54 protein-coding genes (1 of these 54 running past the window's edge) are annotated in these 56,722 nt (G+C 58.6%); 23 read left to right on the top strand and 31 right to left on the bottom strand.

Features of this window, described 5'->3' with window-relative positions; all coding sequences use genetic code 11:
- The 5 genes from AC5S3R_RS03830 to AC5S3R_RS03810 all read right to left on the bottom strand — a co-directional run.
- Window positions 1–28 carry the beginning of a UBP-type zinc finger domain-containing protein gene (locus tag AC5S3R_RS03830; protein WP_494265380.1) on the bottom strand. 233 nt of this gene lie to the left of the window's left edge, so the window shows 28 of its 261 coding nt (coding positions 1–28); the start codon lies at window positions 26–28; its stop codon lies beyond the left edge, outside the window.
- A 12-nt stretch (window positions 29–40) separates the two neighbouring features.
- Window positions 41–1,600, bottom strand: a complete 1,560-nt coding sequence (locus AC5S3R_RS03825; protein WP_494265378.1) for a glycerol-3-phosphate dehydrogenase/oxidase — start codon at window positions 1,598–1,600, stop codon at window positions 41–43.
- A gap of 3 nt (window positions 1,601–1,603) precedes the next feature.
- A complete protein-coding gene (gene glpK / locus AC5S3R_RS03820; protein ID WP_494265377.1) occupies window positions 1,604–3,091 on the bottom strand; it encodes a glycerol kinase GlpK in 1,488 nt (495 codons plus the stop codon).
- Window positions 3,092–3,300: 209 nt separating this feature from the next.
- Window positions 3,301–5,082 carry a glycoside hydrolase family 13 protein gene (locus AC5S3R_RS03815; protein ID WP_494265376.1) on the bottom strand — a complete coding sequence of 594 codons (1,782 nt, stop codon included), beginning with the start codon at window positions 5,080–5,082 and terminating at the stop codon, window positions 3,301–3,303.
- A gap of 105 nt (window positions 5,083–5,187) precedes the next feature.
- Complete coding sequence (locus tag AC5S3R_RS03810) at window positions 5,188–6,975, bottom strand: hypothetical protein (protein ID WP_494265374.1); 1,788 nt, start codon at window positions 6,973–6,975, stop codon at window positions 5,188–5,190.
- A 191-nt stretch (window positions 6,976–7,166) separates the two neighbouring features.
- On the opposite strand from AC5S3R_RS03810, the gene AC5S3R_RS03805 reads away from it, so the two are divergent.
- Both AC5S3R_RS03805 and AC5S3R_RS03800 read left to right on the top strand, forming a co-directional pair.
- On the top strand, window positions 7,167–7,703 hold the full coding sequence (locus AC5S3R_RS03805; protein WP_494265372.1) for a 5' nucleotidase, NT5C type: 537 nt from the start codon (window positions 7,167–7,169) through the stop codon (window positions 7,701–7,703).
- 103 nt (window positions 7,704–7,806) lie between these two features.
- Window positions 7,807–8,451, top strand: coding sequence for a phosphatase PAP2 family protein (locus tag AC5S3R_RS03800; RefSeq protein WP_494265370.1), 645 nt, complete (start codon window positions 7,807–7,809; stop codon window positions 8,449–8,451).
- Between the two features lie 9 nt (window positions 8,452–8,460).
- On the opposite strand, the gene AC5S3R_RS03795 is transcribed toward AC5S3R_RS03800, so the two are convergent.
- On the bottom strand, window positions 8,461–9,198 hold the full coding sequence (locus AC5S3R_RS03795; protein WP_494265368.1) for a helix-turn-helix domain-containing protein: 738 nt from the start codon (window positions 9,196–9,198) through the stop codon (window positions 8,461–8,463).
- Between the two features lie 141 nt (window positions 9,199–9,339).
- On the opposite strand from AC5S3R_RS03795, the gene AC5S3R_RS03790 reads away from it, so the two are divergent.
- Entirely contained in the window at window positions 9,340–10,251 is a 912-nt protein-coding gene (locus AC5S3R_RS03790; protein WP_494265367.1) for a TIGR01777 family oxidoreductase, read from the top strand.
- 72 nt (window positions 10,252–10,323) lie between these two features.
- On the opposite strand, the gene yidC is transcribed toward AC5S3R_RS03790, so the two are convergent.
- From yidC to rpmH, 4 genes are all read right to left on the bottom strand, one after another.
- Window positions 10,324–12,144, bottom strand: a complete 1,821-nt coding sequence (yidC, locus tag AC5S3R_RS03785) for a membrane protein insertase YidC (RefSeq protein WP_494265364.1) — start codon at window positions 12,142–12,144, stop codon at window positions 10,324–10,326.
- Window positions 12,145–12,202: 58 nt separating this feature from the next.
- Entirely contained in the window at window positions 12,203–12,475 is a 273-nt protein-coding gene (gene yidD / locus AC5S3R_RS03780) for a membrane protein insertion efficiency factor YidD (protein WP_494265362.1), read from the bottom strand.
- A 3-nt stretch (window positions 12,476–12,478) separates the two neighbouring features.
- The gene (rnpA, locus tag AC5S3R_RS03775) at window positions 12,479–12,997 is read right to left on the bottom strand and encodes a ribonuclease P protein component (protein WP_494265360.1); all 519 of its coding nucleotides are present in this window, start codon (window positions 12,995–12,997) and stop codon (window positions 12,479–12,481) included.
- Between the two features lie 81 nt (window positions 12,998–13,078).
- Complete coding sequence (gene rpmH, locus AC5S3R_RS03770; RefSeq protein WP_494265358.1) at window positions 13,079–13,234, bottom strand: 50S ribosomal protein L34; 156 nt, start codon at window positions 13,232–13,234, stop codon at window positions 13,079–13,081.
- 556 nt (window positions 13,235–13,790) lie between these two features.
- Here rpmH and dnaA point away from each other — a divergent pair.
- The 3 genes from dnaA to AC5S3R_RS03755 all read left to right on the top strand — a co-directional run bounded on the left by dnaA (window position 13,791) and on the right by AC5S3R_RS03755 (window position 16,008).
- A complete protein-coding gene (gene dnaA / locus AC5S3R_RS03765; protein ID WP_494265357.1) occupies window positions 13,791–15,221 on the top strand; it encodes a chromosomal replication initiator protein DnaA in 1,431 nt (476 codons plus the stop codon).
- 143 nt (window positions 15,222–15,364) lie between these two features.
- Window positions 15,365–15,610 carry a type II toxin-antitoxin system Phd/YefM family antitoxin gene (locus tag AC5S3R_RS03760; RefSeq protein WP_494265356.1) on the top strand — a complete coding sequence of 82 codons (246 nt, stop codon included), beginning with the start codon at window positions 15,365–15,367 and terminating at the stop codon, window positions 15,608–15,610.
- On the top strand, window positions 15,607–16,008 hold the full coding sequence (locus AC5S3R_RS03755; RefSeq protein WP_494265354.1) for a type II toxin-antitoxin system VapC family toxin: 402 nt from the start codon (window positions 15,607–15,609) through the stop codon (window positions 16,006–16,008). The genes AC5S3R_RS03760 and AC5S3R_RS03755 overlap by 4 nt, the downstream gene beginning before the upstream one ends.
- A 35-nt stretch (window positions 16,009–16,043) precedes the next feature.
- Here the strand turns inward: AC5S3R_RS03755 and AC5S3R_RS03750 are convergent, their stop codons facing one another.
- From AC5S3R_RS03750 to ndk, 5 genes are all read right to left on the bottom strand, one after another.
- The gene (locus AC5S3R_RS03750) at window positions 16,044–16,454 is read right to left on the bottom strand and encodes a VOC family protein (protein ID WP_494265353.1); all 411 of its coding nucleotides are present in this window, start codon (window positions 16,452–16,454) and stop codon (window positions 16,044–16,046) included.
- Between the two features lie 128 nt (window positions 16,455–16,582).
- A complete protein-coding gene (locus AC5S3R_RS03745; RefSeq protein ID WP_494265351.1) occupies window positions 16,583–17,554 on the bottom strand; it encodes a hypothetical protein in 972 nt (323 codons plus the stop codon).
- Window positions 17,555–17,695: 141 nt separating this feature from the next.
- On the bottom strand, window positions 17,696–18,796 hold the full coding sequence (locus AC5S3R_RS03740) for a nucleoside hydrolase (protein WP_494265350.1): 1,101 nt from the start codon (window positions 18,794–18,796) through the stop codon (window positions 17,696–17,698).
- 39 nt (window positions 18,797–18,835) lie between these two features.
- Complete coding sequence (locus AC5S3R_RS03735; RefSeq protein ID WP_494265348.1) at window positions 18,836–19,390, bottom strand: Jag family protein; 555 nt, start codon at window positions 19,388–19,390, stop codon at window positions 18,836–18,838.
- A gap of 67 nt (window positions 19,391–19,457) precedes the next feature.
- Window positions 19,458–19,874: a nucleoside-diphosphate kinase gene (gene ndk, locus AC5S3R_RS03730; RefSeq protein WP_494265347.1), complete on the bottom strand. Its 417-nt coding sequence runs from the start codon at window positions 19,872–19,874 to the stop codon at window positions 19,458–19,460.
- A 173-nt stretch (window positions 19,875–20,047) separates the two neighbouring features.
- On the opposite strand from ndk, the gene AC5S3R_RS03725 reads away from it, so the two are divergent.
- The 4 genes from AC5S3R_RS03725 (at window position 20,048) to AC5S3R_RS03710 (ending at window position 24,993) form a co-directional block, all read left to right on the top strand.
- Window positions 20,048–20,488 carry a GntR family transcriptional regulator gene (locus tag AC5S3R_RS03725; RefSeq protein WP_494265346.1) on the top strand — a complete coding sequence of 147 codons (441 nt, stop codon included), beginning with the start codon at window positions 20,048–20,050 and terminating at the stop codon, window positions 20,486–20,488.
- A 10-nt stretch (window positions 20,489–20,498) separates the two neighbouring features.
- Window positions 20,499–21,380 carry a slipin family protein gene (locus AC5S3R_RS03720; protein ID WP_494265344.1) on the top strand — a complete coding sequence of 294 codons (882 nt, stop codon included), beginning with the start codon at window positions 20,499–20,501 and terminating at the stop codon, window positions 21,378–21,380.
- Window positions 21,381–21,552: 172 nt separating this feature from the next.
- Window positions 21,553–22,785 (top strand): alpha/beta hydrolase family protein, encoded by a 1,233-nt coding sequence (locus AC5S3R_RS03715; protein ID WP_494265343.1) that lies wholly within the window; start codon window positions 21,553–21,555, stop codon window positions 22,783–22,785.
- Window positions 22,786–22,941: 156 nt separating this feature from the next.
- A complete protein-coding gene (locus AC5S3R_RS03710) occupies window positions 22,942–24,993 on the top strand; it encodes a M13 family metallopeptidase (protein ID WP_494265342.1) in 2,052 nt (683 codons plus the stop codon).
- Between the two features lie 121 nt (window positions 24,994–25,114).
- Here AC5S3R_RS03710 and sucD read toward each other — a convergent pair whose 3' ends face one another.
- The 4 genes from sucD to sucC all read right to left on the bottom strand — a co-directional run bounded on the left by sucD (window position 25,115) and on the right by sucC (window position 27,630).
- Complete coding sequence (gene sucD, locus AC5S3R_RS03705; protein WP_494265340.1) at window positions 25,115–25,987, bottom strand: succinate--CoA ligase subunit alpha; 873 nt, start codon at window positions 25,985–25,987, stop codon at window positions 25,115–25,117.
- 33 nt (window positions 25,988–26,020) lie between these two features.
- Window positions 26,021–26,179, bottom strand: coding sequence for a four helix bundle protein (locus tag AC5S3R_RS03700; RefSeq protein ID WP_494265339.1), 159 nt, complete (start codon window positions 26,177–26,179; stop codon window positions 26,021–26,023).
- Window positions 26,151–26,330, bottom strand: coding sequence for a four helix bundle protein (locus tag AC5S3R_RS03695; RefSeq protein ID WP_494265406.1), 180 nt, complete (start codon window positions 26,328–26,330; stop codon window positions 26,151–26,153). The genes AC5S3R_RS03700 and AC5S3R_RS03695 overlap by 29 nt, the downstream gene beginning before the upstream one ends.
- 118 nt (window positions 26,331–26,448) lie before the next feature.
- Complete coding sequence (gene sucC / locus AC5S3R_RS03690; protein ID WP_494265337.1) at window positions 26,449–27,630, bottom strand: ADP-forming succinate--CoA ligase subunit beta; 1,182 nt, start codon at window positions 27,628–27,630, stop codon at window positions 26,449–26,451.
- Window positions 27,631–27,825: 195 nt separating this feature from the next.
- Between sucC and trpD the strand changes: the two genes are divergently transcribed.
- The 4 genes from trpD (at window position 27,826) to AC5S3R_RS03670 (ending at window position 31,297) form a co-directional block, all read left to right on the top strand.
- Window positions 27,826–28,887, top strand: a complete 1,062-nt coding sequence (gene trpD / locus AC5S3R_RS03685; protein ID WP_494265335.1) for an anthranilate phosphoribosyltransferase — start codon at window positions 27,826–27,828, stop codon at window positions 28,885–28,887.
- Window positions 28,888–28,926: 39 nt separating this feature from the next.
- Window positions 28,927–29,655, top strand: a complete 729-nt coding sequence (locus AC5S3R_RS03680) for an SIMPL domain-containing protein (RefSeq protein ID WP_494265334.1) — start codon at window positions 28,927–28,929, stop codon at window positions 29,653–29,655.
- A gap of 65 nt (window positions 29,656–29,720) precedes the next feature.
- On the top strand, window positions 29,721–30,479 hold the full coding sequence (locus AC5S3R_RS03675) for an SIMPL domain-containing protein (RefSeq protein WP_494265332.1): 759 nt from the start codon (window positions 29,721–29,723) through the stop codon (window positions 30,477–30,479).
- A gap of 2 nt (window positions 30,480–30,481) precedes the next feature.
- Complete coding sequence (locus AC5S3R_RS03670; protein WP_494265331.1) at window positions 30,482–31,297, top strand: DODA-type extradiol aromatic ring-opening family dioxygenase; 816 nt, start codon at window positions 30,482–30,484, stop codon at window positions 31,295–31,297.
- Here the strand turns inward: AC5S3R_RS03670 and AC5S3R_RS03665 are convergent, their stop codons facing one another.
- Entirely contained in the window at window positions 31,298–31,795 is a 498-nt protein-coding gene (locus tag AC5S3R_RS03665) for a glutathione peroxidase (RefSeq protein WP_494265329.1), read from the bottom strand.
- Window positions 31,796–32,309: 514 nt separating this feature from the next.
- On the opposite strand from AC5S3R_RS03665, the gene bamA reads away from it, so the two are divergent.
- The gene (gene bamA / locus AC5S3R_RS03660; RefSeq protein ID WP_494265327.1) at window positions 32,310–35,309 is read left to right on the top strand and encodes an outer membrane protein assembly factor BamA; all 3,000 of its coding nucleotides are present in this window, start codon (window positions 32,310–32,312) and stop codon (window positions 35,307–35,309) included.
- A gap of 157 nt (window positions 35,310–35,466) precedes the next feature.
- On the opposite strand, the gene AC5S3R_RS03655 is transcribed toward bamA, so the two are convergent.
- Together AC5S3R_RS03655 and AC5S3R_RS03650 are read right to left on the bottom strand one after the other, a co-directional pair.
- On the bottom strand, window positions 35,467–36,447 hold the full coding sequence (locus AC5S3R_RS03655) for a HEAT repeat domain-containing protein (RefSeq protein WP_494265326.1): 981 nt from the start codon (window positions 36,445–36,447) through the stop codon (window positions 35,467–35,469).
- Between the two features lie 127 nt (window positions 36,448–36,574).
- Window positions 36,575–37,609, bottom strand: coding sequence for a TolB-like translocation protein (locus AC5S3R_RS03650; protein ID WP_494265324.1), 1,035 nt, complete (start codon window positions 37,607–37,609; stop codon window positions 36,575–36,577).
- Window positions 37,610–37,937: 328 nt separating this feature from the next.
- On the opposite strand from AC5S3R_RS03650, the gene AC5S3R_RS03645 reads away from it, so the two are divergent.
- From AC5S3R_RS03645 to AC5S3R_RS03630, 4 genes are all read left to right on the top strand, one after another.
- Entirely contained in the window at window positions 37,938–38,573 is a 636-nt protein-coding gene (locus AC5S3R_RS03645) for an OmpH/Skp family outer membrane protein (RefSeq protein WP_494265322.1), read from the top strand.
- A gap of 123 nt (window positions 38,574–38,696) precedes the next feature.
- Entirely contained in the window at window positions 38,697–39,566 is an 870-nt protein-coding gene (locus AC5S3R_RS03640) for a helix-turn-helix domain-containing protein (RefSeq protein WP_494265321.1), read from the top strand.
- 144 nt (window positions 39,567–39,710) lie between these two features.
- The gene (locus AC5S3R_RS03635; RefSeq protein WP_494265320.1) at window positions 39,711–40,637 is read left to right on the top strand and encodes an alpha/beta fold hydrolase; all 927 of its coding nucleotides are present in this window, start codon (window positions 39,711–39,713) and stop codon (window positions 40,635–40,637) included.
- 260 nt (window positions 40,638–40,897) lie between these two features.
- Entirely contained in the window at window positions 40,898–41,554 is a 657-nt protein-coding gene (locus AC5S3R_RS03630; RefSeq protein ID WP_494265318.1) for an OmpH/Skp family outer membrane protein, read from the top strand.
- A 346-nt stretch (window positions 41,555–41,900) separates the two neighbouring features.
- On the opposite strand, the gene lepA is transcribed toward AC5S3R_RS03630, so the two are convergent.
- On the bottom strand, window positions 41,901–43,712 hold the full coding sequence (lepA, locus tag AC5S3R_RS03625; RefSeq protein ID WP_494265316.1) for a translation elongation factor 4: 1,812 nt from the start codon (window positions 43,710–43,712) through the stop codon (window positions 41,901–41,903).
- A 314-nt stretch (window positions 43,713–44,026) separates the two neighbouring features.
- Here lepA and AC5S3R_RS03620 point away from each other — a divergent pair, with 314 nt between their 5' ends.
- Window positions 44,027–45,799 (top strand): lytic transglycosylase domain-containing protein, encoded by a 1,773-nt coding sequence (locus AC5S3R_RS03620; protein ID WP_494265312.1) that lies wholly within the window; start codon window positions 44,027–44,029, stop codon window positions 45,797–45,799.
- A gap of 126 nt (window positions 45,800–45,925) precedes the next feature.
- On the top strand, window positions 45,926–46,615 hold the full coding sequence (locus AC5S3R_RS03615; RefSeq protein ID WP_494265311.1) for a hypothetical protein: 690 nt from the start codon (window positions 45,926–45,928) through the stop codon (window positions 46,613–46,615).
- 268 nt (window positions 46,616–46,883) lie between these two features.
- Here AC5S3R_RS03615 and AC5S3R_RS03610 read toward each other — a convergent pair whose 3' ends face one another.
- From AC5S3R_RS03610 to AC5S3R_RS03585, 6 genes are all read right to left on the bottom strand, one after another.
- A complete protein-coding gene (locus AC5S3R_RS03610; RefSeq protein ID WP_494265309.1) occupies window positions 46,884–47,417 on the bottom strand; it encodes a peroxiredoxin in 534 nt (177 codons plus the stop codon).
- A 66-nt stretch (window positions 47,418–47,483) separates the two neighbouring features.
- Window positions 47,484–48,350, bottom strand: coding sequence for an LpxI family protein (locus tag AC5S3R_RS03605; RefSeq protein WP_494265306.1), 867 nt, complete (start codon window positions 48,348–48,350; stop codon window positions 47,484–47,486).
- Window positions 48,351–48,353: 3 nt separating this feature from the next.
- Entirely contained in the window at window positions 48,354–49,127 is a 774-nt protein-coding gene (lpxA, locus tag AC5S3R_RS03600) for an acyl-ACP--UDP-N-acetylglucosamine O-acyltransferase (RefSeq protein ID WP_494265304.1), read from the bottom strand.
- Entirely contained in the window at window positions 49,124–49,591 is a 468-nt protein-coding gene (gene fabZ, locus AC5S3R_RS03595) for a 3-hydroxyacyl-ACP dehydratase FabZ (protein ID WP_494265303.1), read from the bottom strand. Before fabZ ends, lpxA begins: the two co-directional genes overlap by 4 nt.
- A 282-nt stretch (window positions 49,592–49,873) precedes the next feature.
- Window positions 49,874–50,659, bottom strand: coding sequence for a hypothetical protein (locus tag AC5S3R_RS03590; RefSeq protein WP_494265302.1), 786 nt, complete (start codon window positions 50,657–50,659; stop codon window positions 49,874–49,876).
- A gap of 22 nt (window positions 50,660–50,681) precedes the next feature.
- The gene (locus AC5S3R_RS03585) at window positions 50,682–51,467 is read right to left on the bottom strand and encodes an SDR family NAD(P)-dependent oxidoreductase (protein WP_494265301.1); all 786 of its coding nucleotides are present in this window, start codon (window positions 51,465–51,467) and stop codon (window positions 50,682–50,684) included.
- Window positions 51,468–51,714: 247 nt separating this feature from the next.
- On the opposite strand from AC5S3R_RS03585, the gene AC5S3R_RS03580 reads away from it, so the two are divergent.
- Window positions 51,715–53,013: a GNAT family N-acetyltransferase gene (locus AC5S3R_RS03580; RefSeq protein ID WP_494265300.1), complete on the top strand. Its 1,299-nt coding sequence runs from the start codon at window positions 51,715–51,717 to the stop codon at window positions 53,011–53,013.
- A gap of 156 nt (window positions 53,014–53,169) precedes the next feature.
- On the opposite strand, the gene AC5S3R_RS03575 is transcribed toward AC5S3R_RS03580, so the two are convergent.
- Entirely contained in the window at window positions 53,170–53,388 is a 219-nt protein-coding gene (locus AC5S3R_RS03575; RefSeq protein ID WP_494265299.1) for a hypothetical protein, read from the bottom strand.
- A 194-nt stretch (window positions 53,389–53,582) separates the two neighbouring features.
- Between AC5S3R_RS03575 and AC5S3R_RS03570 the strand changes: the two genes are divergently transcribed.
- A complete protein-coding gene (locus AC5S3R_RS03570) occupies window positions 53,583–54,188 on the top strand; it encodes a hypothetical protein (RefSeq protein ID WP_494265298.1) in 606 nt (201 codons plus the stop codon).
- A gap of 746 nt (window positions 54,189–54,934) precedes the next feature.
- Here the strand turns inward: AC5S3R_RS03570 and AC5S3R_RS03565 are convergent.
- On the bottom strand, window positions 54,935–56,518 hold the full coding sequence (locus AC5S3R_RS03565) for an adenosine deaminase family protein (protein ID WP_494265297.1): 1,584 nt from the start codon (window positions 56,516–56,518) through the stop codon (window positions 54,935–54,937).
- Between the last annotated feature and the right edge of the window lie 204 nt (window positions 56,519–56,722).

Raw genomic sequence — 56,722 nt, 5'->3', positions numbered from 1 at the left:
CGGCAATGTGCTTGCACATGGGCGCCATAGGCAGGTCTCCTTATTGCACTTGATACTGCGCTGCAAGCTGAGAAAATGCAAGGACCTGTGCGGCAATCCATGCGTCATCTTTGCCTAGCTCTTTCGCTAGCAACTGTGCGGCGGGCTGTGCCATTTCCGTTGCAGCCTTGGCGTTGAGAAAGAGCGCGCGTGTGCGCCGAGCGAGTGCATCTTCCACAGTGCGCGTCATCTCTTCGCGGGCAGACCATACGATTTCCGCGGCGATGATGGGCAGGTCTGGATGCAATTGCTTTGCGAGCGCTGGGTCGGATGCTGCCAGTGCGCGGATTTTTTCCGCGTCGGTGCCGTAGACAGCGAGGCTGTCATTGTCATCGACATTTTCCTGGTAGCCGTGAATGTGCAGCGACTTGGTGGGGCAGGCGGCTTCTTCCAGACGTGCAAGCGTGATGGCGTGATCGACGCAGTCCTCGGCCATGTGTCGGTACGTTGTCCACTTGCCTCCGGTGATAGTGAGCAGGCCGCTGGGGTCTACGTGAATGAGGTGGTCGCGGGAGAGCGCGGAGGTTTTGCCTTCTCCACCTTTGACGAGCGGGCGCAGGCCTACGTAAACGGCGAGCACGTCGGCGCGTGTGGGTTGGTGGCTGAGATAGCGGCCAGCAGTTTCGAGAATAAATTCGATTTCTTCTTCCAGAGGGCGCGGTTCAAGCTGCGGGGCATCGACGGGCGTGTCGGTGGTGCCTGCAACAGCGTGACCGTGCCACGGAATGATGAAGAGCACGCGGCCATCGCTGGTGCGCGGAACCATCAGCGCAGTCTCGGCTTTAAGAAAGCTCTTGTCGAAAACCAGATGAATGCCTTGCGAGGTGACAACAAGTTCTTCGGCCTTCGGGTCGGCCATGTGGCGAATGCTGTCGGTAAAGACGCCGGTTGCGTTGACGACAATGCGCGCAGGGATGGTGAAGGTCTCTTCAGTTTCCGCATCCTGCGCTGTGAGGCCGTTCACGTAGCCGTCGGCGTCGCGGAGCAGGCCTGTGCAGGGGCAGTAGTTGACGAGCGTTGCGCCGTGTTCGGCGGCGGTCATGGCGAGATGAATAAGCAAACGCGCATCGTCGAACTGGCCGTCATAGTAGATGACGCCGCCTCGCAACTCTTCCGGTTCCAGTGCGGGCAGGCGTTCGAGTGTTTCTTCACGCGAGAGCAGCTTGGATGCGCCGAAGCCGTATTTGCCTGCGAGCAGGTCATAGAGCTTGAGGCCGATGCCGTAGAAGGGTGCTTCCCACCAGGAGTAGTTGGGCACAACGAACGCTAAATCATGCACGAGATGCGGCGCGTTCTGGCGAAGCAGGCCGCGCTCTTTCAGCGCAGACATAACGAGCGGTACGTTGCCTTGTTCGAGATAACGCACGCCGCCATGAACGAGCTTGGTGGAACGTGAACTGGTGCCTTTGCCGAAGTCGTATGCTTCCACGAGCGCGACCTTGAAGCCGCGCGCGGCGGCATCAACGGCTACGCCCATTCCGGTGGCTCCGCCGCCGATGATGGCGATGTCGAAGGGCTCTTTTTGTTCCCGCAGATTGCGGAGCATTTCGTTGCGGTTCATTCGTTACTCCGTCCAGTTTCTGGAGCGCTCCACTGCGCGCAGCCATTGTGCCCTGCGGGCGGCAGCGTCTTCTGCAGCCATACCGGGGGTGAAGCGCGCATCAATTTGATGCTGCGCGCGGAGTGCTTCCGGGCTTTCCCAGAAGCCTGTTGCTAATCCTGCAAGATATGCCGCGCCGAGCGCAGTGGTCTCGGTCACGCGCGGACGAACAACGGGGACGTGAAGCAGGTCGGCCTGAAACTGCATGAGGAGATTGTTGACGGCGGCGCCTCCGTCTACGCGTAACTCGCTGAGCGGCGTGGGTGTTTCGCTCTTCACTGCTTGAAGCACGTCTGCAACTTGGAAGGCGATGCTTTCGAGAGCCGCGCGGGCAATGTGTCCGTGACGCGTATCGCGGCGCAGGCCAATGAGCAGGCCGCCCGCATGCGGGTCCCACCACGGCGCGCCAAGGCCAACAAAGGCAGGCACAAAGACGAGGCCCCCAGCGTCGGGTACTTCATTGGCGAGCGCTTCCACGTCAGCCGAGGAGCCAATGAGGCGCAGGTTGTCGCGGAGCCACTGCACCACAGCGCCGCCGATGAAGACGGAGCCTTCCAATGCGTATTCGAGGCGTTTATGCGCGCTTGCGGCAACGGTTGTTACCAGTTTGTTCTTGGAGCGAGCAAACTTTGTGCCGATGTTTTGCAGCAGGAAACAGCCGGTGCCGTAGGTGTTTTTCGCTTCGCCGGGAGACCAGCACATCTGGCCGAAGAGCGCGGCTTGCTGGTCGCCTGCAATGCCGGCGATGGGAATGCCTGCGAGGCCGAGCGAGGTGGTGACTTCGGCGACGCGCTCGCTCGACCAGACGACTTCCGGCAGAAGGCTTGCGGGGATTTCAAAGAGCTTGAGCAGGTCATCGTCCCACTTGCCTTCCACGATGTTAAAGAGCATGGTGCGCGAAGCGTTGGTGATGTCGGTAATGTGGCGCGTGCCGCTGGTGAGATGCCAGATGAGCCACGAGTCCACGGTGCCGAAAGCAAGTTCGCCTTTTTCCGCGCGTGCCCGCGCTCCTTCCACATTGTCGAGAATCCATTTGATTTTTGTTGCAGAGAAATAGGGGTCGATGACGAGGCCGGTACGGCTGCTGACGGTCTCTGACGCTCCGGTTGCGCTGAGCTGGTTGCAGTAGGCAGCAGTGCGGCGGTCCTGCCAGACGATGGCGGGATGAATGGCCTTGCCGGTGGCGCGGTCCCATACGATGACGGTTTCGCGCTGGTTGGTGATGCCAATGGCGGCAATGTCACGAGGACGCACATTGGCGCGGCTCAGCGCTTCCACCGCGCAGGAGAACTGCGTGCTGAGAATCTGCATGGGGTCATGCTCGACCCATCCCTGGTTGGGGTAGAACTGCTGGAACTCCTGCTGCGCGACAGAGACGATCGCACCACTGTGGTCGAAGAGGATTGCGCGCGAACTTGTAGTGCCTTGATCGAGGGCAAGAATGTAACTCATTTTTGTTTATCCGCCTACGGGCAACAGTGAAGCATGTGAGATGGTGGACGGGCAAGAAGGCAGGGAGCAGGGAGTAGAAAGCAAATGCAAAAGCGTTGGGTCGGCTTTTGTGGTGTCCACCCTTGCGGCAGAAAAAGCCGCAAGGATGGGGCACGGAGATTCGTAGGAAGGGAGCAGGATGCAGAGGGGGCTACTCCCTGTTCCCTGCTTTACTCCACCTGCCCGATGTAGACGCCGAAGGGGGCTAGCGCTACAGCGTCGAGTGATGTGGGGTCTGTACCGTTGGGCGACTTCAGCAGTGTTTTCGCGTGATGCGACTTCAACTCCGAGCTGCTAAGGTTAACGGTTTGCGGCTCAGCGGTGAAGTTTACGCTCACGACAATCTGTTTGCCGTTCGCGCCTTGCCGCAGCCAGCTCAGCACCTTGTTGTTTTCGGTGTCGAGCATGATGTTCTTTCCGGTTTCGAGTGTCGGGTTGGTCTTCTTAAGCGTGATGAGCGCCTTGTACCAGTTCAGCAGAGAAGACGCATCTTTCTCCTGCGCTTCTACGTTGACTTGTGTGTATGTAGGCGGAACAGGCAGCCATGGATGGCCAGTGGTGAAACCGGCGTTGGTGGATGCGTCCCACTGCATAGGCGTGCGCTCGCCGTCGCGGCCTTTTTCCTTGGGCCAGCCGGTCACGCCGATGGGGTCTTTCACATCTTCTTTGCGCGTGGGCAGCGTAGTCTTCATGCCGATTTCGTCGCCGTAGTAGAAGAGCGAGGTGCCGCGTGTGGCGAAGAGAATAGTCGAGAGCACACGCGTGATGTCGGTGTCATGCACGCCGTCGCCGTAGCGCAGGTCGAGGCGGTGGTTGTCGTGATTGGTAAAGACAAGCAGCGGCGTGTTGCCGTTGACGTGCGTTTCCACGTCTTCAATCTTGGCGCGAAAGGCTGCCACGTCCAGCTTGTTGATGAAGCCAATCTGCGTGTCCATCGGCAAATGGAACTCCGGCGCAGAGGGCGTGCCGTACATCTTCGCCAGCTCGGCAATGTTTGGCAGATAGGTTTCACCAATCATGACGCGGGTTCCAGGAAACTTCTCGGAGTTGTATGCGTCGGTGGTCTTGCGGATTTCCGAGACGACGGTGTGCAGCTTGGGCAGGTTGTCGGTCTTGGAGTTGTCGAGTTGCGGGTCGCCGTAGGCATTAATGATGATGTTGCCGTGCTCATCGCGCAGCGTGCCTTCGTTGGTTAGCTGCGGGTCTTCATAGAGCGTGGTGATGGCGTCAAAGCGGAAGCCGCCAACACCCTTCTTGAGCCAGAAGCTCACGATATCCTTGAAGGCTGCGTGGACCTTGGGGTTGTCCCAGTTGAGGTCGGGCTGCTGGATGTAGAACTTGTGGTAGTAGTACTGCTTGACGGTGTCGTTCCACTCCCAGGCGGAGTGGCCAAAGAGCGACTGCCAGTTGTTCGGCGGCTCAGGCTTGCCGTCCGCGCCGGTTTTGCCGTCGTTCCACACATACCAGTCGTGATAAGGGTTGGTGCGCGACGAGGCCGACTCGATGAACCACTTGTGCTTGTCCGAGGTGTGGTTCATCACCATGTCCATAAGGATGCGGATGTGGCGCTTCTTCGCTTCGGCAACAAGGCGGTCGAAGTCCTCCATAGTGCCGTACTGCGGGTCGATGGCTTTGTAGTCGGAGATGTCGTAGCCAAAGTCCACGAGCGGCGAAGGGTAGATGGGCGTAAGCCAGATGGCGTCAATGCCAAGGCCCTTTAAGTAGTCGAGGCGCTGTGTAATTCCGTTCAGGTCGCCGATGCCGTCACCGTTCGAGTCCTGAAAGCTGCGCGGGTAAATCTCGTATATAACTGCGTCTTTCCACCAATTTTCCACGGTTATCTCATTGGCCTGTGTTGCAGGCGAGGTTTGCCCGTGCAGCATTCCCACCGAGAGACAGAGCATTAGCAGAGGAGGAAGTGCGAGGGCTGTTATGCGTTTTGTCCAATGCATTGTGGTCTCCTTTTTGTACGCGCGGGCCGGTGGGCGGGCGCGAACGGAAAACCTATCCTAGCGCATCTATCTATCCACTATCAGCGTTTTTTATTCCCTCCTGGGTTATTGTGGCTGTTTGTCGGCGGGGGATTCGGCGCGAGTTCCCTTGAATCCCATGCGGCTGAAGTCCACGTTGAACTTGGGCGCTTCGCGTGTGCCTTCCACCTTGATGGGCACCAGCGTTCCCGCGCCGTCTTTCTGGAAGAACTTATCGACGGGCTTGAGCAGCATGGACTTCCACCCGGTAACCATCTGCGAAACGGTGGCCTGCAGGCGCGCGGTTCCGAGGAAGTTGAGCGCACCGTCAAAGGCGTAGCTGCCCTTCATCTGGATATCCGCGCCGGGCACGTTGTAGTCGAGATCTGGCAGGCCAATGACGGCGTTGGCAAGGTGGAAGCTGCCGTGCATCTCCGAGCGAACGAGCGTAGGGTCTTCAGTCTTGAGGTCTTCGGGGCGGCCCTGTCCGCGCAGGCTGAGTTGCTGGATGCGGCCTTGAATTTTGTCGCTGGTGAAGCGCACGCCGGTGAGCTGGAAGTTGCCGTCGAGCTTCATGCGCTGGTCTACCGGGATGGGCGCGGGCGGAATGAGCAGATGCGCCTTGACGGTGACGGCTCCGGTAAGCAGCGGCGTCTGGCTGCGGCTGGCAAGTTTGAGGAAGTCGTCAATCTGGCCGCGAGGAATGTTGACGTTGAGGTCAATGATGTGTCCGCCACCGCTGAGTGGTGCTGGCCGCACGGGCAACTGCGCCTGCGGCGCAGATACAGGCTTTGCAGAAAGCGGTGTCGTGGATGCGGCTTCGCCGGTCTTGTTATTAAGCTTCACACGCACAATCTGGCCTGACGTGGTGAACTGCGAGCGGCCAAGAATGGCGTTGACCTGATCGAGAATCGTGTCGCCTGTAGTGCCGTCCACGCGAGCGCTGAAGCCGGTGGTCAGCGGCACGGGGTTGTTGAATTTGGTCAGGCGGAAGTCCGGCACGCTGGCCGTACCGACAACAGACATGTAGCGCAGCGTGCCTTTATAGGTGCCGTCAGAACTGATGATGCCGGCAATGCCGCGGAAGACGCTCATGTCGTTCTTGTCCATGTGGTACTTGCCGCTGATGGGGCTCATGCCGGGGTCGATGGTGAGCCACGGGCCAAAGCTGCCTTCGGCGTGAATCATGCCTTTGGGCTTGGGGTTCACCACGTCGGCAATGTAGTTCATCGCGCCGCCGGGCGTTACATTCTCCAGCGTGAGATGCGGCAGCACAAACTGCATGGGCAGCTTCCCGGGCTTGTCGGTTTCCAGAACGATCTCCGCATTGGCGCAGAGGATTTTTTTGATGAGTACTGTGGGACCGCTGCTTTCAGACTCCGGCAAGCTGAATGTGGCTTGCGTCGTGGGCAGCTTAGGCCGCTGCGAGCGCGGAGGAACGCGAACATGCAGCCCGTCGAGATCGACTTCGCCAATGGTGATTTCTTTTACCTTTTCCAGCCGCAGGGGGACGTGGAAGTTGAACGAGCCAAGCGAGAGCAGCGGCGCGCTGGAGGTGTTTTCGAGGTCCTGCTGGCCGTTAACAGGCGTGGGCGGCCAGATGCGCAGGCCCTTGCCCGTGGCCCATATGCCCCATTCGCCGGTGCGCAGTCCCTGCACAAGGTTCTTAACCTGGACGTGGAACTCGTCAAGCTCGACGTGCGCGTGAAAGCGCTCTTCCATGCCCTGCACAATGCGCGCACGTAGCCACGGCTCAAAGCGGCGGGCCGCCATGCTGAGCAGCACACCTGTAGCGGCGATGACAAGGACCACGATGCCTGCGAGCCAAAGCAACCAGCGATGACGGCGGAAGAAGGATTTTTTTTCCTGCTCCAATATGTCTGCTCCGCGTGTCTTAATCTCTATGCAGCACTCTCTATATAAGATGCAAAGTTGAGGGCATGGGTGTTTGGAGCATCCCTGCCATGTCTATGGGGCGCACTCCCGCCCGCATCGGCTAATCTTTTGATTAGAAGCACGAACAAGCGGATTTGTTTCATTTATTCCTTTTGTGGGGAAGTCTTTCTATGCGTCGGATTTGCGTTGATATGGACGAGGTGATGGCCGATACGCTCGCTGAGCATCTGCGGCTATATAACGAGAAGTATGACGAGGCCGTAACGCCCGAGGACTTGGTGGGCAAGAACCTCTGGGAGGTTGCGCCGGTGGATCGGCAGGAGCAGTTGCGGGCCTTTCTGGATGCGGAGGACTTTTTTGCCGACCTGCCGCTGATGCCGGATTCGCAGAAGGTGATGAAGGATCTGACGCAGCGGTTTGATGTGTACATCGCCACGGCTGCCATGTCCGTGCCGAACTCGTTCGCGGCAAAGTACCACTGGCTGCAGCGGCACTTTCCGTTTATTCCGCCCACGCATTATGTCTTCTGCGGGAATAAGAACATTCTGCGCGCCGATTACCTGATTGATGACCTGCCGCGCAACCTGATGCGTTTTGAAGGGCAGGGCCTGCTCTATACCGCGCCGCATAACCAGACCGTGACGGGATTTACTCGCGTGAATAGCTGGGCAGAAGTAGCGGAGTATTTTGAGAAGGTCCGGGAATAGGGATTAGAAAGAAAAAGAGCTATAAAAGGCCCCTCGATATCCCACCCGTTCATAAAAACACGGACAAGTGGGACACCGGCCGTCGGCAAGTATCATAAAACCTGTGCAGAGTCGTAAGCAGGACATTGAAAGAAAAACTCTAAACTTTCCTGACCGGAGATGGCTTCTGTCGCTGCTGGTTTGTGTGCTTGCGGTGGCAGTGGCGTTTTCATACTTCGATGTGCCGATAGCCCACCGTCTCTACGGAGCTTTTGGGCTGGTTAAAAAAGACGTCGCGGCGGGATTTGCAAGCGGCGTTCTTCTCAGCATCGAAGCCGTGGTTGCGCTGACGCTGGTTATTATCCGAATCACCCAGGGGCATCTGTCGCCGTTTCGGGAGGCGACCGCGCTTGCGTGCCTGGCCTCGATCTGTGCTTATGCCATCAACGACGGTCTGCTGAAGCCTCTTTTTGGGGCGCCAAATCCTGTGGCCGTTGTACACGGAGCCCGGCATGTTTTCCATCTTCTGGGCGGCGCTCCCGGCGGCAGCTTTCCTTCCGGCCACATGGCTCTCGCCGGCGCATTTGCCGGTGTTTTCATGCGGCTCTATCGAAGCAGTATCCTGCCGCTTTCCGTTCTGTTGTTGATTGCGGCTGTGCTGCTGATCTTGGGGGATTGGCATTTCGTTAGCGACGTAATCGCTGGAACATTTATGGGCATCTCGGCCGGCTTTCTGGCCGGCGAAGTCTGGATTGTGCATTCCAGATAGGCGTGAGCCTTATCGTGCAGGGCGCGGTGCATTCACTACCGCCGTCTGCGGCGTGAGGCGCACGGCCAGCGGTTGATGCATGGTAACGATGAGCGCGCTGGCTGGCTTGTCTCCTGCGCAGTGATAGGAGTGCGGCGCGCCGGAGTCGAAATAGACGGCATCTCCGGAGTCGAGCACCGCGTGGTTTTCGTTGCTTTTCTCACCTACGACCAGCTCCAGCTTGCCCTCCAGCACATATAAAAACTCGTAGCCGGGATGGACATGGGTGCGCGTGGCTTCGGTTTTTTCTTCTTCGCTGGCTAGCGGCAGGAATTGCGCATAGTACGGGTCCATGTGGCGGTCGGGAACGAGAAAACCGAGGCTTTCAAAAAAATACGAGGGATGGTCAGAGCCAGACTGCGGAAGCCGCACGCGGTCGCGGCGGCGATGCACGCGGAAGAGCGGCTGCGGGTCGCTTTCAAAAAAATACGAGAGGTCTTTCGAGAAGACCATGGCGATGCGAGCCAGGTTGCGCAATGTCGGTACAACGCGGCCCGTCTCAAGCTGCGAGAGAAAGCTGGCGGAGAGCCCGGCCTGCTTGCCCAGCTCGACAAGGCCCATGGATTTTTTCAGCCGCAGCCGCTTGATGCGTTCGCCGATATGCTTGTCCGCAATGAAGCGCTCGGCGGCTTCGTCGTCTACGTGTGTAACAGGAGCAGGGGCGGCTTTCGGGGCTTCTTCGGTGTGAATCGCTTCCACTCTAGCCATGGAACCCTCCTGAAGCGAACCTGATTCCAGATGCTGGTTTCAAAATACGGGCCGATATTTTGGCCAGGTCAAAATGTGTTTCTATGGTACTGAAGGTTGCGGGGAGCGGCAAATGGGAAAAACAGGGAACAGCGAGGTGGTATGGACAGGATTTTGCTGAGCGGTGCTTCGGGGATGTTGGGGACGGCGCTGAGTGCTTCGCTGGGAGCGCGGTATGAGCGGCTGCGGCTGGTGCGGCGTGCGCCGGTACGCGTGGGGGAGATTGAGTGGCATCCGGGGGCTGCGCGGCCCAGTGCGCAACCCATCATTGCACAAGTGGACTGGTTGGAAGGGCTGTCAGCGGCGATTCATCTTTCCGGCGCGAGCATTGCCGGGCGGCGTTGGACGGCCACTTATAAGAAGGAACTGGTGGAGAGCCGGGTTCAGTCCACGAGAGCGCTGGCGGAGGCGCTGGCCGGGCTGCGCGAGAAGCCGCCTGTGCTGCTCATCGCTTCCGGAACAGGCTTCTACGGCAATCGCGGGGATGAGGTTCTGGACGAGTCGTCGGCGGCGGGCTCGGGGTTTCTGGCGGAGCTGAGCCGCGATTGGGAAGAGGCCGCGAAGCCCGCGGTGGATGCGGGGATTCGCGTGGTGCACCTGCGTTTCGGAGTGGTATTAGGCAAAGGTGGCGCGCTCAAAAAGATGCTGCCCCCCTTCCGGTTCGGCCTCGGCGGGCCGCTCGGTAACGGAAAGCAATGGATGAGTTGGGTTGCGCTTGACGACGCGGTGAATGCCGTGTGGCTGGCGCTGATGGACGCGTCATTGGCGGGGCCGGTGAACGTGGTTGCGCCGGGCGCGGTGACGAGTGCGGAGTTCGCGCAGGCGCTGGGGCGGGTGTTGCACCGGCCAGCGGCGTTGCCTGCTCCCGCGTTTGCGTTGCGGCTCGCCTTTGGCGAGATGGCCGATGAGGCGCTGCTGGCAAGTGCGCGGGCGGTTCCGAAGAAGCTGCTGGACGCGGGGTTTCGGTTTGAGTATCCGGAGATTGAAGGGGCGTTGCGGCAGGGATTAGGGTAATAGGAAGTAGAAGGCAAAAGCAAAAGGGGCGCGGATATCCGCGCCCCTTTTGCTGGTACCAACTGCGCTTGTTTATCGCCGTGCCTGAATGGTGCGCCCACCGGCGTTGCCGCTGGTGCGTTTGGCGGCGCGCTTCGCTGCCAGCGCCTGCATCTCCTTGCCGATGCTCGAATTATTAATCGAGAGCTGGATGATGAGGTTGATGATGTTACCCGTGCCCCAGTAGAGCGCAAGGCCCGAGGGGTAATGCCACAGCGTAAAGCCGAAGATGATCGGCATCATAATCGCCATCATGCGGCGCTGCGCGGGATCCTGACCCGGCATAGGAGTCAGGAACTGCGTCAGGAACATCGTAATGATGATGAAGATGGGCAGAATATGCAGCGGGTCCGGCACCGAGAGGTCATGCAGCCAGAACCAGCTTGCCTGGCGCAGCTCGACCGCATTCTGCAGCACGCGGAAGTAGGCGAAGAAGAGCGGCATCTGTACCAGCAGCGGCAGGCAGGAGCCATACATGTTCACGCCTTCCTGCTTGTAGAGCGCCATCATCTCCGTGTTCATCTCGGCACGCTTCGGGTCGGTGGGCTTCAGGTGCGCGTACTTGCGCTTGATGGCGTCCACGCGCGGCTGAATGCGCTGCATCTTCAGGGACGACCGCATCATCATGATGCGCGTAGGCAGCATGCAGAGGTTGAAGATGGCCGTGAGGATGATGATGTCCCAGCCCCAGTTGGGAATGCCGTGCTCATTGAGAAAGCGCAGGCACCACATCAGCGGGACGGCGATGATAGTGAGCCATCCGTACTGGATAAGCGACTTGAGCGAGGGCCCGGAGTCCTTGCCGTCGGCTCCGATGGAGCGAATGCCATTGAGCAGTTCCGTCTGCTTGGGGCCTGCGTAAAGGCGCAGCGAGGTGTTGCCGCTGGTGTCGCCCACGGCAATGCCGAGAATGTCGGCAGGCTTCTTCTCGCTGGACGGGTTGCTGAGATCGGTAGGCAGCGAGACAGCGTTATGCAGTGTTACGACCGTGGTGCGCGACGGCGTATCCGGCAGGAACGCGGCAGCGAAGTAGAGGTCCGACGAGGCGGCATACGCGTAGTTGCCTTCGAGCGTGTTGTTGTTGCTCACCTTGGCGGCGGCCTGCGTGTCGTCCTTGCCGTCAAGGGACCAGGCAAACTGCGAAGGCGTGCGTGTGAGGCCGGGCACGGCGCTGTGTCCCTGGAACTCTTCCATATCGCCGAGTCCTGCGGGCCATGAGAGCAGAGCGCGTACAGGCGAGCCGTTGCGGTGCACCTGCACTTCAGCATGGACGACATAGCTGGCATCGAACTTGAAGGTCTTCAGCACGTCGAGGCCGTTCTGCTCGTAGTGGAAGCTGAGCGAAGCGGGCGCGTTCAGTGTTCCGGTTCCCGATGCCTGATAGAGCGCCGAGTTCAACTGCTGCGTAAGCTGCGGCTCATAGGTAAAGAGCGAGAGCGGCAGCCCGAACTGCTGCGCGGCCTGCTGCTGCACCATGTCGAGCGGCTTGCCGGTGGAGTCGTTGTAGTGCTTGAGAATCCAGTGCTTCACCTGCGCGCCGCGATTGGTAAAGACAATCCTGTAGTTCGCGTTCTCAACAACGGTTTCGCTCTCGGCTGCGGCGGCAATGGCCGGTGTGGAAGCGTCCTGGCCGGGCGCTGCGGCAGTGCTGGCCGCTGCCGGCTGAGTGGCCTGCTGCGTCTGCTGCTGTACCGGGGCCTGCGGCTTGGGCTTGTTGAAAAGGAGCTGATAGCCGAGGAAGACGGCAACCATAAGGCTGGCCAGGGCAAGCATGGAGCGCATTTCGCCGCCGCCGCCGCTCTGGTTGCCGGGGCCGCCCTGCGAAGAAAGATTAGGATTCTGAATTTCGGGCAAAGGATACGTCCTATTCAAGTAACCGCCGCGCCGTAACCCAGGCGCAGGCCGCTACTTCCTATGGTAAAGGTTGAGCCTGCCGTTTTGTGTTACTGGCCGTGGGTGGAAGCGGCACCGGGTCAAAGCCGCCGGGGCTGAAGGGGTGGCAGCGCAAAATCCGCCAGCAGGCCAGCACGCAGCCGCGCAGCGGGCCGTGGATGGCAATGGCTTCCGCGGCATACTCCGAGCAGGTGGGGCGAAACTTGCAGCCGCCAATGCCCAGCGCGTGAATCGCAGGCGACAGCCAGCGTTTGTAAAAGCCGAGAAGGGCGAGAAGGATGCGCGTCATCATTGGTTACGCCTGCCGTTTGGCTGCTTCGGCGTTGGCTTGCGTCTCCGCGCGAAGCAGTTCTGCGCGGGCTTGATTCTCCGCACGGACTAACTCCGTACGGGCTTGATTCAAGATACGCACAACCTCGGCTTCCAGTTTCGCAAAATCCATCGTCAGGATCGTGCGGCGCGGATGCAGAATCAGGTCAGCCGTCATTCCGTCGGTTTGGGGAAGCAGGTCCAGGTGGCGGCGCAATATATCGCGCAGGCGGCGCTTGATGCGGTTGCGCTCATGCGCTTTGCCAAGCACTTTTCCAGCGGTAAGCCCAACGCGGGGGCCAATGGCCTCCATACAGGCTTCCGCGTCCGCGCCCGTGGGGGAGGAACTGGGGGAGGTAACGGGTCGCGGCGCGAGAAACCAGCTCATAGAAGACGACTGGTGCTTACGTGCACGGGAATATGCAGTTTGATAGTCGGCGTGCCTGCGCAGACGAACTCCCGTAAGGGACTGTTTCTGTCGCCCTGGCGGCTTCGGGGTTGTCATGGTGAGCACTGCCGGAAGGGGTTTGCTGGGCCGGAGTCGAAAGGTGTGTGACCTGGCTCGAAACTCTGGCCCGAAACGGAACTAGTCGCGGTAGCCGGCGCTGACGGAAACGCGCTTGCGGCCAGCGGCACGACGGCGGCTCAGAACGGCGGCGCCGCTCTTGGTCTTCATGCGCGCGCGGAATCCATGCTTCTTAACACGGCGATGACGGTTCGGTTGAAATGTGCGCTTGGGCATCGAAATGCGCTCCTGTCTGCTAGAGAAAAATCTCGCCTTGACGGCAAGTATTGATTGTACCTCAGGATGAATTTCAAATCCAGCGGAATCTCGTTTTTGTTGTCATCCCGATTGCTGAAACAGGGCGAGGCAACCTTGTTGGTCCCGCATGTTTCCAAGCAAACAAAGCGGCAGGATAGAAGCTCAGCATCTACGCTTTCGCATGGCTCGGAAGGCCTGTGATGAACGTTCGGTGAATGATATTTACATAAAAATTCCCGACTTTCACCACCAATGGTGCAACCTTCCCAGCATGTACGAAAGTTATGTAAATGAGGGATTGCAACAATGTCTAAATGTGCTACTATCGGACCCGTTCAAGAAAACTTTTCGCGTCCCCCGAACGAATGATTCAAGCCCCTCGAAGTAGGTCACGGGGCAGATCACGGTAGTTACTGACGAGAGCAAAGAACGACGCTGGAGGAGTTGCGCATCTTCAGTGTGCGTGAGCCATTGTCTAAAATTGCTGCTATTCACGTAAGGTCGTGTCCGGGGGCACAGGCAAGGATATAGCTCGATGGCATTCGCGATCTCTCAGGTACCTCCGCCCACGAACCCGTGGCTCCAGATTCTCGCTGCACTAGAAAAGAAGGTGGTGCGCAACTCCTTCGAGACCTGGTTGAAGCCTACCCGTTATAGCCATGCCGCTGGCCGCACCCTCTACGTGCGCGTCCCCTCGCCGGAGTTTCAGCACATTGCCGAAAAGTACGGCGACCTGATTCAGGAAGCCATCGACGTCAACTCTCTTGAGCTGGACGACGTGGTTTTTGTGACCGCGGAAGAGGACCCCTCCGTTCCGCCGCAGCGCAAGGATGGCGGCTTCGGTCCCATTCCCGCGCACGCGCCCACCGCTCCGCCGCAGCCCCAGGCCCAGAATCACGCCCAGCCGCAGCCGCCTGGCCGGCAGATGACGATCGACTTCTCGACCGCTGCGCAGCTCAACCCGCGCTACACCTTTGACGCCTTCGTCATCGGCAGCGGCAACCAGTTTGCCCGCGCCGCGGCCCTTGCCGTCGCGGAGCGCCCCTCCCGCGCCTACAACCCGCTGTTCCTTTACGGTGGCTCGGGAATGGGCAAGACGCACCTGATGCAGGCCATTGGCCACGAGGTTAAGCGCCGCAACGCCGGCGCGAATATCTGCTACGTCTCGGCGGAAAAGTTCACCAACGAGATGATTACCTCGCTGCGCAACGACCGCATGACCAGCTTCCGCGACCGTTTCCGCTCAGTGGACGTGTTGCTCATCGACGATATCCAGTTCATCGCGCAAAAGGAGCGCACCCAGGAGGAGTTCTTCCATACCTTCAACGCGCTGCACGAGTCCATGCGCCAGATTGTGATTGCCTCGGATCGTCCGCCGCGCGAGCTGCCCGAGATTGAAGATCGCCTCCGCTCGCGTTTTGAGTGGGGCCTGATTGCCGACATTCAGCCGCCCGATCTCGAAACCAAGGTTGCGATTCTGCAGAAGAAGGCGGAGAGCGACCAGGTGATTCTGCCGACCGATGTGGCGCTGTTTATCGCCTCCAACGTGCGCACCAACGTGCGTGAGCTGGAAGGCGCGCTGGTGCGGCTGGGAGCGTGGTGCCAGCTGAACCACATGGAGATTTCGCTGGCTTCGGCGCAGCAGTGCCTCAAGCAGTACATCGACATGCAGGTGCGCAAGATCACCATCGAGTCCATTCAGCGCGTGGTTTCCGAGCAGTTCGGCATGCGCGTGGCAGATTTGAAGCAGAAGAACAACTCGCGCAACGTGGTGGTGCCGCGCCAGATTGCCATGTACCTGGCCAAGCAGATGACGGAAGCGAGCCTTCCGGAAATCGGCCGCCAGTTCGGCAACAAGCACCATACGACGGTCATGCACTCGATTGCGAAGATCGACGAGCAGCGCCGCGAGGACAAAGACCTGCATCGCATGCTCAACAAGATTTCGGAGTTGCTGAACGGGTAAGCTGTAGAGCGATGCAAGCACAAAAGGCCGTGCCTGATTTCCCAAAATCAGGCACGGCCTTTTCATTTGCGGGACTTGTTTTCAGCGTTGCAATTATGCGGAAAGTTAGCTAGCTTATTCCTGGCAGTTTTGGGAGGCGTGTGATGACGGAAGCGACAATGTTCGAGGCGAAAACCCGGCTTTCCGAACTGGTAAAGCAGGCGCAGCGCGGAGAGAAAGTCGTTCTTACCTCGGGGCGGAAGAAGACGCCGGTCGCCATGATTGTCCCTCTAAAGCCAGTGAAGGAGCGGGTTTTCGACTTGTTTCACCACCCTGATTTCGATATTCCCGCCGATTTTGATGACCTTCCCGAAGCCGAACGGAAAGCATGGAGCGGAGAAGGCGATTGAGAATTCTCATCGACACGCACTACGTTCTCTGGGCGGCCATTAACTCGAAACGCATGGAGGCATGGGCCAGGAAGCTGATTGCCGATCTCGACAACGAGATACTGGTATCCGCCGCATCCGTTTACGAAATCAGCTTGAAGGCCAGGCGCGGCAAGCTCCCTGAGGCGGTTGCGTTCGAGAGCGACCTGATAGCCAATATCGAGGACCGTCTTGGATATACACTTCTTCCCCTGGAACCGGAGTCGATGATGCGCGCTGCGCGTTTTGAGAATGTGTATGCGGACCCGTTCGACCGTATGATTGCCGCGCAGGCTATCCAAAACAATCTGCCTCTTCTCAGCACAGATACAAGGCTTGATGTCTTTGGCGTTCGCCGCTTAAAGAAGCCCAGGCGGTAGCGGGACAGGTATCGGCGTGCGTTCTCCTTCTCCAATCAATGCGGAAACTCCGTCACGCTGAGCACATTGCCGTCCGGGTCCTTGAACCACGCAATGCGCGCGCCGCCGGGAGCATTCCAGATGCCGTGCGGATCACTGTCGTTCAAACCGGGGAAGCGCAGGAACTCCACACCGGAAGCCGTGAGCTGTTCCACGATTCCTTCAATCTCCTCAACATCCCACCCCAGCACGGTAAACGGCGCAGGCGTATGTTCGGGAACCTTGGTGACGCGCAGCATGGTGCCATTGGCGTCAAAAACCAGCGCAAAGGGCGCTTCATCCGAGGCGAGACGCAGGCCAAGCACGCCTTCATAAAAGGCACGCGCCCTGGCAAAGTCCGTGGTAGCGGCAAAGGCCACCAGCTTGCCCGTTCCTAGAATGGAGTTGTCGGGAATAGAAAGGCTCATGATTCGCTCCGCAGCTATCTTTCGCGGGAGCGGGGCTAGTTGGCAAGTAAAAATTCGCCCCGCGCCTCACCGTTTTTGTGGCGATGCGACGCGGAGCGAATACTGTTACTACTTTTAGATAACCAAGCCTAGATAACCAGATCCTGCGCCAGCCGGAAGCTCACAACAGTCTCCGCCGGGAGAACGATATCGCGATTGCCGGTGAGGCCAGCTGCCGCCGTACCCGCTCCGCCGCCGGCCAGTCCGCCAATCAGCAGTCCTGTGCCGCCAGAGGCCACGCCGCCAATCAGCATGCCGAGGCCGGTTCCGCCGCCAATGAAGCCCCAGGAGCGCTTGCCCTTGCCCTTCTTCGAGCGCTGCAGGTCCGCCGTGCGGATGGGGTACTCCTGCCCGTTGATTTCAAGCCGCGTCAGGCGTAGCTCCAGGATCGAGCGTCCTTTGAAGTGCCCACGGCGATGCGCCGCATCCACAACGCCGCGAACGCGTGCGCCCTTGGGGATCACCGGGCCACCGTCCGGGCCGGTAACTGGCCGCACAATCTCGCCGGTAAAGCCATCGCCCACGCGTGCGGATTTCACGTTGATGGTCTGGTCAAGCCGAATGGCCAGCGTGGTTCCAGCTGGAACCGTCAGGTGCACCGGAGCCGGGGCCTGCGCCTGATTCGGACCTTGATTCGAGCCTTGGACCATAGGCTGCGCGGGTACCGGAGCCCCTGCAACCGGCTGCTGTGCTGCAGGCGCGCCCTGCCCATAGGTGCCCATAGGAGCACCCTGGCTGGCATCCATGCTGCTGCCCGGGCTCATGTTTTGCCCAACCGTAGAAATCACCGGATCATGCGCGGCAGGCTTGGGCTGGCCCGCAGGCGCGGGAACGGTGGAGGTGGCAATAGCCTGTTGCTTTTGACCCTGCGCGGGCGGCTGCACGGTGGTCGTGGTGGTGGTGCCGCTGTTGTCCACGGACACAACCTGCTGAGCCTGTCCCGACGAGGCAGCCTGTTGCTTGGCCTGTTCAATTGCTTTCTCTTGCTTGGAAGAGCACCCGGCGAAAATTCCAAGCGCCAATAATGCGGATGCAAACGCAGAAGTACGGATAGAAACCATACTCTAAAACCCTCCGTAATCGATGTATCTGTAAACTGCTTTATTCCTACATCCAGTTTAGATGCACTTTGGCGGCCTCAAGACGGCAGCCTATGAAAACTTACGTAATATCAACCGTTTATCGGCATCAAAAAACGGCGTCTACCTCTTCATCAGTTCCACAAACATCTTCTGGAAGCGCGGCAAATCAAGGTCCAACTGCGCATGCACAAGCCGCACCTGCGTCGCAGGCCTTAGCTTGTCAGTCCACGTAAGCGTGTCACCGTAGCTCGGCCCGTGGCTCAGGTCGATATCCATATACACAGTCTTTTCTTTGGTAATGAGCGAAGGGTCAAGCCAGGCGCATGCGGCCAGTTCGTCCCACAGGTAATAGCGGTCCTGGCTCCACGCGGCAATGTAGCGAGCCGTCGGTGACTTCGACTTCGCAATCTCATCCAGCATGGCCTGCGTAAACGGAGCCTTGATGGAGATATCGACCGTCGTCACATCAATGCGTGGGAAAGCTGCGCGCAATGCGATATGCGTAGCCTCCGGGTCAAACCAGAAGTTGAACTCATGCCGCGGGCTGGTCGCAAACTCCGGGTCGTCAGTCTGCGGATTGAGGCTCCCGCCCATCACCACAAGGCCCTGCGTGAGCGCCGCAAACTCCGGGTCAATCGAAACCGCCAGCGCAATGTTGGTCAGCGGCCCTGCGGCGTAAATCGTCACCTGGTGCGGATGCGCATGCACCTGCCGAATCAAAAAGTGCGCCGCGTCTTCGTCGATGGCCTTGAGCGCAGGTTTGCCTTCCGGCATCTGCGGAACCTCATACGGACCATGCTCCTTGAGATTTGCGGGAGTCACAGGCGTAACCGTGCTGCCATGCTCTTCCAGCGTCGTAGGTCCTTCGCCCCACGCGCCCAGCCACGTCACCTTGCCCACAAGCGAGGCATCCAGCCGCGTCTCTTCCTCTGTCCGTACCAGCGGAAACACCGCGCCCCGCGCCACGGGAATATCGCTATGCCCGGTCAGCTCCAGCATGCGCAGCGTATGCTGGGTCTCCTCATCGCGCCATGCGTTGCCGGTCACCATGGTGATGCCAAGCACCTGCACGTTGGGAGCCTGCAGCAGCGCAAGCATAGCCATCTGGTTCGAGCCGCCTGGCCCGGAGCCATCCTGGTCAATCAACACGAGACGCTTTTGCGCGGGAGAAACAACGGCCGAGGCCGCAACAAGCAGCAGGAAGAGAAGCTTGGCTTTCATTGAAGGTTATTGTGGCACAGGCGTGCCACAATCGAGCGTCTACCGCCGTCCGCCACTACGCGGGCGGCCCTGCTGCGGAACCGGCAGGTGCGTCTTGCCCTCTGGAAAGACAGCCAGAAAGCGGTCGCGGCCTTCGCCGTGGCTGGCAGTCTCCACGCCTTCAATCCCGCGCAGCGCAATGTGCAGCAAGCGCCGTTCGCGGCTGTTCATTGGAGGAAAAGCATAGGGCACGCCGGATTCCTTCACCTTGGCGGCGGCGGTTTCCGCGGCCATGGTCAGCTCAGCCTCGCGCAGAGCGCGAAAGTTGCCGGCGTCAAAGCTGATAAGGTTCTGCTCGCGCTGGTCGAGACGCAGAGCCTGCGCTGCAACCGTTTCCAAAGCGCGCAGCAACTCGCCATTGTGCTGTGTCAAGAGCGGCGTATCGGGGCCGGAAAGCTCCACCTGCAACTGAGGCGAATCCAAGTCTTGCGAGTCTGGACCATCGGCGTTACCGCCCGTGATGCGGTACTTCAGGCGGAATCCGCCAAGCTTGTTCAGATTGCCAAGCAATCCGGCAACTTTTTGTGCAGCCTGCTGCAAATCTTCTATCGGCATAACGTTAACCAGTATCGCAGACCGCGCCGGGCCGGAGAGGCAATCCGGCCCATGCGTGTGTTTTGTTTTAGAGCAGCTCGTAGCCCGCGAACCAGTAGCCAATCTCAAAGGCCGCGGTGTCCTCGGCATCAGAGCCGTGGATGGCGTTCTCTTCAATCGAGCCCGCAAACTGCTTGCGGATGGTGCCCTCTTCGGCGTTGGCCGGGTTGGTGGCGCCCATCAGCTTGCGCAGGTCGGCAATGGCGTTTTCCTTTTCCAGAACGAGCAGCACAATGGGGCCCGACGACATGAAGGTCGTCAGCGAGTCAAAGAACGGCCGTGCCGAATGCACGTGGTAAAAACCCTTGGCCTGCTCCTTGGAGATGGACAGCTTTTTGACGGCAACAATCTTGAAACCAGCCTTGGCAATCTCGGCCAGAATGTCGCCGGTGAATCCCTTGCGGACCGCGTCCGGCTTAATGATGCTGAAGGTGCGTTGTGACACTTGCGTAAAACTCCTCGGACAAAAATGTCCATATTGATTGTACTTTGCGCAGATGAAGGAAATGTGGTCGAGCGGTTTCCACGAGTCTGTTCCGCTCTCTCAATTTTTGGATTTGCCCCGTGAACGCTCTGGTGATTTCTCGTTGATCGAGGCCGCATTTCAATAGTGTTGACATGTACTATAATACTAGTACAATAGTTGTTGTGAAAGTGACACCCAAGAAGCCGCATCCGCCCTTTCGCTTCCGATTGGATACGGGAAGCGGCGTGCCGGTTTACCGCCAGATTATCGATCTGGTTTGTGGGGCATTGGCGTCAGGTGCGCTTATGACGGGCGATCAGTTACCCACAGTAAGGCAGCTCGCAGTGGATCTAGCCATCAACCCAAATACGGTGGTACGGGCCTATCGCGAGCTCGAACTCACCGGGTTGATTGAGACGCAACAAGGTACGGGCACCTTTATCAGCGCCCAGAAATTACCAAGTACAGAAGCGGAACGCGGGCGGCAGTTGCGCCAAATTGCTGGTGACGCTATTGCACGTGTTGGAGCCGCAGGGTTCACCATCGACGAATTTGTTGAGCAGTTGCGGGCCTGGCCCAAAGGACAGTCCTGAAGGAGAAGGTATGACACCGAAAATTAGCTTGCAGAACACGAACAGCGTAGCTGTAGCAGCATTTTTTGTATGCCTGCTCGCCGGAGGCATTGGCACCGCTGCAACGCAACGGCCCTACTCGATAATTGTCGGGGCAATAATCGGTATTTACCTGCTTTACGCTATCAAGGTTGTCCGCCAGTGGGAGAAAGCCGTAAAACTACATTTCGGCCGCTATGACGGACTCCGCAATCCAGGGCTTTGTCTCATCATCCCGATCATCGAAACTCTGAGCCAGTTCGTCGATCAACGAGTGCGTGTTGCCAATGTGTCAGCCGAGACTACGCTTACACGTGATACCGTGCCGGTGAACGTTGACGCGATCATCTTCTGGATGGTCTGGAACGCCGAGAAAGCGATCCTTGAGGTAGAAGACTACAACGACGCCATCACAATGAGCGCACAAACCGCGTTGCGTGAATCAATTGGCCGACACGACTTGCACCAGGTGTTAGCCGAGCGCGAGATGCTGGGCGAAGAGTTGCAAAAGGTCCTCGACTCCAAAACCAATCCTTGGGGCATTACCGTGCAATCGGTCGAGATTCGTGACGTGCAGATTCCTGCGCAACTACAGGATGCGATGTCGCGCGAGGCGCAGGCCGAACGTGAGCGCCGGGCACGTGTAATTCTGGGCACCGCCGAAACTGAGATTGCCGACAAATTCGCTGCGGCTGCGGCTATCTATAAGGATGATCCAGTCGCACTTCATCTGCGCGCAATGAACATGCTCTATGAAGCCATCAAGGAGCGCGGCTCGATGGTGATCGTGCCTTCATCCGCAGTGGAGACAATGGGGCTAGGTGGCATGCTGGCAACTGCAGCAATCAAGGACAAAGCACAGCCGGCAGCCTAATTGATTTGCAACGAGTAGAAAGAGCAGCACAGGACTTTTGAAAATGGCATGAATGTGTCAACAGTTGGGACCAAACTTCCCAATTCAAAGGTCAGCTAAACCTCACTTCGTCACGTGTTCTAAGTATGCTCGTCAGGCTGTCGTATTTTTCAGATGTGCAAGAGGTATCATCATGAACCGCATTGCTCGTCTATTTCTCAGCGCAGCATGGTTCGCATGCAGTATTGCGGATGCCAGCGAGCCTCATCGCCTCGCTGAGCCTTCAGGCTCTTACGGCATTGGCAGGGTCGCGTATGACTGGATCGACAACTCGCGCCTTGACACTCTTGGCGCGGATCCGAAGCGCAACCGCGAGCTGATGGTTTATCTCTGGTATCCAATTGAGCGTCTCGCTGCGGAACCGCACGGCGCATACATACCTGGAGCAAAGTTGATTAATGCCGATCCGGAAATCGCCTCCCACATGCGTGAGGGCTATGGCGAGGTGTGGTCGCAGATTCTCTCTGGTGCCGTCTACTCGCACGTCGTTGAGGATGCTCCGGCGGCCAGAAATCTCAGGCAGTTTCCCGTGGTGATCTTCTCGCATGGAGCGGGCGGTTCGAGCTTTGGCTATACTTCGCTCCTTGAATCGTTGGTGAGCCGCGGATACGTAGTGGCAGCAATCCAGCATCCCGGTACTGCGAACGTTGTTGTCTATCCCAATGGCCGGCTGGTCCCATTCTTTGAAGACACACCGCCGCCGGGTCTCACACCGGATCAGCGCCTTGAGCGCATGGGGCATCAGGTAGCGCTTGGAATCGAAGCGGGAGCTGCGGATGAGCGTTTCGTCCTTGACCGCCTGACTCAGGAGAACACCGCGAAAGCCAAACACTTCCCGCTAGCCGGCCGCCTCGCCCTGAGCCGTGTCGCAGTAATGGGCCATTCCGCCGGAGCGGATTTCGCTGCGCGAGCCTGTCAGCTTGATACACGCTTCCAAGCTTGCGTGGATCTCGATGGAGCCATGCCGCCCATTGCAGCGCTGCCCGAATATCCTGATGGCAAGACAATCCAGCATCCGCTGCTCTTTCTCGAAGCCTATCGCGACGAGGCTCACATCTTTGGGACGCACGAGCAAAAGCTGGCCTTCTTTCAAAAACAGAAGGTGCAGCTAGCCCGGTGTCCTGCGGGGAGCTACGATGTGGTGCTCAACCCGCCCGGCATGGTCCACGGCAGTTTCAGTGATTATCCAACGCTCAATGCCGGCAGTGCACCAGAGCAAACCGCACACGCGCTCCACAACCTTACCCTGGTACAGTCGTATATCCTTGCCTTTCTCGACAAGAACCTAAAGCGTCTTCCTGCGCCGCTGCTTGACGATCCCCATGCTTCGCATCCGGAAGCGGCGATTCAACACCTGGGTCAGTAGCCCAGAATGCTCGAATGTCAACTGTTGATTCCATGACAATACATTCACAGATGGATTCTGCTAGCCAGCTATTTGGATAACTACTCTACTGTTGAGAAGGCGTGTACAAGCTTGCTTTTCTGATCTGTAATCTCTGATCTCTGCTATCGTTCCTTCATGTCGCGCACAACTCTTTCCCTTGCTGCCGTTGCCGTTTTCTCGCTTGCCCCGGCCTGTCTTGCGCAGTCAGACGCACAGAAGCCTGAGCTGAAAGTCTTCGACCCGTCGCTCATTGACAAGACCGTGGACCCCTGCGACAACTTCTACCGCTATAGCTGCAACAACTGGTTCAAGCGCAACCCGCTGCCCGCCGACCAGGCCTCCTATGGCCGCTTTACCGAGCTATACGAACTGAACCGCACGCACCTGCGCGAGATTCTGGAAGTAGCCGCCGCCAAGCCTTCCGCCTCGCGCACGCCCAACGAGCAGAAGATTGGCGACGAGTACGCAAGCTGCATGGACTCCGCCGCCATCGACAAGCAGGGCCTCGCGCCCGTTCAGCCGGAGCTGGACCGCATCGCCGCGCTCAAGTCCAGGGCGGAGCTGCCCGCGCTGATCGCGCATCTGCACTACATCGGCGTAAATGCTTTCTTCGGTATGGGCTCCAATCAGGACTTTGCCGACGCAAGCCAGGTCATCAGCTTCTACGGCGCAGGCGGTCTTGGCCTGCCCGAGCGCGACTACTACACCCGCACCGATGCCAAATCCGTCGAGCAGCGCAAGCAGTACGTCGAGCATGTGAAGAAGATTCTCACGCTCGCCGGCGAGCCGGAAGCGCAGGCCGCAAAAGACGCCGAGACAGTGCTGGCTATCGAAACCCGCCTCGCAAAAGCCTCGCTGACCATTACCGAAGAGCGCGACCCGCAGAACCTGAACCATCCCACCGATGTGGCCACGTTCGGCAAGACGCTCACGCACTTTTCGCTGGCCAACTATCTCGCCGTAACGCACGCACCCACCACGGGCAAGATGAATGACGCGCAGCCAAAGTTCTTCGCTGAGTTCAACACGCTGGTGGAAGATACGCCGCTCGACCAGATCAAGACCTATCTGCGCTGGCATCTTCTGCATGCCTTCGCAGGAACCTCCATGCCCGCAGCCTTCGACGAGGAGACATGGAACTTCTACGCGCATGATTTGAACGGCGCGGAAAAGCAGCAGGACCGCTGGAAGCGCTGCACCACGCGCATTGACCGCGAGCTGGGCGAAGCGCTCGGCCAGGTTTACGTAGCGAAGTATTTCCCGCCCGACGCCAGGCAGCGCGCCTCGGCGATGACCGTTGCCATTGAAGATGCGATGGGCAAGGACATCGACGGCCTCGACTGGATGAGCGCGGAGACCAAGGTAAAGGCGAAGGAAAAGCTGCACGGGGTCATGAACAAAATCGGCTATCCCGACAAGTGGCGCGACTACTCTTCACTCTCCATCACACGCGGCGACGCTCTGGGCAACCAGATTCGCGCACATGAGTTCGAGTTCAATCGCGACCTCGCGAAGATTGGCAAGCCGGTAGACAAAGGCGAGTGGGGCATGACACCGCCCACGGTCAACGCCTACTACGACCCGCAGCAGAACAACGTCAACTTCCCCGCCGGATACTTCCAGCCGCCCTTCTTCAGCAACAAGGAAGACGACGCCGCCAACTACGGCGACATGGGCTCCACCATCGGCCACGAGCTCACGCACGGCTTTGACGATGAAGGCCGCCAGTTCGACAAGGACGGCAACCTGAAAGACTGGTGGACTAAGGAAGACGGCGAGAAGTTCACGCAGCGCGCGCAGTGCATGGTCAATCAGTATGACGCCATTGAAGCCGTGCCCGGTGTTCACCTCAACGGCAAGCTCACGCTCGGCGAAAACCTCGCCGACCTTGGCGGCCTGTGGCTGGCATGGCTTGCATGGGAAGAGCAGAACAAGCTCAACCACGTAGACATCACCGCCACAAAGGACGGATACACCGCGGATCAGCGCTTCTGGATTGCCTACGCGCAGCAGTGGTGCACGCAGACGCGCCCCGAGCAGCTACGCACCCAGGCGCAGACCGACCCCCACGCGCCGGACGAGTACCGAACCAACACCATCCTGCAGGATTTGCCGGAGTTCGCACAGAGCTTCAAGTGCAAAAAGACCGACAAGATGGTCAGCGCCAATCCTTGCAGGGTTTGGTAAGAAGGCAGGCCGGAGATTTATCCCCGGCAATCAAGCGCACAAAAAGAAAGCAGAAAGGCCCACCGCAAGGTGGGCCTTTGGTTTTAGCTAAAAGCTAAGAGCTAACGGCTAATAGCTGCCTTTACTTCCCAATCGCCTTAGCCAGCGTCTCACCCATCTCCGCAGGCGAAACCACAACATGAATGCCAGCCTCACGCATAGCATCCATCTTGCTGGCCGCAGTGCCTTCACCGCCAGAGATGATGGCGCCCGCATGGCCCATACGCCGTCCCGGAGGCGCCGTCTGCCCCGCGATGAAGCCCACAACAGGCTTCTTCACATTGGCCTTGACCCATGCCGCGGCCTCAATCTCAGCCGTTCCGCCAATCTCGCCAATCATGATGATGGCTTCGGTGTCAGGATCGTCATTGAGCAGCTTCAACGCATCGATGTGCGTCGTTCCGATAATCGGATCGCCGCCAATGCCGATAGCCGTAGACTGCCCAATCCCGCGCTGCGTGAGCTGGTGCACAGCCTCGTAAGTCAGCGTGCCCGACTTCGACACAATGCCCACCGAGCCCTGCTTATGAATCCGCCCCGGCATAATGCCAATCTTCGCCATGCCCGGAGAAATCACGCCAGGGCAGTTCGGCCCAATCAGCCGCGAAGAAGAGTGCTTAATCTTCGTCCACACCTTCACCATGTCCAGTGTCGGAATGCCCTCCGTAATGCAGACAATCAGCGGAATCCCTGCGTCCTCAGCTTCGAGAATCGCATCGGCAGCAAACGGTGGTGGCACAAAAATCATCGTCGCATTCGCGCCTGTTTCCTTCACCGCATCGGCAACGGTGTTAAACACCGGCCAGTCTTCGTGAACCGTTCGGCCCTTGCCCGGAGTCACGCCGCCAACAACTTTCGTGCCGTACTCAGCGCAGCCCTTCGCGTGGAACGTGCCTTCCTTACCCGTAATGCCCTGAACAATGAGCCGCGTGTCGTTATTAACAAGAACCGCCATGAAATACAGCTCCTAGCTTCTAGCTTCTAGCTACTAGCTCTTCAAAGACTGGATGAACGCCCCGAGCATCTTGGATGTCTCGACACAGAGAGATTCGGATTGCTTCAATAAGGCCGAATCACCAATCTTAAGCTGCTTTGCAACAAGAAGCTGGGTTTGAACTTCATATGTTGAACCTTGTGCAATATTCAAGAACTGCCTGAACTCGCCAATCGGTCCCTCTTCCTCGACCCTCCGCAATATTGCTTGCAACCGAAACACTGGCGCGACGCAACTGCGAAGTCAATCCATACTGCTCATCTTTGGGAAATGTCCGAGTCAACTCATAGATTGCAACGGTCATCTGCATTGCTCGTTGCCAAACTATAAGATCCTGAAAATCTTGCGCCAACAGCCATCCCCATCGAAAATCTTGCTCTGCTTTTAGCTGGAAGCTAGCAGCTAGAGGCTAGAAGCTGCCTCTAGGCTGCCACTCCCTTCGCGGCTGCTACCACCAATTCCGCTGCTTCCTTCATCGTTGCTCCGACTTGGAAATTCAATCCTGATTCCTTAAGAATCTTGCGGCCTTCCTCGACATTCGTGCCCTCAAGCCGCAGCACAATCGGAACCTGCACATTCAGGTTCTTCGCCGCCGCCACAACACCCGTCGCCAGCCGGTCCACACGCAAAATACCGCCAAAGATATTGATGAAGATGGCCTTCACGTTCGCGTCGGAAAGCAGAATCGCAAACGCATGCTCAATCTGCTCCTGTGTAGCACCGCCGCCCACATCAAGGAAGTTCGCCGGCGAACCGCCCGCGTACTGAATAATGTCCATCGTCGCCATCGCAAGGCCCGCGCCGTTCACCATGCAGGCAATCGAGCCATCCAGCTTGATGTAGTTCAACGCATACTTGCTCGCTTCCACTTCGAGCGGGTCTTCCTCCGCCACGTCGCGCAGCGCCTTGATTTCGGGATGACGGAACAACGCGTTGTCGTCGAAGTTCATCTTCGCGTCCAGCGCAAACAGCTTGTCATCCTTCGTCGTAATGAAAGGATTAATCTCAAGCAACGAAGCGTCGGTTTCAATAAACGCCTTGTACAAGCTCTGCAAGAATTTCACTGCATCGTTAATCTGCGTCGGCTTCAGCCCCAGCGCAAAGGCCAGCTTGCGCGCCTGGTACGCTCCAAGCCCAATCGCCGGGTCAATCGCTTCCTTGTAGATAGCGCTAGGGTCCTTCGCGGCAACTTCTTCAATCTCCATGCCGCCCGCCTGCGAAGCCATAAAGACCAGCTTGCCCTGCGCACGGTCGAGAACAATGCCCAGATAAAGCTCGCGGTCAATCGCAGCCGTCTCTTCAATCAGCAACCGCTGCACCTTCTGCCCCTGCGGCCCGGTCTGGTGCGTAATCAGCTGCATGCCGAGAATGTTCTTCACATGCTCTTCGGCATCCTCGCGCGTCTTGGCGACTTTCACACCGCCGCCCTTGCCGCGGCCTCCGGCATGAATCTGCGCTTTCACAACCACGCCATTCGCGCCCTCGGCAAACAGCTTCCGCGCCACGGCAGAAGCCTCTTCCGGCGTATTCGCCACTTCGCCCTTGGGCACGGCCACGCCGTACTTCGCAAGGATTTCCTTCGCCTGGTACTCGTGAATTTTCATAATGTCTTTGGAACCGCCACGCCGCTGAAAGATTTTTTGAGAGTGAAAAAACTGCACAGGCCAGCGGTACCTGCATACTAGCGCCCACAGCTTACGACCGGCAACGCACAGTGTGACGAGAACCACCAGTAAGTGGGACGCATATTCGGGCGTTACCATAATGAGAGATACAAAGGGAAATACGAGCCCAACATAATGAGTCATGTCAAAGAACTGTTAAAACCCCTTGCCGAAGACGGCTCCGCGCTCACGCGTGAGCAGGCCGCCGATGTACTGAAGGAAATCCTCACCGGCAACGTGCCGGAAGTAGAAACCGCAGCCCTGCTGGCGGTCATGGCCACACGCGGCGAGCAGGCCGCCGAGCTTGCGGGCTTCGTCGATGTCATGCGCGCCAACTCCGTGCCCGTTCCGCTCACGGATGCCGAGCGCGAAGAGCTTGTCGATACCTGCGGCACCGGCGGCGGCGGCCCGCTTACCTTCAACATCTCGTCCGGCGCGGCGCTTGTAGCCGCAGCCGCCGGAGCCAAGGTTGCCAAACACGGCAACCGCGCCGTCACCTCGCGCTGTGGCTCTGCAGACGTGCTCGAAGCGTTAGGCGTGCCCATCACGCTCGGCCCCGAGCTCGCCGCGGAATGCCTCCGCACCACGGGCTTCGTCTTTCTCTACGCGCCGCACTATCACCCCACGGCAAAAGCCATCGGCCCGCTGCGCAAATCGCTCGGCTTCCGCACCATCTTCAACCTCGCTGGCCCCATCACCAACCCTGCCGGAGCGCGTAATCAGGTCATCGGCGTTCTCGCACCCAGCCGCGTGCTGCTCGTAGGCCGCACGCTGTCCACGCTCGGCGCAAAACACGCCTTCATCGTGCACGGCTCCGACGGCATCGACGAATTAACAACCACAGGCGAGTCCGTCGTAGCGCGAGTCTTTGAAGAAGAGCCCGGCAAGCCGCCCACCATGAAGGCCGCCCGCATCACGCCAGAGATGGCAGGCCTCCCCGTCGCCAAGCTCGAAGACTTCACCGGCGGCGACGTAGACATGAACACCTCGCTGCTCTACGACGTAATCACCGGCATCCCCGGCGCGCGCCGCGACATTGTCCTGCTCAACGCCGCAGCCGCTCTGGTCGCCGCAGGCATCGCAGGCGACTTAAAAGAAGGCGTAGCCCGCGGCGCGGAAGCAATCGACTCCGGCGAGGCCGCCGCCACGCTCGCCAAGTTGCGCCAGTTTGGCGAAAAATACGCGGAGAAGAAGTAAGCTGGTCTACGTCCAAGCAAGAGTAAGGGGGCAAGCTCGATGAAAGTTTCTCTTCTCCCGGTAGCCATGTTGGGAGCTATCTTCGTTTCCAGCGCCGCGGCAGGCGCACAGCAGATTGGCCAGCCGCAGCTCGCAATCGGTTCCGCCAACCGCACGCTTTCCGTCTCCGCAACTGAGACGGTAACCGCTGAGCCGGACGTGGCCATCCTGCACATCGGCTTTGAGACCGACCCGCAGGATGCCAAGTCGGCCTACGCCACAGGCTCGCGCACCTCCAACGCCATCATCAGCGCCGTCAAGGGCGCGGGCATTGCCGACAGCGAAATCCGCAGCCAATCGCAGTACCTCAACCGCTATTACGACCCCACCGGCAAAAACAAGCAGAGCCTCTTCAAGCTCTCGCAGCAGTGGACGGTAAAAACCTCCCCATCCCGCGCCGCCGAAATTCTGGACACCGCCGTCAATGCCGGAGCCAACTCCAGCGGCGAAATCGAGTGGACCGTCAAAGATGAAAAAGCCCTCGAACAGCAGGCGCTCGACAAGGCCGCCACCCGCGCCCGGGAAAACGCCGCTGTGCTGGCCAAAGGCATGGGCGTCAAGCTCGGTAATCTTGTCTACGTCAGCAATGAGCTTTCGGCGGAGTCCGTCATTCGCCCGCGCGTGATGGCGATGAAGGCGTGGGTCGCATCCGCGCCGGAACCGCTGGCCATCGAGCCGCACACCGTCACGCGCCAGGCCACAGTCCACGCCGTCTTTGGAATTGAGTAAGGCGTTTTGATGCGAAACAGCATGGTCCCGGCGGCTCTTCCGCTGCGTATCAGGGAGTTACCGCGATGAATTTCCGAAAAGCCGCAATACCTGCGCTTGCCGTTCTTTGTGTTGCCGCCGCGGCCTCCGCGCAAACCATCCAGATCAACCGCGACAACAAGACCATCGCCATCAGCACCACGGATGAAGCGACGGAGACAGCCGACATCGCCGCCATCAACGTCGGATTTGAGATCTTCGGCCCCAATTCCGACAGCACCTACGCCGATGCCGGCAAGCGCTCGCAGGCAATTCTCGCCGCTCTTCATAAAGCCGGTGTGGAAGACAAGAGCATAGAAAGCGGCGGGCAAAGCCTGCAGCGGAACACGAACTTCAACGAAAAAGACACGCCGGAAGACCGCGCAAAGCGCCAGTTCATCTTTCGCCAGAACTGGACCGTCAGCGCCACTCCGAAAGACGCGGCAGAGGTAATTCGTCTTGCCATTGCTACGGGAGCAAACGAGACAGGCAACATCGAATGGCGTCTATCCGACCGCAAAGCGCTCCAGGCAAAAGCCGCTGCCACAGCTCTCGTCAAGGCCCGCGCCGTAGCGGAACAGATGGCCGCCGGGCTGAACGTAAAGCTCGGCGCACTCATCTACGCCAGCAATGAGACGCCAAATACAAGAATCTTCTTCGCCCATCCAAACGGCATAGGCTACGGGGTGGGAGGAGGGATGGCATCAGCAGTAGGAGCTCTGGTACCCGCGCCCGCACTCGAAATCCGCCCGCAAACCATCCGCGAAGAAGCCACGGTCTACGCCGTCTTCGCCATCGAGCCATAGCCATGAGCGAAAACCCGCAGCGCCAGCCCTCCCTCTTCCTGCCCCACGGCGGCGGCCCGTGCTTTTTCATGGACTGGACCTGGGGTCCAGCCGACACCTGGCACGCCACCCAACATTTCCTTGAAGGCATCGCCGCCACGCTGCCTGCACCGCCCAAAGCCCTGCTCGTCATCAGCGGCCACTGGGAAGAGCCAGCCTTCACCGTCAGCACCGCCGCGCATCCCGAGCTGATCTTCGACTACTACGGCTTCCCGCCGCATACCTACCAGCTCACATGGCCCGCGCCGGGAAACCCCGAACTGGCGCACCGGGTAAGGGAACTCCTTCAAGCAGCCGGCCTGCCCACCGCCGAAAGCGCCACACGCGGCTACGACCACGGCGTCTTCGTGCCGCTCAAAGTAGCTTTTCCAGAGGCTCAAATTCCCGTCGTCACACTCTCGCTCGTGGAATCCCTCGACCCGGCTCTGCACATCGCCGCAGGCCGCGCCCTGGCCCCGCTGCGTGACGAAGGCGTGCTCATCCTCGGCAGCGGAATGACCTTCCACAACCTCCGCGCCTTCATGCAGCCGCAGACCCTCGGCCTCTCCCGCATCTTCGACCACTGGCTCACCGAAGCCGTCGAGCAGCCCGAACCCGCCCGCACTGCACGCCTGGCCGAATGGAGCCACGCGCCCAGCGCCGACTTCGCCCATCCCCGCGAGGAGCACTTAATTCCGCTGATGGTAGCCGCAGGCGCCGGCGGAGCAGCCCCCGGCAAGCAAATCTTCAGCGACGAGCCCATGGACGCCGCCATCAGCGCCTACCGCTTCGACGGCTGATTATTTTGTACCCAGCAACCGCTCAATCTCAAAGCCCAGCTTCTCCGGAGCCGTAGAAGGCGCAAACCGCCCCACCACCTGCCCATTCCGGCTGATAAGGAACTTCGTAAAATTCCACGGAATCCGCCCAATCCCAAACATGCCGGGCTTCTCCCGTTTCAGCCACTGGTACAGCGGGTGGGTATCCGGCCCGTTCACGTCGATTTTGGCGAACACTGGGAAGCTAACCCCAAAATTCCGCTCGCAGAACTCGGCAATCTCCGCCGCACTCCCCGGCTCCTGCTTGCCGAACTGGTTCGACGGAAAGGCCAGCACCTCAAATCCCCGGCTGCCGTACTGTTTATAAAGCTGCTCCAGGGCTGCATACTGCGGTGTAAACCCGCATTTCGAGGCCGTATTCACCACCAGCAGCACATGCCCGCGAAAGTAGGAGAGGTCCAGTGGCGTGCCGTCGAGCAGGTTTGCAGAAAAATCGTAGATAGAAGAAGCGTCTTGCATAGGCATTCTTTCTGTATGGATGCCCGTCCCGCCCCTCCAGATGCCAAACTGCAGCTACCCAGCTCTTAGCTCAGCAAGCGGGAGAGCCTGTGGTTCCCCAGTTTTCTTTACAGGCATTCACGGCCCTGAAAGCCGGGGGAACTGGGAACCAGGCTCGCACCACCTCAATTTTGCGAAAAAGCTAAGAGCGAACAGCTAAAAGCTAATAGCTCGCATCTCCCCGGTTGCCCCGCGCCATCTGGCGCGTCTAAGAACCCGAGCAGCCAGGCAATACGGGCAGCGAGAGAAACATCGCGCCGGATGGGCCAAATCTCAATCCGGTCCGATAGACTCAAGGGGTAGGCTTTTCAATGCGCTCCGGCAGGGCAGGCCCCGCGCCGGAAATGAAAAAGCCGCCAGCAGAACCAGGCGAGGGGAAATTGGGCGAGGGCAAGGTGCGTCCAATATAATCGTCTTTTCCGCCAGCGGCCGGACCAGATTTTTGTTTCGTAATGAGGGTGTGCATATTCTTCCCGTGAACTTGAAGCTAGACTCGCACGATAACGGCATGTGTCTGCCGCAGAATCCGGTTGTAACTCCGGCTGACGGCCTATTGAAGAACCGGCACATCACTTCAGCGCGCAAGGCCCACGGCCTTTTCGCACGACTCGTCGTCGTCGCCGCGCTTGTTTTTGCTGCCGCCACAAGCCACTCCGCAGCCAACTACGCCTACGCGCAGAACGCTGGCCAGACCGTCGAACAGATTCGCGTCATCGGTAACCGCCGCATTCCCAAGGAAACCATCCTTGCGCGTCTCTTCACGCACATCGGCGACACGTACGACGCCACTTCCGTCGAGCGCGACTTCAACTCGCTCTGGAACACCGGCTACTTCGAGAACCTCCGCATCGAGCGCGAAGACTCCGACAAGGGCGTCATCCTGAACGTCTACGTGCAGGAAAAGCCCACCATCCGCGACATCACCTACAAGGGCCTGAACGCCGTCTCGCAGTCCGACGTTCTCGACCGCTTCAAGAAGGAAAAGGTCTCGCTCTCCGTCGAAAGCCAGTTTGACCCCACCAAGGTAAAGCGCGCCGAAGCGGTTCTCCGCGAAATCCTCGCCGAGCACGGCCACCAGTTCTCCACCATCAAGACGGAAGTCAAGACCATTCCGCCGGCCTCCGTGCAGCTCATCTTCAACATCAAGGAAGGCCCGACGGTTAAGGTCGGCAAGATTCAGTTTGCCGGCAACCAGCACGTCAGCGCGCTGCTTCTTCGCCGCTCCATGGCCAACCTCAAGCCGGTCGGCATTCCGTACTCCATCATCTTTGAGAATCTCTTCGCCAAGACCTTCGACTCGTCCAAGCTGGAAGAAGACTCCGAGCGTGTCCGCCAGGCCTATCGCGACCGCGGCTACGCCATGGCAGCCGTCGAAGAGCCCAAGACGCAGATTCGCGACCAGGGCGGCCTCAATCTCTTCACCTTCCGCCCCAACAAGGGCAAGCGCGTCGATATCCTCATGCCCATTGAAGAGGGTGCGCGCTACCGCCTGAAGGAAATCACCTTCACCGGTAACAAGGCCGTCACCAACGTCAAGGCCCTCCGCGCCAGCTATCCCATCAAGGACGGCGACTGGTTCAGCGCCACTGCCATCGGCAAGGGCGATGAAGCCCTCAAGAAGGCCTACGGCGGCCTCGGTTACATCAACTTCGGCGCCATTCCCGAGCCCAAGTTTGACGAAACCAACCACACCGTCACCCTCAACGTCGATATCGATGAAGGCAAGCCCTTCTACGTCTCCCGCATTGAGTTCAGCGGCAACACCATCACCCGCGACAAGGTCATCCGCCGCGAGCTGATGCTCGAAGAAGGTCAGGTCTACAACTCGCAGCTCTGGGAGTACTCCCTCAACCGCCTCAACCAGCTCGAATACTTCGAGCCGCTCAAGGTGGATCAGGACTCCGAAGCGCATCAGGATACCGAAGCCGGTACCGTGGATCTGCTCCTCAAGGTCAAGGAAAAGGGCAAGAACTCCATCGGTCTGAACGGCGGCGTCAGCGGCCTTTCCGGAGCCTTCCTCGGCGTCAACTACCAGACCAACAACTTCCTCGGCTTGGGTGAAACCCTCAGCGTGCAGGGCAACCTCGGCAACGTGAACCGCCAGTTCCTCTTCGGCTTCACCGAGCCTTACGTCCGCAACCGCCCGCTGAACCTCGGCTTCCAGATCTTCGACCAGAAGCAGGACTACAACGCAGCCAAGAACTATCAGGCGACCACCGGCCTCTCGGCCAACCTGACCGCGGCGCAGCAGTCGCTGGTGCAGAACTACAACCAGGCCTCCAAGGGCGTCAACTTCTCGGTCAGCTACCCGCTCAAGCGTCACAGCTTCCAGCGCGTCGGCTTCACCTACTCGTTGACCCGCTCGTCCATCTCGGCCTTCTCCACCGCGTCGCAGAGCTTCTTCCAGACCATCAGCTTCCGGTCGGGCATTCAGGGCTCCAACGCGCTTGACGGCATCGTGAACAGCTCGGCCTCGTTCAGCTACGTGTACAACACGGTGAACAACCCGCAGCGTCCCCGTCAGGGCAAGGAATACACGGCGGTCTTCCAGTTCTCCGGCATCGGAGGCAACCTGCGTTACTTCTCGCCTGCCGTGGCCTACAAGAGCTACCACTCCATCCACTATCTCCACTTCGACCCGAACGGCCGCAACGTGCTCGCCCTGCGCGCGCAGTTGGCTTACATCCAGGGCTTCGGCGGAGACGTGGCGCCCCCGAACAACCGTTTCTACGCCGGTGGCGAAAACGAACTGCGCGGCTTTGACGTACGCGCCGCAACGCCCTACGGCTACGTGCCCAACCGCACCACCGTCCAGCTCACCAACCCGGACGGCCAGTGCGTTCCGCGTGACCCGACCCAGCCGCAGTTGAACCAGTGCATCCAGGTGCCCATCCCGGTCTACGGCGTGGCCTCCATCGGCGGCGACACCAACTTCAGCAGCAACATCGAGTACCGCATCCCCATCGCCGGTCCGGTCACCTTCTCGTTCTTCGACGACTTCGGCATGGACATGGCCCTCAATCGTGGCCAGCTCAAGCAGAGCCCTGAAGGCTTCGCTTCGCTGATTGCCCCGCTCTATGGCTGCCCGGTTTACAACAACGGCTCCTGCCAGGGCGGCATCCCCGGCTCGCAGGTGGGCTTTGTTCGCAACATCCACCCCATCTCCGGAACCAACATCGTGCCGCGCATGTCGCTCGGCGGTGAAATCTCCGCGATGATGCCCATCATCAACGCGCCCATCCGCATCTACTACGCCTACAACCCGCTCCGCCTCTACGAGCGGCCCTATTGCACCGGCATTCTCTCCACCGGAAAGAACCAGAGCTGCTCGGCGCAGTTGATTACCCGCGACATGTTCCCCGTCGGCGGCGCAGGCGACTACACCTACAACGAAGTCATCCAGGCCTACGGCGCACAGAACCTCTTCCGCGAACCGCGTAAGACCTTCCGCCTGACCGTCTCCACGACGTTCTAAAAGCAGGGAGTAGGGAATAGGGAGTAGAAAACAACAGGGCGCGGCCAAAAGCCGCGCCCTTCTTCTTTTGCTTTCAAATCTCAGCCATCAATATAGATAGGCTGGGTGCCCCAGGTCTCTCGCACTTGGGGACTTGGGATACCCACAAAACCCAGCATCAGGGCCGGGGTTTTTGCTTTCTACTCCCTATTCCCTGTTCCCTGCTCCCTGCCTTTTGCCCGCCACTCACGCATTCGATATATCCCGCAGCCGCGGACAACCGCACCGGCAGCTTCACATCATCCAGCAGCGCCGCAATCGCTTCAGCATCCTGCACCCGGTGATAGCTCCCCAATATCTTCGCAGCCGTAGCGCGCACGCCGGGGTCCTTGTCGCCCAGCGCCGCCTGCATCTCCTCGCGCACTTCTTCGTTCTTTTCCTCCGCCAGCAGATTGATCGCCTGTATCCGCGCCGAATCCGCTCCATTCTTGCGCGCATACTCAATCGCCTGCACAGAAAACCCGAACGGCCCCAGCGCCATGCCCGCCCCGGTCGTAAGCGCCAGCTTCTCCATCGCCGACTGGCTGTGCATCGTGCGCGACATATCATGAACCGCGCCATGAATCAGGCCCGCATTCGCCTTGCGCCCGCCTGCCGCAATCGCCGCCAGGATATCCTCGCCGCTCTTGTCGTTGAACTGCCGCCACAATGTCGTCGCCGCCGCAAAAACAACCTGCGGCTCAGGATCATCCAGCAGCTTCATCATCGGCGGCACCAGCACGCGCGACTTGCTATTGCCCGCCGCAAGCACCGCAGCCGTGCGCACATCTACGTTGGTGTCCTGCATCGCCGCGGCAATCAGGTTGTTCGCCCGCGCATTCGTCCCCAGGTTGCTCAACGCGCTCAGCGCCTGGATGCGGCCCTCAAAGTGCTTCGCATCCTGCGCATTGTCCGTGAGCATCTGCCAGCACAGATTCAAGCGCTCTTCAGGCGTCATCGTAGCCACGTCGTCCGGCGTAACGCCAATCGGATGGCTGTCATCCTCATCAGAAGCAGGCTTCTGCGGAGGGTTCTGCGCATACCCCAGGGCACTCAACAGCAACACAGCCAGCAATAACCGCACACCACGGCGACCAGAAAAGCCAGACGGGAATATCATTCCGGCATTGTAGGCCAATTCGCACCACGGTAGAAGCCTCGACAGTGTGCCAACCAGGCGCAACCAGCCCAAAACCCGCTTTTGCTTTCTACGCCCTATTCCCCTTGTCCCTACTCCCTTTGTTTCGCTAAAAGCGAAACAAAAACACCCCATACCCCACGCCCGCCTCTTCGCCGCTTCTCCCCATCTGGAACGCCATAAACTTCCCATCAGTAGAGACCACCGGATTCGACGACTTGTACCCCTCGTAATCGTTAAACCGAGTCAGCCGCACAAAGTCCTTCCCCGTGCCATCGAGCCTCAGCTTGTAAATATCAATGTGCATATTCCCGTGATGCCCGCCCATCTGCGCCACATGCCTGTCGCCTTCCACGCAGGTATGCAGCCCATCCGGAAAAATCCCTTCCGTCTCGTTATACGTATCCGGCGACTGCGAAAAATTCCTCACCGCCATTGTCTTCAAATCAATCCCCATCACATACGCATACTGGTCGCCCTTCGCCATATCGTGATTGTCATAGCAGGTAAAAGTCATCTTGCTGTCGTTGTCATAAAAGTCCTGGGCCTCCAGCCTGCACGAGTCCGTGTGGCTCACATAAACCACCTTGCGATTGGTGAGCGTAGGCACCGGTCCTGACAAATCCACCTCAGCGGTAACAAGGTCTGAATCCAGCGCAGGCATCCCCGGCACCTGCGCAGGCAGCTCGGAGAAAGCCACCTTATTACTAATCTTGGAAATCGCAATCCCCTCGCTCAGCTTCACGCCCATCGGCACAGCCTTCGACCCCGGCTTCTTGCTCAAAAACCAAAGCTCGTTATCCCGCGTCCGGCTCGTGTGAATGTCCGTAAAGTGCTGCGGCCCCACCAGCAGCATGTCGCCCGTCGGCAGATACATCACCCGCAAAAACGCCGTATTCGGCACATTGCACGTCAGGCACCGAATAACCCGCGTCTTCAAATCAATCACCATCGCGTCGCCAAAGCTTTTTTCCATAAACGCAATGTGCTCGTTGTCCGGCGCAATATCCGGCCTTTCGCCAAAATACGAAAGCACCTCAATATTCGGCGGCAAATGCTCCACCGGACTCCCCGGCTTCCTCTGCCCCCACCCCGCAACCCCAACAAACAACAGCCCCGCAACCAACAGAAAGCGAAAACGCATGGCAATCTCCATCGGACAGCCAAGCTACCACACCACCCACCGGCCAGTCCCCTAAGTCCCTCAGTCCCTCTCTTTAGCCTTTCCCCTGTACCCCGCACCCTGTACCCTGTTTTTTTAACCTCTTGCCCCTTTGACTCCCCCCCTCTCGCCTCCTATAATCACCCCTAAGTAAGTTCCTGCTGGGAATTGCCGTCAGAGTCTTTACCCGCCTGTACCCTACCCGGTGCATCGCCCCCCAAAAAGACCACGGAGTTTCAAAGGCAGTTCGGGGATGTCCTATGCCCGTTCGCCCTCCCGCAGGGGCTCTAAGAAGGAGTTTCTTATCCGCATGAAGCGTATTTCCGCTATCGCCGCCGTTCTTGGCGCCGCCCTCGTCTCCGGTGCCGCCGTGAACGTGAATGCCCAAACCGCCGCCGCCCCGGCCTCCGCCAAGGTTGCCGTCATTGCCTTCCAGGCCGCCGTCTTCCAGACCAACGAGTTCCAGCGTGACCTCGGCGACGTGCAGAAGAAGTTTGAGCCCCAGCGCAGCCAGCTCCAGACGCTGAGCACGGAGATCGACACGCTTACCAAGCAGCTCCAGGCACAGGGCGCCAACCTCTCTGATGCCGAGCGCAACAACCGCGCCAAGACCATCGACGACAAGAAGAAGCAGGCCCAGCGCCTCGGCGAAGACGCCAATAACGACTACCAGCAGGCTCTCCAGGAGACCTTCGGCAAGATTGCCCAGAAGGTTGACCAGCTCCTCCTCGACTACGCCAAGACCAACGGCTACACGCTCGTAATCGATGCTTCGCAGTCCGAGCAGCAGGCTCCGCTCGTGCTCTACGCGGCGCAGTCGGTGGACATCACCAAGGCCGTTCTCGATGCCTACAACACCAAGTCCGGTGTTCCGGCTCCTCCGACCCCGGCTCCTTCGGCTCCCGCGCCGACCGCCCACCCGGCGGCCAAGCCGTCCGGCAAGTAACAAGGACGCGGTCCCAAATCCCAAACCCCGCCCGGCGTAAGCCCGGCGGGGTTTGCTCTTTCCCGCAAAAAGCACGTTCCTATCCAGTCCAGATACATCCAATCCATCAAGTGAGGTGCATGGATGCCACCGGAGAGCCAGGTAAAGATTCTTGCCCAGTCCGCCACGGCAGACGGCTTTGTCTTTCAGCACCGCAAGGACTCCGAAGGTGTGCTGGACGTGCCGGGGCTGGACAGGGTTCTTCTCAGCGTGCATCTTGGAGCGCCTGCGCTCATGAGCTGCCGCCGCGATGGCCGCCAGTTTCGCGGAACCGCCGTGCACGGCGATATGGACATCATCCCGGCACAGACGCCTGCCCGCTGGCAGATGCACGATGCCAATGACGCCAGCCTTCTGCTCGTTCTGCCGGAGAGCACTCTGCGAGCCGCAGCCAACGAGCTTGAACTGAATGGCGCGCAACTTGAAATGCGCAACCGCTTCCAGGTGCGTGACCGCGAGTTGGAGTCGCTGAGCTGGGCCATCAAGCGCGAAATGGAGCTGAACTTTCCCTCCGGGCGGCTATATCTGGAAGGGCTGACCGCGGCGCTCGCCTCTCGTCTCGTCACGCAGCACAGCTCGCTGGCAAAAGAGCTTTCCTCTGCGGGCCAGCAACTCGGCGGCCATCGCCTCAAGCGCGTCCTGTCTTTTATTGAAGAAAATCTCGGCGAAGATTTATCTCTCAGCCAGGTTGCTGCCATTGCCGGCGTAGGCGCAACGCACATCAAGGCGACTTTTCGTAAAGCCACTGGTTTGTCTGTCCATCAATATGTAATCCAGCGCCGCGTAGAGCGCGCCAAGGCGCTGCTGATGCACGACCATCTGTCCATGGTTGAGATAGCGCAGCAGGCAGGCTTTGCGCATCAGAGCCACATGGCGCGCCACATGCAGCGCCTCATGGGCGTACCTCCGCGAGTCATGAAGCGTCTGCTTCAGGAAGCCTCATCGGCAACTTAATTTGAGTGTCCGTTTGTGCTCAAATGCGGCGGAAAATGCGCGCATCAAGAATGGTTCCCCCGCCATACTGGCTGCATGAACACTCACCCATCAAGCCCTCTTAGTCTCAATCGCAGACGTTTTCTTGAAGCAGCCTCAGCAACGTTGGCCACTGCTGCGTTGCGCCCGCTGGGATTCGCAAAACAGTCTCATCCCAAAATTGATTCCGCCTGGTACCACGCACATCGCCGCTATGCAAACCTGCCAATGTGCCGCACGGCGTATGTAGAACACGGCCACGGACCCGCCGCCCTCTTCCTCCATGGATACCCGCTGAACAGCTATCAGTGGCGCGGCTCTCTTGAGCGCCTGCATACGCATCGCCGCTGCATCGCGCCAGACGTCATGGGCCTCGGCTACACGCAGGTTCCGCAGCAGCAGGCAATCACGCCGGAAACGCAGGTCGAAATGCTCGCAGCCTTGCTTGACGCTCTCAGAATCGACAGCGTCGATCTCATCGCCAACGATAGTGGCGGACTTGTCTCCCAGTTGTTTGTGGCGCGGCATCCGGAGCGCGTGCGCACACTGCTCCTCACCAACTGTGATGTGGATGAAAACAACCCACCCGCGGGCTTTCTCCTCTTCGCCGAGCTGGCAAAGAAAGGCCTGTTTGTAGAGAAGGTCATCGTTCCCGAAGTCAAAGACAAGAACATTGCGCGCTCTCCCAAGGGCTTGGGGGGATTGACGTATACCTGGCCCGAGCGCTTCTCCGACGAAACAATCGAGACCTATCTGCAGCCTCTCGTGGAAAGCCCGCTCAGAAAAGCGCAGGCAGATGCCTACGCCGCCGCCCTGGCAACCAATGTCCTGGTACCGGTTCGCGAGCAGTTGCGTGCATGGAAAGGCCCGGCCCGCATGGTGTGGGGATTGAAAGACACCCTGTTTCCCGTAAAGTGGGCCGACTGGCTGGATAAGACATTGCCCGGCTCGCGCGGCGTCCGGCGTATTGAGGAAGCGAACCTCTTCTTTCCCGAGGAGATGCCGGATTTGATTGCAGAAGAAGCCTTGCACCTGTGGAGCCCGGCGGTGTAGCCGGGCAGGCTTGCATATATGTAAATCGTGGCGCGTTCGCGTTGACCCTCATTTCCCCGGCTCTCTATAATCCACTTAGCTCGTTTAGGTTCCTGCTGGCGTTTCCGTACGCGTCTTTTCCTGTTTGGTGGCATGCTCAAAAGAGCTGCAGCCCGCTCCAGAAACAGACGAAAGGGGTTCCCGCAATAGGTTCTTGGCGTGCTTACGCACCCACAGATAGGCGCGTCCAAACAGGAGCCCTGTAAGGAGTTTTCGACCGAATGAAGCGTTTTGCCGTTGCCGCCCTGCTCGCCTCGGGCATTATTTCCAGTCAGGCATTTTCCGCCGCAGCACAAACCCCTGCCGCCAGCGCTCCCGCTGTCACTCCCACCGGCTCCAGCAAAATCGCTGTCATTGCCTTCCAGATTGCCGTTGGCCGCACCAATGAGTTCCAGCGCGCCATGATCGACATTCAAAAGAAGTGGGAGCCCAGGCAGGCGCAGCTCAAGACCCAGGGCGACGAAATCGAGAACCAGACCAAGCAGCTTCAGGCGCAGCAGGCCACCCTCAGCGACGCCGAGCGCGAATCCCGTGCCAAGGCTCTCGAAGACAAGCGCAAAACCTTCCAGCGCAGCTTTGAAGACGCCCGCGACGGCTACCAGCAGGAAGTCCAGACCCTCCTCAGCAACACCGCCACCAAGGTCTATGACGTTCTGGCCGACTACGCCCAGAAGAACGGCTACACCCTGGTGCTGGACCAGTCTCCGCAAACCAGCCCCATCCTCTACGCCATCGAGGCGACTGACATCACCAAGGCCGTCACCGATGCCTACAACGTAAAATCAGGCATCTCCGCGCCTCCGCAGACGGTCGAAGCGCCCCTCCCCGGACCGCAGGCCAAACCGGCAGCGCCCAGGCCAGCGGCTCCCAAACACTAGTCCGCCAGCGGCAGTTTTTAAGCAATTTTTCGCAGACTGAAAACACAAGCGGCCAGCCCTCAAAAGCTGGCCGTTTTTCATATCCTCATCTGTGGAAAAAAATGTGCAAAAACTTGTGCGCGCCTTCTGGCTTTTCTATCAATTTGCTCTTGTCAACCCGGAAGGGCTTCTGCTAGAAGCTCTAACTCTTTATTTTTCTATGAATAACACGGCAGTGTACAGAACTTGCACACCGCCGTGGGCAAATCCGCCGCTTCCAGCGCATTTCAGGGCTTTCCACAGACGACCATGAATGCTCTGTGACATCCCAATCTGGAAACATGTCCTGTTTTGGCCTGATTTCGGCTTATTTTTGAGCGTCTTCGCCCACGCGAAGCACTGCCAGAAAGGCCTCCTGCGGAATGTCCACCTTGCCGATACGTTTCATCCGCTTTTTGCCCTCTTTCTGTTTTTCGAGCAGTTTCCGCTTTCTCGATATGTCACCACCGTAACATTTCGCCAAAACATTTTTGCGCAAAGCTGCGACAGTCTCGCGGGCCACAATCTTCGACCCAATCGCCGCCTGGATAGCCACCTCAAACTGCTGCCGTGGAATCAGCTCCCGCATCTTCGCCACCAGCGCCTTGCCACGCTCGTAAGCAAAATCCCGGTGCACGATAATCGACAGCGCATCCACAGGTTCGCCGGAAACGAGAATGTCCATCTTCACCATCGGCGAATCCCACCACCCGGCCAACTGGTAGTCCAGCGAAGCATATCCGCGTGAAACCGACTTCAGCCGGTCATAGAAATCGAGAACAATCTCATTCAGCGGAAGCTCGTACGTCAGCATCACCCGCGTAGGCGTCGCATATTCAAAATTGAGTTGCTTGCCGCGCTTCTCTTCCACCAGCTTCAGAATTCCGCCAACATATTCCTCATTGGTAAGAATCTGCGCCTTGATTACGGGCTCCAGGATCTTCTCAATGCTCGTAGGGTCCGGCCACCGCGAAGGATTATCGACCGCAAGCTCCGAGCCATCCGTCAACGTAATCATGTACTGCACGCCCGGCGCAGTGGTAATCAAGTCCAGCTCATACTCGCGTTCGAGACGTTCCTGAATAATCTCCATGTGCAGCAGCCCAAGAAAGCCGCAGCGAAAGCCAAAGCCCAGCGCTGCAGAACTTTCCGGCTCAAAGAAGAACGAGGAATCATTCAGCCGCAGCTTCTCCAGCGCATCGCGCAACAGCGTGTGCTCATGCGAGTCCACGGTGTACAGCCCCGAGAAGACCATCGGCTTCAGTTCTTCAAAGCCAGCCAACTGCTCAGTAGCCGGAACAGCATCGTCAGTAACCGTATCGCCAATCTTCGTATCGCCCAGGTTCTTAATGGTGGCCACAAAGAAGCCAACTTCGCCGGCGCTGAGCACGCCAATCTCCACCGGCTTCGGTGTCAGCACGCCCATCGATTCCACATCGAAGACCTTCCCATTCGACATGAAGCGAATCCGCTGCCCCTTCTTCATCGTGCCCTGCATCACGCGAACAAGCACAATCACACCGCGATACGCGTCAAACCACGAATCGAAAATCAGCGCCTGCAACGGAGCTTTCGGATCACCCGTCGGCGGAGGCAGCCGCTTCACAATCGCTTCCAGCACATCGTCCACGCCCAGGCCCGTCTTCGCGCTAACGGGAATCGCATCCGTAGCGTCCAACCCCACAGCCTGCTCAATCGCTTCCTGCGTGCGCAGAATATCGGCGGAAGGCAAATCAATCTTGTTGATGACCGGAATAATCTCAAGCCCGTGATTGATGGCGAGATATGCATTCGCCAGCGTCTGCGCTTCCACGCCCTGGCTCGCATCCACAACCAGCAGCGCGCCCTCGCACGAAGCCAGCGACCGCGACACTTCATAACTGAAGTCCACATGCCCCGGAGTATCAATCAAGTTCAACTGATACGTGTTACCGTCCTTGGCCTTGTACATCATGCGCACGGCATGGGCTTTAATCGTGATGCCGCGCTCGCGCTCAAGGTCCATGGCGTCCAGCACCTGGGCCTGCATCTCGCGCTGGCTCAGCGCGCCGGTCATTTCAAGCAGACGGTCGCTGAGCGTCGATTTTCCATGATCGATGTGGGCAATAATTGCGAAGTTGCGTAAAAAGCGTGATTCCATTCGAAGCGTGTGACTCGTATTTTCCCGCAGGTGTATTAAGCGGAGAGGTGATGAAACAATGCGGCATTACCGCATCAGGAAATCTGAGACTCGCAGGGAACGAAAGTGCCGAAATATGCTTTTCCCATGCGTATTTCGTACAAAGAGCCTCATCGCATAGCTTATCATCGGCGTAGGCTCTTGAAGGGTACGGGCTTCAGCCCGTACATCGAAGCAAGTAAGAAATCGCGGGGCTTTAGCCCCTGGGGCATGCGCTTTTCAACAAAAGCACATACCAACGAAATGAATGATATGGATAAGCGGCACAGAAACGCATGAAGGGTATTTTTTCGAGCAGAATTTACTGTGCCGGGCTTGCAGCCGTTCTAGCTGTCTCCGGCTCGTCGCCACTTTCCGCAAATCTCTTCGCGCAGCAGCCGCTTTCCAATCAGGCGCAGCACCAGCAGCGCCTTCAGCAGCTCATCCAGCAGGTCAATGAGGCCTACGCCTCCGGCGACGCCAACTATCGCAAAGGCCGCCTGCCGGAAGCCAAGGCCGACTTCGACCGCGCCGTTGACCTCATGCTCTCCAGCGGCTTCGACCTCAAAAATGAGCCCGCCCTGCAAGCCGTCTTTGACCGCATCGTAGACAACGTCAACTCTCTCGAAATGGAAGCCCTCAAGCAGGGCAACGGCTTCGCGCCTTCCAATGAAGAGACTCCTGCGAATGTTGCTGGCGACGTAACCTTTGGCTCCGTAGACCCCAACCTCGTTGCGAAAGCAAAATCACAGCTCGCCACCACCAAGTCCGATCTTCCGCTCGTCGTTAACGACTACGTGGCAACCTACATCAACTTCTTCGCCAACACGCAAAAAGGCCACAACACGCTGCTGCACGCTTTTCAGCGCGGTGGCCGCTATCGCAACATGATTCAGCGCGTCATGGCAGAAGAAGGCGCTCCGCAGGACCTCATCTATCTCGCCGTTGCCGAGTCAGGCTTCAATCCCAAGGCCATCGGTCCCATGACCAGGTTCGGAACCAGGGCGGGCGGCATGTGGCAGTTCATGCCGTCAGGCGAATACGGCCTCGTCCGCAACAGCTATGTGGACGAGCGCTTCGATCCGGAGAAATCCACGCGTGCCTTTGCGCGCTACATCAAGTTCATCTACGGCGAGCTGGGCGACTGGTATCTTTCCATGGCCGGTTATAACTGGGGCACGGGCAATATTCAGCACGCCGTGCAGAAGACCGGCTATGCCGACTTCTGGGAGCTCTACCGGCGCAACAATCTTCCCGTTGAAACCAAGAACTACGTGCCGGAAATTCTCGCCGCCATCATCATCGCGAATAACCCCCGGCAATACGGCTTCGACGAAATCACTCTCGATCCGCCAATCCTGACCGATACAGTTACGGTGAACTCTTCCATTGACCTGCGTCTCATCTCCGATATCGTCAATGCGCCCATCGATGAGATACAGGCTTTGAACCCGAGCCTTCTGCGCAACGTCACGCCGCCCGACGATTCTTTCGATCTTCACTTGCCCGCAGGCACGGCCACGTTGTTCCAGCAGCGCATCGCCCGCGTGCCCGAGTCCAAGCGCACCTCATGGCGTTATCACCGCGTCGTTGCTGGCGATACGCTGGAGTCCGTCGCGCAGAGCTATCGCGTCAATGCGGATGACCTTGCCGTTGCCAACCAGTTGCAGCCCGGCCAGAACCTTGCAAGTGTGGAAGCACTCGTCGTGCCCACCGAGCCAACCGTAGAACGCTCCTCGCATGAAACGCTCTACACCGCGCGTCGTGGCGACACGCTGGTCTCTATCGCAGACAGGTTCGGCATCTCGCTCGCGCAACTGCGCCGCTGGAACGGCATTCGCTCCGGCACCAGCGTTGCAGCGGGCCGCAAGCTGCATGTAACCGAGCCCGCAGCGCGCGCAACACGCGGAGGCAAGCATCGTCGCAGTGCTGCTGCATCCAGTGAGAGTGATGACGAAAGACCGCGTAAAGGCAGCGCAAAACGCAGCCGCAGCAGCGCGCATACAACCTCGCACACATCCTCTGCTTCGAACCGAAGTGGGAAGGCTCCGAGGAAGAGGCGAAAATAATCGCAAGGTAGCTCACTTCATACTTGTCATTTAGTGGTGTTTGCGTGCAAGCTATTGCATGAATGGCTCACGCATGAGAGATGAGCCAGAGATTCAGGTACAGCGCGGAGCGCTGGAGGCAATGCGATGGATGAAGTGTTGAAGATGTACGCCGCGAGCGACGGCTTCGAAGACTCTGAACCCGCGGAACTCTTTCCTGAGAACGACGAGCCGCTGGAAGAAGACGACGAGGAGGAGATTCTCATCCCCAGTGAATTTACTTCTTCCGATGATGACGATATTTCGGTAGTCGAAGAAATCACCGTAGTGGAAGTTATTCCTTCCATTCCCATACCGCCTCCTGCTCCTGCCAAGGCCGCGCCTGCAAAGAAGGCTGCGAAGAAAGCAGTGAAGAAGGCGATCAAAAAAGCTGCGAAAAAATCCCCCGCGAAGAAGGCTGCAAAGAAGGCTGCAAAGAAGACTGCGGTAAAGAAAGCCGCAAAGAAGGCCCCCGCGAAAAAAGCTGTGGCAAAGAAGGCCGCTTTGAAGAAAGCCGCCAAGGTCGCAAAGAAGGCGATCAAGAAAGCCGCAAAGAAATCCGCCCCGAAGAAAGTCAGCACTGGCGCTAAGGGCGGAACGACCAAGGCCAAAAAGGCCGCGGTCAAAACCCGCGCCAGCAAATCCACCAAACGAGGTAATACCGTGGCAACTAAGAAAGCTGTTAAGAAGGCCGTTAAGAAGGCTGTGAAGAAGGCCCCTGCAAAGAAGGCCGTTAAGAAGGCTGTGAAGAAGGCCGTCAAGAAGGCCCCTGCAAAGAAGGCTGCGAAGAAGAAGTAACTTTCGTAGTTCGGCAACAGTAGTACCAAGGCAAGCAAAAGAGCCCGCCAACCCGGCGGGCTCTTTTGCGTCTGTACTCGCCAAATTTCGTGGAGCTTTAGCCCTTGGGGCATGCTTTCAATCGGAATGCGCCGTATACACGAACCATAATCCCGCACACAAAAAACAGCCTCGATACAATCGAGGCTGTTTTTGTTACTCAACCATCTCAGGCACTCCGCAACAGCAAAAACTGTAACCTGTCACCTGAGACCAGTAATCTGCGTTTCTACTTCTTCAACTCCGCAAGCGCATCCAGAACTTCCTGCGACGACTGCGCCGGGTCAACCTTCGTCCAGACCTTCGCAATCTTGCCCTGCGGATCAATCAGGAAGGTGTTGCGCTGCGCCATCGCCGTGCCGTTCCAACCACCCAGCGAGCCATAGCTCTCCACTACCTTGTGGTCGCTGTCAGACAGCAGGTGGAAGGTCAGCGAATCCTTCGCGCAGAACTGCTTGTGGCTGTCCACGGAGTCCACGCTCACGCCAAGAATCACCGCACCGGCAGCGTTGAACTTCTCCAGGTCGCGCTGAAAGTTGTGCGCCTCAATCGTGCAGCCCTGCGTCATGTCCTTGGGATAGAAGTAGAGCACCACCCACTTGCCCTTCAGGCTGTCGAGCGAGATAGGCGTGCCATCCTGCGAAGGCAGGCTGAACGTCGGAGCCGCGGAACCCACAGCCGGTTGGTCAGCTGCATGCGCAGCCACGGTAGCGCCAGAGAAAACAAGCAGTGCGGCGCAAAGCGAGAGAAGAGACTTTTTCATGAGGAGACCTCCAGCATTACAAATCGATTTTTCAAAGCCAAACGGCAGTATTGTCCGCTGCGTTCTCTAGTATCCTCGCGGAACCGCCACAATTGCAATGCCTGCCCGGTCTGCACTTGTCAAAAGATTGTCACGGTCAAAAAGCAGCGTCCGCTCCGCTTCAATCGAAAGGCACGTAGCCCCCGCGCGAATCATTGTTTCAATGGTATGAATCCCAATCACCGGCACATCAAAACGCATATCCTGCTTCGGCTTAGCCACCTTCACCACGGTAAGCCGGCGCTCAAGCGTGGAAGCAGGCTCACCAGACTCTTCCTCCATCGACCGCATCAGCTCACCCGCACGCACAATCGTAGCGTCCGTTCCTTCCATCGCTTCCACGGCAACGCAAGCCTGCGCAGCCACAACCACGGTCTGCCCAATGTCGAACCCCGCCACACCACGCGCCACGCCAAGGCCATACTCAATGTCCTTGCGCTCATTCTCGTCGGGTCCGCGTGCAGTCAGCACGCCTTCCTGCGCCAGCAGCGGCTCCAGAAACGTAGTGGAGCTAATCAGCTCAATCCCTTCATCGCCCAACACCTTCGCAACCGCACCCAGCAGCATGTCGGTGTTCCGCGTGCGCAGATTCATCAGCAGCTTCGCCAGTCGCCAATCCGGACGAATGCTGGAGAAAATCTGCTTATGCTTCACCTGCCCGGCCATCACAGCCTGTGTGACGTTTTCTTTGTGAAAGGTATCAATGAGCTTTGACAATTCGCCCAGCCCAAGCCAGTGAACCGTAATGCCACTGTCTTTCGCAGCCCGCTCTTCAATCTCCGGCTCAGTCTCCTGCTTAATCGCAGCCACAACCACGGGCTGCCCCGCAGCCCTTGCCGCATCCAGCAACAAAAACGGAAACCGCCCATTGCCGGCAATCAGCCCCAGCTTCATTGTTTACTTGATAACTCCGCGCTGGCTGCGCTCAATAAACTCGGCCAGAACAGCCGCATCCTCACCCTTCAGTTCGCGAATCTTCTCAATCGCCTGTGTTGTATTCAGCTTCGACGCCAGCAGCAGCCGGTAAGCCTTCTGCAGCGTAGCCAGCCGCTCCGCGGAAAACCCGCGCCGCGACAACCCAACCTTGTTAATGCCAAACGCCTTGTTCTCGCGGCGGGAAGAGGTAAGCGAAAACGGCAGCACGTCCTGCGTCACAATCGTTCCGCCGCCGATGAACGCATACTGCCCCACCGTGCAGAACTGGTGCACCGGGCTGAACGCGCCCACGCTCGCATAGTCCTCAATCGTCACATGCCCTGCCAGCGTTGCGGAGTTCGCAAGAATGCAATGGCTGCCCACCTGGCTGTCATGCCCAATGTGCACATACGCCATCAGCAAATTGTGCGAGCCCACCTTCGTCACGCCGCCGCCCTTCGTCGTCCCGCGGCTAATCGTCACGCACTCGCGAATCGTATTGTTGTCGCCAATCACCGTCTCCGTCGGCTCGCCCGCATACTTCAAATCCTGCGGAGAAACGCCAATCGAAGTGAACGGATAAATCGTATTCTTCGCGCCGATATGCGTGCGCCCATCCACCACCACATGCGAAATCAGCGTGCAGCCTTCGCCCAGCACAACCTCAGGCCCAATCGTGCAATACGGCCCCACCACGCACGACTCCGGCACCTCCGCGCCGGGCGCAATCAGCGCACTGGGATGAATATGGCTCATTCGCCTGCCTCGGTACTCGTGTTTTCCGTTGGTCGCGGAACAATCATGCACGTCAGCGTAGCCTCGCAGGCCAGCTTGCCGTCCACATAAGCACGTCCCAGCATGCGCCCAGCCCGCGTGCGAAAGTTCAGCACGTCCACCTCAATGCGCAACTGGTCTCCCGGCACCACCTGCTGCCGAAACTTCGCGCCGTCAATGCCCGTAAACATCGCCAGCTTCTTCTCGCGGTCCGGAATCTCGCTCAGCATCAGCACCGCGCCGGCCTGCGCCATCGCCTCAATCACCAGCACGCCCGGCATCACCGGCGCTCCCGGAAAGTGCCCCGTGAAATGCGGCTCATTGATGGTCACGTTCTTAATCGCCACCACGCGCTTGGCGCGTTCAAACTCCACAATCCGGTCAATCAGCAAAAAAGGGTAGCGATGTGGCAGGAAACCCAGGATCGCCTGGATGTCAAAGGTCATTCTCAAGACTCCGAAAACGCGTGCTAGGAAAGGGAAGCGTCCGAATAAGGATTATAAAGGACTTGGAGTGGCGGCCTCATCAACGCCATTCCCGCAGCGCCCACAGCTACACCAAAGTACCGAGCCAGCACGATAGAAAACAACCGCTGCGGAGAAAGCCGCTGAGAAAACGGGGTGCCCCCGGTCCCTGGCATTTGGGGACCGGGGATACCCATACCGTCCGCTCTCCCACCACCAGGCTAAAAGCTAAGAGCTAGCAGCTAAAAGCTCCTCCCCACCCCACTATTTCGTCCTTTTAATCCTGCCCGCCGCCGCATCCACATTCCAAAAATCCGCATCCAGCGTCTCGTTATATGTCACGCGATCAATAAAAAACTGCCGCACCATCTCATCGTTCTTCCATCGCGTGATCGTATAAGGCGTCGGAAACCCCTGCACCGAATGGTAGTCGTCATACTCTTCAATGTCGGTGTTCTTGTCTTTGTAGACCGGGTCGCGCCACTGAAACGACCGCTTCAGCGGAAGATGTGTCTGCACGTCGGTCAAAATCGTAATCGCCTCATTGTCCGCCGAAATCAACGTCACCTGCTCCGCCAGATGCCGCTCCGCCAGGTGCTGCCCCTCATACACAAGAATCGTCTTCGGGTCATGCAGCCAAACCTTCACCGCTGTCTCAATCGAGTGGTCACGCCGTCGCAAAAACTCATCCACCTGCTCCTGCGGAATCGCCTTCTTGCCGCGATACGTAACCTCCCACCCCTCGCGCCCATTGAAAAACTGCACATAGTCGCGATGCTTCGTCACATCCATGCGGTCATGGTCCGGCCAGCTATGAAACTCAAAAACCTCCGTAGTCCCCGCATCAGGATTCCCATGAAAAAACGCCGCAATATGCCCATGCTGCTCGCGGTTCTGAATATTGAGCCAGGCCTGCCCGCCCAGCGCCGTTACCATCGCATCCAGCACCGCCCGAGCCTGCTTCGCATTCTTCGCAGCCTCGTCATCCTGCGCCCGCAGCCCCGCCGCTGCAAAAACACAAACCAAAGCCAGCAAAACAATCCGGCGCATCAATCGCATCTCCATATCTCTATTAGCCGACTAAAACCGCCCCGCCGTTTACATTCAAAACCTCGCCGCTGATAAATCCCGCATACGGCGTGCAAAGAAACAGCACCGGCCCGGCAATCTCCATCGGAGTCCCCGCGCGTCCCACCGGAATCAGCGCCTTCGCCTTCGGCCCCATCACCGGATCCTCCAGCGTTCCCGCCGACATCTCCGTCAGCACCCATCCCGGAGCCACGCAGTTCACGCGAATCCCCTTCGCCGCAAGCTCGCTCGACAGACTTTTGGTGAGACTAATCAGCGCGCCCTTCGTCACCGCATAGTCCGCATGGTTCGCCTCGCCTCGCTGCCCGGCAGTGGAGCTAATCAGCACAACATGCCCCGCCGCGCCCGCCGCATCCGGCCCCTGCCGCTCCATCTGCGCCACAGCCCCTTGCACCAGCCCAAACACGGAGTCCAGGTTCACATCCATCGTCCGCCGCCACTGCGCCTCATCCATCTGCGCAATCGGCGCATCATGCGGAGGCCACACCCCATGATTGACCACAAGAATATCCAGCCGCCCCAGCGCCGCAACAGTTTTTTCCACCAGCGCACGCCCCTCAGCCGGCGAGCTCAGCTCCTGCTCAATCGCCACACAGGAATCAGCCCCACACTCCGCCACCAGCGCATCGGCCCGGTCTTTAGCCCGCCGATAATTGAACGCAACCCGTGCCCCCGCCTGCGCAAACAACCGCACCGTCTCCGCACCAATCCCACGCGAACCGCCAGTAATCAGCGCCGCCTTACCTTCCAAAATAAGAGGAACAGCCATAGGCCAAAACTAAAGGCTCAAACCGCACAGAGTAAAGCCGCCACAAAACCGGGTGCTCACAGCCTGCTTCCAAAGCGGCATTTTCCAATCCAGAAACGTATCCCGGAATCCCTCCGAAACCCACTCACGGAAGGGAATCTCCGAGTTTCCTTTGTAAAAAAAATCGTTCAGGATAATAATGCTTAAGAGTTCCCCGGCACAGTAATCGCAATCTGTTTACACCATGCGTAGGAAATGAGGAGGGGTGTTGAACGATTCTCCACGATTCCCCGGCAGGCGCGGCGCGGACACCGTGCTCTTCCGTTCGACGACAGTTGCGGGTGCAGAACGCATTGAAGCAAGGCTACCGGGCATGACAACCGCGGCTGGCCACGTGGAGTTGTCCTTTGAAGCAGGTTCCGCCCGTCTGGCTAACCTGCGCGTAGCCGCCGAATATCGTCGGCAGGGTTTGGGTACCAGCCTGGTGCAGCGGGCAGTGCAATCCGCGGGTGCTCGCGGCCTGCCGGTTCACTTGGAGGCGTCTCCAAGCCCGGACGGAGTTCCCACATCCACGTTGCGGCAAATGTATCGCAAGCTTGGTTTTCAGGATGCCGGTTTTTCCGGCGCAGGCATTCTGCAAATGCGCACGCGCCTCGCAATGCGTCAGGCGTCAGGCAGCATCCAGCCAAAGACTGGCCCAGCATTTCAGCCCAAGGGAGCGCCTCCCGCATACCGGCCTTTTGCAACGGTGCAACAAACCCCGCGCACCATGGCAGCTCCGCCGCCAGTCTACCGGCCTGCAGCCTTCTTGCAGCAGCGCCCGCAAGCGGCGGCAAGTGCGCCGCCGGTTTATAGGCCGGCGGCGGGAAAAACACCAGGAAGCCTGCAGCAAGCACCTGCGCCTGCCTTCAGAACCGCGCCGCCGCTTCCAGTCCCGTTTCCCGGCACAATTCAACGAGCAGAAGACCGTTACAACACGATGTATACGCACATGCTGACCAAGCCCTATAACCAGCTAACCGGCACGCCGCAGGGGCCGCACACAGTTTCCCACGTCGTCGTCAGTCATGGAATCCAGCAGGCGGTCTCAGGCAATAGCTGGCAGGAGCTGCAGGATCTTTTCGATCAGCAGGTTCCCTACCCGGAGGATGTGCAGGCCATCCTCATGAGCGAAATCACGGTCAACAACCGGCAGCGCTTTGCGGAACATCTTAGCCGTTACATGCTGGAATACAACGTCCTCTTCGCCGATGTTTTTCAGGGGCTTGACGAGGAGAATGATGCGGACTTCGATTCAATTCTGGCCGCAATTCGAGCACTGATGGAGATGCACCCCTACCAGACCTATGCCTGGAAGACAGGGAAGCCTGCCTCGAAGAAATCGACCAAAGGTAAGTCGGAGGCGCAGCATATCAAAGCGCTTCGCGGGGGCGACAAGCGTTCGCTGAGCGGCTTGATTGATGTCAGCCGTGCAAAGTTTGTCCAGAATAAAGCATTTTTGGATTTTGTCCGAACGCGCCTTCGATTAGTGGCCACGGATGTAGAAATCGATCAGATCATCAACTAGAACCAGTTTCGTCGTCTCACGCAAGCGAAAACATTCGAGGATAGATGCCGGGTGCCCCACCCACGACGCGTCTTTTGCGTCGTGGGTGGGATATCTATAAGTCCTCTATAGCTGTTGTCTCTTACAGCCTTTCCGTTTTTTACAGCCCTTAGCCGTTTATCTATAACCCCTGTTCCCTGCCGCCACCGGCGGCCTCAACAGCCGCGCCGGCAAAAAGATAATCGCAGCCACCAGCTCCAGCACCCCGCCCACGGCAATCCCCACAATCCGAAACGGCAGCAGCACCAGCCAAACCAGCGGATAGAGAACCAACGCCAGCAACGCCAACGGCCAGCAAAACACAAATAGAAGACACCAGAGCAGAAACTTAATCATCGCCTTGCACCTCGTCGCGTAACCAGATATACGCTGCCTTGCCACGCCCGGTTCCATCCCATGCCGCCAGAAAATCGTAATAGCACTCTCCAGTGCCGGACGCAGTTTTTAACTTGTCCGGCAGCCGTTCCTGTGGGACTCTTGGACCGGCCACAAGCAAGCGGCCAAACCCACTCAAACCAAGGAGACGAGATATGCGACCTGTCCTGACGCTCATCGCAGCACTCTTCTGCGGCACATCCATCTGTGCCGCACAAGCGTCCGCACCAACCTCAACTCCGGCCCATGCAACACGTTCCATACCCAGCGGTTTGAACTTCGCATACGATGCCCAGCACGACCAGATAAGCACCTCCGGCCTGGCCATGAAGACGCATTCGCAGGCCAGCCCCACCGTCACCCCCACCACCGGAACCATCACCGTCACCATCAACGTCAAGCTGGTTTCCCGTTTTCCCAGGGGCACACAAATCCACTACTCACTCACGGCCATCGGTGGCCAGATTGACATCGTAACCGGCTCCTTCGATGGCGGAATCGAAACCGCCTACGCCACCTCGCCCTGCGGCTCCAATTCCACCTCCTACACCTTCACCATCCCTTACTCCTGGTCGCTCCCGCAGGACCCGGCCGTAGCCAACGGCGTCATCCTCGCCTTCGGCGCATCCGCAGTCAACCCGCACGACGGCCAAAGCTCGTCCAAAAACGATGTCTACCGCTCCACCCTGCAAGTGGACGGAGTAGAAAGCCTCCCCGCCAGTGGCGGCTCGGCAGCCTACGTCTTCGACGTAACCCTCTAACCAACCTCAAAGGGCCCATTCCAAACACCCATCAACCCACGGGTGCAACCCCGGTCCCTCGCATTCGGGGACCGGGGATACCCACACCGCCAGCCCCCTGTTTTTTGTTCACTCACAAAATGGAGCGTTGTCATCCTGAGCGCAGCGCATTGGGGCCCCACGAAGTGGGGTAGGCGGAGCGAAGGATCAGCCGCCGCGTTTTTCCTTATCCGCATGCAATGCAAAATAAATCCCAAATCTGTGGATAACTCTTGCGCTCAATTAACCCCTTTTGTGCCACACTAACAATCAAGCAGAAAAACGGCCCGATTCCTTTGGAATCGGGCCGTTCGTCATTCCGCCCTAAAAAGTTTTTTTCGGGCTTTTTTCTGAAAAGTAACCACTTTTCACAAACCTGTTAACCAATCAAGAAACACCAAAATCCGCACCTGACATATTGATTTAAGACATATTATCGAGAACCAACTACACCGGACGTATCAGGAACAAAGGTAGGCCGGGGATACATCCCCGGCAATCAAGGCAAGGAAACGCACCGGGGCTTTATCCCTGAGGGATGCTTTGCAATCTCTACGCACCAAGCAGGAGGGGGCACCGCAACCGTGACCCCTCCCCGAACCAGAAAAAAGGAAAGAATTTTTATTTTTTCGAGAAAGTAACCACTTTCCCAAAACCCATTAACTAATCAATAAACACCAAAACCAACACCTTAAGCACTCATTCCAAACGTCTTACATCCAATAACCTCAAAACCTGGCCTCAAACGCCCGAAACCGCCGTTCCTGCTCCCACTGCGCTGCGGCCTTCTGGCTGCCATCCAGAAAAGCCTTGCAGCCCGCCGACGGATTCTCGCCGCCCAGCACCTGCCCCCTGCACGCACTTACCGGCGCGCGGAAGTCATCCGCGGAAGCCCACAAACTCGCCCCCGGCAAAAAGTCATGCTCCATCCCCGTCCGCGCCAACTGCTTCAGGTCCGCATAAGAAAGGTGGTAATCCACTGCCGCCCGCGCATACTCCCCCGTAATATCGATGCGGCTCACACCCTCGTCGTCGGTCGAAAGCGCCACCGGCACATGCGCCGCCCGGTAATAAGGAAACGGATGCATCATGCCCTTAATGCCCAGAATCCCCTCATTCGAGCTGAGGTTAATCTCCACCATCACATGCTTCGCCGCCAGCTCCTTCAGTAACCCTGCGGCATCATCCTCATACATCACATCCACGCCATGCCCAACCCGCTCCGCATGGGCAATCTCGACAGCCTGCCGAATATGAAACCTTAACCCCTCCGGCGGAACCATCCCCGGAGCCAGCTCGCCCGCATGCAGCGAAATATGCACCGTCGGGTAAACCGAGTGCAGATACTCCACCATGTGCATCTGCAGCGTATAGTCCCGCATGGAGATAAACCCATCCTCCGGCATCACAAAATTGATGCCCACAAACCCCTTCTCGCCGTCAGCAATCGACTTCGCAACCGTCTCAAACCCCAGCAGCGTCTGCGCAAACACCTGCTCCGGCGCAAACCCGCGCAGCACCTGGTAAATGTATCGAACCGTAACCTTGCAAGCGTCGGTTGCCTGCGCCGTCCCACAATGCTCCAGCTCGCGCCGCCGAGCCTCATTCGACCGTGCCCGCTCAATATCCACGCTCACTTCGTCACGCAGCCCACGATCCAGCAGCGCCTGTCGCATCTTCGCAAAGTCCACATTGTCCGCGCCCGCCGGCCATCCAATCGCATGCGCAATCGTCGCCGCATGCCCAAACGCAGGCGTATCCATCAATTCCAGATACTGCTGATTCTGCGCCGCCGACCGGCTCGCAATCTCATCCACCCATTCGCCCGCATGCTGCGGATTAATGCTGCCAAACTTCGCAAAGGTAGAAAAGAACTGGTCATGCCCGCTGAACGCAATCACCGGCACATAGCTCCGCATAGAAAGCGAGTCCACCAGCTTGTCATAAAGGTCCTGGTCCGCCGGACTCAGCACCCCATTCAGCCGCGCCGCCGGAACCAGCGTCCCTGCACAAGGCGGCGGAACAAGCTTCAACCCGGCTGGGTCCACGCAAAGCCCATCCTCCGCCGCATCGCGGATAAAGGTCTCCGCATACACCGCCCCGGAGAGATGCACATGTAAATCCGCGCCTTTGGGAAACTGCTGCAAAAACGCCCGCACCGCCAGCGGCCCCTCTTTAACAGCTGCATCATAAGCCCGCACCGCGCGAGCCTCGCCGGCAGCGGCTTTCGGAGCCGTTTGTGCTGCGGCCATCGCCGCGGTAAGAGTCAGAGCCGCAAGGCAAAGGGAAGAGAAGCGCGTGCCAATGTGCATAATGCCTTCAGTTTAGGCGAGCAGGAGCAGCCAGCAGACAAAAAATCGCACCATTCTCCCCAACATAGCCGTCCAGCAGTTTGGCTCCAGCCGCAACCCTTGATATACTTAAAAAGTTGTTGCAGCAAACTGTCCGAGGAACACCCACCCTTGCCGGATTCTCTCCGGCCTCCCGAACAGAAAATTGCAACAAAATTCTCCCTG

The sequence above is a fragment of the Occallatibacter sp. FHG110214_02 genome (assembly GCF_059115385.1).
The sequence above is the reverse complement of the archived record's forward strand: the minus strand, read 5'-3'. Positions and strand labels throughout refer to the sequence as shown.

Coding starts and splice junctions, on each gene's coding strand:
- sucD (WP_494265340.1), bottom strand. CDS start 25,987: ATGGCGGTTCTTGTTAATAACGACACGCGGCTCATTGTTCAGGGCATT.
- AC5S3R_RS03590 (WP_494265302.1), bottom strand. CDS start 50,659: ATGCGCCGGATTGTTTTGCTGGCTTTGGTTTGTGTTTTTGCAGCGGCG.
- sucC (WP_494265337.1), bottom strand. CDS start 27,630: ATGAAAATTCACGAGTACCAGGCGAAGGAAATCCTTGCGAAGTACGGC.
- AC5S3R_RS03825 (WP_494265378.1), bottom strand. CDS start 1,600: ATGAACCGCAACGAAATGCTCCGCAATCTGCGGGAACAAAAAGAGCCC.
- AC5S3R_RS03725 (WP_494265346.1), top strand. CDS start 20,048: ATGTACTATAATACTAGTACAATAGTTGTTGTGAAAGTGACACCCAAG.
- AC5S3R_RS03745 (WP_494265351.1), bottom strand. CDS start 17,554: ATGGTTTCTATCCGTACTTCTGCGTTTGCATCCGCATTATTGGCGCTT.
- AC5S3R_RS03715 (WP_494265343.1), top strand. CDS start 21,553: ATGAACCGCATTGCTCGTCTATTTCTCAGCGCAGCATGGTTCGCATGC.
- AC5S3R_RS03570 (WP_494265298.1), top strand. CDS start 53,583: ATGCGACCTGTCCTGACGCTCATCGCAGCACTCTTCTGCGGCACATCC.
- AC5S3R_RS03680 (WP_494265334.1), top strand. CDS start 28,927: ATGAAAGTTTCTCTTCTCCCGGTAGCCATGTTGGGAGCTATCTTCGTT.
- AC5S3R_RS03630 (WP_494265318.1), top strand. CDS start 40,898: ATGAAGCGTTTTGCCGTTGCCGCCCTGCTCGCCTCGGGCATTATTTCC.
- rnpA (WP_494265360.1), bottom strand. CDS start 12,997: ATGACAACCCCGAAGCCGCCAGGGCGACAGAAACAGTCCCTTACGGGA.
- AC5S3R_RS03665 (WP_494265329.1), bottom strand. CDS start 31,795: ATGCAAGACGCTTCTTCTATCTACGATTTTTCTGCAAACCTGCTCGAC.
- AC5S3R_RS03650 (WP_494265324.1), bottom strand. CDS start 37,609: ATGCGTTTTCGCTTTCTGTTGGTTGCGGGGCTGTTGTTTGTTGGGGTT.
- AC5S3R_RS03605 (WP_494265306.1), bottom strand. CDS start 48,350: ATGAAGCTGGGGCTGATTGCCGGCAATGGGCGGTTTCCGTTTTTGTTG.
- AC5S3R_RS03790 (WP_494265367.1), top strand. CDS start 9,340: ATGGACAGGATTTTGCTGAGCGGTGCTTCGGGGATGTTGGGGACGGCG.
- AC5S3R_RS03750 (WP_494265353.1), bottom strand. CDS start 16,454: ATGAGCCTTTCTATTCCCGACAACTCCATTCTAGGAACGGGCAAGCTG.
- yidD (WP_494265362.1), bottom strand. CDS start 12,475: ATGATGACGCGCATCCTTCTCGCCCTTCTCGGCTTTTACAAACGCTGG.
- AC5S3R_RS03585 (WP_494265301.1), bottom strand. CDS start 51,467: ATGGCTGTTCCTCTTATTTTGGAAGGTAAGGCGGCGCTGATTACTGGC.
- dnaA (WP_494265357.1), top strand. CDS start 13,791: ATGGCATTCGCGATCTCTCAGGTACCTCCGCCCACGAACCCGTGGCTC.
- AC5S3R_RS03805 (WP_494265372.1), top strand. CDS start 7,167: ATGCGTCGGATTTGCGTTGATATGGACGAGGTGATGGCCGATACGCTC.
- AC5S3R_RS03795 (WP_494265368.1), bottom strand. CDS start 9,198: ATGGCTAGAGTGGAAGCGATTCACACCGAAGAAGCCCCGAAAGCCGCC.
- trpD (WP_494265335.1), top strand. CDS start 27,826: ATGAGTCATGTCAAAGAACTGTTAAAACCCCTTGCCGAAGACGGCTCC.
- AC5S3R_RS03760 (WP_494265356.1), top strand. CDS start 15,365: ATGACGGAAGCGACAATGTTCGAGGCGAAAACCCGGCTTTCCGAACTG.
- lepA (WP_494265316.1), bottom strand. CDS start 43,712: ATGGAATCACGCTTTTTACGCAACTTCGCAATTATTGCCCACATCGAT.
- AC5S3R_RS03735 (WP_494265348.1), bottom strand. CDS start 19,390: ATGCCGATAGAAGATTTGCAGCAGGCTGCACAAAAAGTTGCCGGATTG.
- AC5S3R_RS03670 (WP_494265331.1), top strand. CDS start 30,482: ATGAGCGAAAACCCGCAGCGCCAGCCCTCCCTCTTCCTGCCCCACGGC.
- fabZ (WP_494265303.1), bottom strand. CDS start 49,591: ATGACCTTTGACATCCAGGCGATCCTGGGTTTCCTGCCACATCGCTAC.
- AC5S3R_RS03615 (WP_494265311.1), top strand. CDS start 45,926: ATGGATGAAGTGTTGAAGATGTACGCCGCGAGCGACGGCTTCGAAGAC.
- AC5S3R_RS03740 (WP_494265350.1), bottom strand. CDS start 18,796: ATGAAAGCCAAGCTTCTCTTCCTGCTGCTTGTTGCGGCCTCGGCCGTT.
- lpxA (WP_494265304.1), bottom strand. CDS start 49,127: ATGAGCCATATTCATCCCAGTGCGCTGATTGCGCCCGGCGCGGAGGTG.
- AC5S3R_RS03815 (WP_494265376.1), bottom strand. CDS start 5,082: ATGCATTGGACAAAACGCATAACAGCCCTCGCACTTCCTCCTCTGCTA.
- glpK (WP_494265377.1), bottom strand. CDS start 3,091: ATGAGTTACATTCTTGCCCTCGATCAAGGCACTACAAGTTCGCGCGCA.
- AC5S3R_RS03610 (WP_494265309.1), bottom strand. CDS start 47,417: ATGAAAAAGTCTCTTCTCTCGCTTTGCGCCGCACTGCTTGTTTTCTCT.
- AC5S3R_RS03620 (WP_494265312.1), top strand. CDS start 44,027: ATGAAGGGTATTTTTTCGAGCAGAATTTACTGTGCCGGGCTTGCAGCC.
- AC5S3R_RS03565 (WP_494265297.1), bottom strand. CDS start 56,518: ATGCACATTGGCACGCGCTTCTCTTCCCTTTGCCTTGCGGCTCTGACT.
- AC5S3R_RS03655 (WP_494265326.1), bottom strand. CDS start 36,447: ATGATATTCCCGTCTGGCTTTTCTGGTCGCCGTGGTGTGCGGTTATTG.
- AC5S3R_RS03640 (WP_494265321.1), top strand. CDS start 38,697: ATGCCACCGGAGAGCCAGGTAAAGATTCTTGCCCAGTCCGCCACGGCA.
- rpmH (WP_494265358.1), bottom strand. CDS start 13,234: ATGCCCAAGCGCACATTTCAACCGAACCGTCATCGCCGTGTTAAGAAG.
- AC5S3R_RS03645 (WP_494265322.1), top strand. CDS start 37,938: ATGAAGCGTATTTCCGCTATCGCCGCCGTTCTTGGCGCCGCCCTCGTC.
- AC5S3R_RS03695 (WP_494265406.1), bottom strand. CDS start 26,330: ATGACCGTTGCAATCTATGAGTTGACTCGGACATTTCCCAAAGATGAG.
- AC5S3R_RS03710 (WP_494265342.1), top strand. CDS start 22,942: ATGTCGCGCACAACTCTTTCCCTTGCTGCCGTTGCCGTTTTCTCGCTT.
- AC5S3R_RS03575 (WP_494265299.1), bottom strand. CDS start 53,388: ATGATTAAGTTTCTGCTCTGGTGTCTTCTATTTGTGTTTTGCTGGCCG.
- AC5S3R_RS03720 (WP_494265344.1), top strand. CDS start 20,499: ATGACACCGAAAATTAGCTTGCAGAACACGAACAGCGTAGCTGTAGCA.
- AC5S3R_RS03675 (WP_494265332.1), top strand. CDS start 29,721: ATGAATTTCCGAAAAGCCGCAATACCTGCGCTTGCCGTTCTTTGTGTT.